General features: G+C 43.8%; 57 protein-coding genes, 2 tRNA genes, 1 pseudogene and 1 riboswitch (2 of these 61 only partly in view). Of the genes and pseudogenes, 34 read left to right on the plus strand and 26 right to left on the minus strand.

What is annotated here, in order from left to right; all coding sequences use genetic code 11:
• Window positions 1-177: the start of a LysM peptidoglycan-binding domain-containing protein gene (locus ACY2IG_RS02850; protein WP_290788055.1), read on the minus strand. Its footprint begins 819 nt before the window's first position; the window shows 177 of its 996 coding nt (coding positions 1-177); it begins with the start codon at window positions 175-177; its stop codon lies beyond the left edge, outside the window.
• 192 nt (window positions 178-369) lie between these two features.
• Between ACY2IG_RS02850 and ACY2IG_RS02855 the strand changes: the two genes are divergently transcribed.
• Entirely contained in the window at window positions 370-1,497 is a 1,128-nt protein-coding gene (locus ACY2IG_RS02855) for an ABC transporter ATP-binding protein (protein WP_035412384.1), read from the plus strand.
• The gene (locus tag ACY2IG_RS02860) at window positions 1,494-3,077 is read left to right on the plus strand and encodes an ABC transporter permease/substrate-binding protein (protein WP_035412388.1); all 1,584 of its coding nucleotides are present in this window, start codon (window positions 1,494-1,496) and stop codon (window positions 3,075-3,077) included. The genes ACY2IG_RS02855 and ACY2IG_RS02860 overlap by 4 nt, the downstream gene beginning before the upstream one ends.
• 145 nt (window positions 3,078-3,222) lie before the next feature.
• Here ACY2IG_RS02860 and ACY2IG_RS02865 read toward each other — a convergent pair whose 3' ends face one another.
• Window positions 3,223-3,408: a hypothetical protein gene (locus tag ACY2IG_RS02865; protein ID WP_035412391.1), complete on the minus strand. Its 186-nt coding sequence runs from the start codon at window positions 3,406-3,408 to the stop codon at window positions 3,223-3,225.
• 112 nt (window positions 3,409-3,520) lie between these two features.
• Window positions 3,521-4,060: a gamma carbonic anhydrase family protein gene (locus tag ACY2IG_RS02870; RefSeq protein WP_047395039.1), complete on the minus strand. Its 540-nt coding sequence runs from the start codon at window positions 4,058-4,060 to the stop codon at window positions 3,521-3,523.
• Between the two features lie 124 nt (window positions 4,061-4,184).
• On the opposite strand from ACY2IG_RS02870, the gene ade reads away from it, so the two are divergent.
• Entirely contained in the window at window positions 4,185-5,918 is a 1,734-nt protein-coding gene (ade, locus tag ACY2IG_RS02875) for an adenine deaminase (RefSeq protein ID WP_290788051.1), read from the plus strand.
• Window positions 5,919-6,181: 263 nt separating this feature from the next.
• Entirely contained in the window at window positions 6,182-6,439 is a 258-nt protein-coding gene (locus tag ACY2IG_RS02880) for a hypothetical protein (protein ID WP_035412398.1), read from the plus strand.
• A gap of 131 nt (window positions 6,440-6,570) precedes the next feature.
• Here the strand turns inward: ACY2IG_RS02880 and ACY2IG_RS02885 are convergent, their stop codons facing one another.
• The gene (locus ACY2IG_RS02885) at window positions 6,571-8,205 is read right to left on the minus strand and encodes a peptide ABC transporter substrate-binding protein (protein WP_290754139.1); all 1,635 of its coding nucleotides are present in this window, start codon (window positions 8,203-8,205) and stop codon (window positions 6,571-6,573) included.
• A gap of 109 nt (window positions 8,206-8,314) precedes the next feature.
• Entirely contained in the window at window positions 8,315-8,998 is a 684-nt protein-coding gene (locus tag ACY2IG_RS02890) for an MgtC/SapB family protein (RefSeq protein WP_290788048.1), read from the minus strand.
• A 111-nt stretch (window positions 8,999-9,109) separates the two neighbouring features.
• Between ACY2IG_RS02890 and ACY2IG_RS02895 the strand changes: the two genes are divergently transcribed.
• Window positions 9,110-10,507: a basic amino acid/polyamine antiporter gene (locus tag ACY2IG_RS02895; RefSeq protein WP_290774806.1), complete on the plus strand. Its 1,398-nt coding sequence runs from the start codon at window positions 9,110-9,112 to the stop codon at window positions 10,505-10,507.
• Window positions 10,508-10,572: 65 nt separating this feature from the next.
• Here the strand turns inward: ACY2IG_RS02895 and ACY2IG_RS02900 are convergent, their stop codons facing one another.
• Window positions 10,573-12,600, minus strand: coding sequence for an EAL domain-containing protein (locus ACY2IG_RS02900; RefSeq protein ID WP_290788045.1), 2,028 nt, complete (start codon window positions 12,598-12,600; stop codon window positions 10,573-10,575).
• A 186-nt stretch (window positions 12,601-12,786) separates the two neighbouring features.
• Here ACY2IG_RS02900 and ACY2IG_RS02905 point away from each other — a divergent pair, with 186 nt between their 5' ends.
• From ACY2IG_RS02905 to nagE, 3 genes are all read left to right on the plus strand, one after another.
• On the plus strand, window positions 12,787-13,989 hold the full coding sequence (locus ACY2IG_RS02905; protein ID WP_023467138.1) for an ornithine--oxo-acid transaminase: 1,203 nt from the start codon (window positions 12,787-12,789) through the stop codon (window positions 13,987-13,989).
• 154 nt (window positions 13,990-14,143) lie between these two features.
• Entirely contained in the window at window positions 14,144-14,341 is a 198-nt protein-coding gene (locus ACY2IG_RS02910; RefSeq protein ID WP_035412412.1) for a CsbD family protein, read from the plus strand.
• Window positions 14,342-14,553: 212 nt separating this feature from the next.
• Window positions 14,554-16,062, plus strand: a complete 1,509-nt coding sequence (nagE, locus tag ACY2IG_RS02915) for an N-acetylglucosamine-specific PTS transporter subunit IIBC (protein ID WP_035412415.1) — start codon at window positions 14,554-14,556, stop codon at window positions 16,060-16,062.
• A 20-nt stretch (window positions 16,063-16,082) separates the two neighbouring features.
• Here nagE and ACY2IG_RS02920 read toward each other — a convergent pair whose 3' ends face one another.
• The 4 genes from ACY2IG_RS02920 to yhfH all read right to left on the minus strand — a co-directional run bounded on the left by ACY2IG_RS02920 (window position 16,083) and on the right by yhfH (window position 18,927).
• A complete protein-coding gene (locus ACY2IG_RS02920) occupies window positions 16,083-16,985 on the minus strand; it encodes an EamA family transporter (protein WP_290788042.1) in 903 nt (300 codons plus the stop codon).
• A 100-nt stretch (window positions 16,986-17,085) separates the two neighbouring features.
• The gene (locus ACY2IG_RS02925; RefSeq protein WP_290788039.1) at window positions 17,086-17,727 is read right to left on the minus strand and encodes a YkyA family protein; all 642 of its coding nucleotides are present in this window, start codon (window positions 17,725-17,727) and stop codon (window positions 17,086-17,088) included.
• A 15-nt stretch (window positions 17,728-17,742) separates the two neighbouring features.
• Entirely contained in the window at window positions 17,743-18,588 is an 846-nt protein-coding gene (locus ACY2IG_RS02930; protein ID WP_290788036.1) for a polysaccharide deacetylase family protein, read from the minus strand.
• A 192-nt stretch (window positions 18,589-18,780) separates the two neighbouring features.
• Window positions 18,781-18,927 (minus strand): protein YhfH, encoded by a 147-nt coding sequence (yhfH, locus tag ACY2IG_RS02935; protein WP_290788033.1) that lies wholly within the window; start codon window positions 18,925-18,927, stop codon window positions 18,781-18,783.
• A 185-nt stretch (window positions 18,928-19,112) separates the two neighbouring features.
• Here yhfH and ACY2IG_RS02940 point away from each other — a divergent pair, with 185 nt between their 5' ends.
• Window positions 19,113-19,739, plus strand: a complete 627-nt coding sequence (locus ACY2IG_RS02940) for a nitroreductase family protein (protein ID WP_290788030.1) — start codon at window positions 19,113-19,115, stop codon at window positions 19,737-19,739.
• A 141-nt stretch (window positions 19,740-19,880) separates the two neighbouring features.
• Window positions 19,881-19,953 (plus strand) — tRNA-Val (locus ACY2IG_RS02945).
• 45 nt (window positions 19,954-19,998) lie between these two features.
• Here the strand turns inward: ACY2IG_RS02945 and ACY2IG_RS02950 are convergent.
• Window positions 19,999-20,553 (minus strand): YdhK family protein, encoded by a 555-nt coding sequence (locus tag ACY2IG_RS02950; protein ID WP_290788027.1) that lies wholly within the window; start codon window positions 20,551-20,553, stop codon window positions 19,999-20,001.
• A 147-nt stretch (window positions 20,554-20,700) separates the two neighbouring features.
• On the opposite strand from ACY2IG_RS02950, the gene ACY2IG_RS02955 reads away from it, so the two are divergent.
• From ACY2IG_RS02955 to ACY2IG_RS02965, 3 genes are read left to right on the plus strand one after another with little or no spacing between them, the layout of a single operon-like run.
• Window positions 20,701-22,050, plus strand: coding sequence for a sensor histidine kinase (locus ACY2IG_RS02955; protein ID WP_290788024.1), 1,350 nt, complete (start codon window positions 20,701-20,703; stop codon window positions 22,048-22,050).
• A 1-nt stretch (window position 22,051) separates the two neighbouring features.
• A complete protein-coding gene (locus ACY2IG_RS02960) occupies window positions 22,052-22,699 on the plus strand; it encodes a response regulator transcription factor (RefSeq protein ID WP_290788021.1) in 648 nt (215 codons plus the stop codon).
• A gap of 18 nt (window positions 22,700-22,717) precedes the next feature.
• Entirely contained in the window at window positions 22,718-23,284 is a 567-nt protein-coding gene (locus ACY2IG_RS02965) for a histidine phosphatase family protein (protein ID WP_290788018.1), read from the plus strand.
• Window positions 23,285-23,342: 58 nt separating this feature from the next.
• On the opposite strand, the gene ACY2IG_RS02970 is transcribed toward ACY2IG_RS02965, so the two are convergent.
• Both ACY2IG_RS02970 and ACY2IG_RS02975 read right to left on the minus strand, forming a co-directional pair.
• On the minus strand, window positions 23,343-24,830 hold the full coding sequence (locus tag ACY2IG_RS02970) for a phytoene desaturase family protein (RefSeq protein WP_035412432.1): 1,488 nt from the start codon (window positions 24,828-24,830) through the stop codon (window positions 23,343-23,345).
• 17 nt (window positions 24,831-24,847) lie between these two features.
• Window positions 24,848-25,393, minus strand: a complete 546-nt coding sequence (locus ACY2IG_RS02975; RefSeq protein WP_311247023.1) for a methyltransferase family protein — start codon at window positions 25,391-25,393, stop codon at window positions 24,848-24,850.
• A 213-nt stretch (window positions 25,394-25,606) separates the two neighbouring features.
• On the opposite strand from ACY2IG_RS02975, the gene ACY2IG_RS02980 reads away from it, so the two are divergent.
• Window positions 25,607-26,434: a D-alanyl-D-alanine carboxypeptidase family protein gene (locus tag ACY2IG_RS02980; RefSeq protein WP_047395064.1), complete on the plus strand. Its 828-nt coding sequence runs from the start codon at window positions 25,607-25,609 to the stop codon at window positions 26,432-26,434.
• Window positions 26,435-26,634: 200 nt separating this feature from the next.
• On the opposite strand, the gene ACY2IG_RS02985 is transcribed toward ACY2IG_RS02980, so the two are convergent.
• Window positions 26,635-29,775, minus strand: coding sequence for an efflux RND transporter permease subunit (locus ACY2IG_RS02985; RefSeq protein WP_462618348.1), 3,141 nt, complete (start codon window positions 29,773-29,775; stop codon window positions 26,635-26,637).
• 184 nt (window positions 29,776-29,959) lie between these two features.
• Between ACY2IG_RS02985 and ACY2IG_RS02990 the strand changes: the two genes are divergently transcribed.
• Window positions 29,960-30,032: transfer RNA gene (locus ACY2IG_RS02990), tRNA-Val, on the plus strand.
• A gap of 97 nt (window positions 30,033-30,129) precedes the next feature.
• Here the strand turns inward: ACY2IG_RS02990 and ACY2IG_RS02995 are convergent.
• Window positions 30,130-31,152: a PTS transporter subunit IIC gene (locus ACY2IG_RS02995; protein WP_290788004.1), complete on the minus strand. Its 1,023-nt coding sequence runs from the start codon at window positions 31,150-31,152 to the stop codon at window positions 30,130-30,132.
• Window positions 31,153-31,513: 361 nt separating this feature from the next.
• On the opposite strand from ACY2IG_RS02995, the gene ACY2IG_RS03000 reads away from it, so the two are divergent.
• Window positions 31,514-32,248: a metallophosphoesterase family protein gene (locus tag ACY2IG_RS03000; RefSeq protein WP_462618349.1), complete on the plus strand. Its 735-nt coding sequence runs from the start codon at window positions 31,514-31,516 to the stop codon at window positions 32,246-32,248.
• Between the two features lie 36 nt (window positions 32,249-32,284).
• On the opposite strand, the gene ACY2IG_RS03005 is transcribed toward ACY2IG_RS03000, so the two are convergent.
• The 4 genes from ACY2IG_RS03005 to ACY2IG_RS03020 form a co-directional block, all read right to left on the minus strand.
• Complete coding sequence (locus tag ACY2IG_RS03005) at window positions 32,285-32,563, minus strand: hypothetical protein (protein WP_056063494.1); 279 nt, start codon at window positions 32,561-32,563, stop codon at window positions 32,285-32,287.
• 434 nt (window positions 32,564-32,997) lie between these two features.
• Window positions 32,998-33,510 carry a TetR/AcrR family transcriptional regulator gene (locus ACY2IG_RS03010; RefSeq protein WP_462618350.1) on the minus strand — a complete coding sequence of 171 codons (513 nt, stop codon included), beginning with the start codon at window positions 33,508-33,510 and terminating at the stop codon, window positions 32,998-33,000.
• 28 nt (window positions 33,511-33,538) lie between these two features.
• Window positions 33,539-35,821: a YhgE/Pip family protein gene (locus tag ACY2IG_RS03015; protein WP_462618351.1), complete on the minus strand. Its 2,283-nt coding sequence runs from the start codon at window positions 35,819-35,821 to the stop codon at window positions 33,539-33,541.
• A gap of 185 nt (window positions 35,822-36,006) precedes the next feature.
• Entirely contained in the window at window positions 36,007-36,972 is a 966-nt protein-coding gene (locus tag ACY2IG_RS03020; RefSeq protein ID WP_035412456.1) for a quinone oxidoreductase family protein, read from the minus strand.
• A 104-nt stretch (window positions 36,973-37,076) separates the two neighbouring features.
• Between ACY2IG_RS03020 and yidD the strand changes: the two genes are divergently transcribed.
• Window positions 37,077-37,361 carry a membrane protein insertion efficiency factor YidD gene (gene yidD, locus ACY2IG_RS03025; RefSeq protein ID WP_035412458.1) on the plus strand — a complete coding sequence of 95 codons (285 nt, stop codon included), beginning with the start codon at window positions 37,077-37,079 and terminating at the stop codon, window positions 37,359-37,361.
• Between the two features lie 110 nt (window positions 37,362-37,471).
• On the opposite strand, the gene ACY2IG_RS03030 is transcribed toward yidD, so the two are convergent.
• Window positions 37,472-37,861 (minus strand): tautomerase family protein, encoded by a 390-nt coding sequence (locus ACY2IG_RS03030; protein WP_462618352.1) that lies wholly within the window; start codon window positions 37,859-37,861, stop codon window positions 37,472-37,474.
• Between the two features lie 60 nt (window positions 37,862-37,921).
• Window positions 37,922-39,406 (minus strand): aldehyde dehydrogenase family protein, encoded by a 1,485-nt coding sequence (locus ACY2IG_RS03035; protein ID WP_081780441.1) that lies wholly within the window; start codon window positions 39,404-39,406, stop codon window positions 37,922-37,924.
• Window positions 39,407-39,679: 273 nt separating this feature from the next.
• On the opposite strand from ACY2IG_RS03035, the gene ACY2IG_RS03040 reads away from it, so the two are divergent.
• The 5 genes from ACY2IG_RS03040 (at window position 39,680) to ACY2IG_RS03060 (ending at window position 43,049) form a co-directional block, all read left to right on the plus strand.
• On the plus strand, window positions 39,680-40,168 hold the full coding sequence (locus ACY2IG_RS03040) for a DUF456 domain-containing protein (protein ID WP_231496923.1): 489 nt from the start codon (window positions 39,680-39,682) through the stop codon (window positions 40,166-40,168).
• Window positions 40,169-40,360: 192 nt separating this feature from the next.
• On the plus strand, window positions 40,361-41,698 hold the full coding sequence (locus ACY2IG_RS03045; protein WP_056063508.1) for a hemolysin family protein: 1,338 nt from the start codon (window positions 40,361-40,363) through the stop codon (window positions 41,696-41,698).
• Between the two features lie 175 nt (window positions 41,699-41,873).
• Window positions 41,874-42,308 carry an organic hydroperoxide resistance protein gene (locus ACY2IG_RS03050; protein ID WP_035412467.1) on the plus strand — a complete coding sequence of 145 codons (435 nt, stop codon included), beginning with the start codon at window positions 41,874-41,876 and terminating at the stop codon, window positions 42,306-42,308.
• Window positions 42,309-42,335: 27 nt separating this feature from the next.
• Window positions 42,336-42,509, plus strand: coding sequence for a hypothetical protein (locus ACY2IG_RS03055; RefSeq protein ID WP_197026247.1), 174 nt, complete (start codon window positions 42,336-42,338; stop codon window positions 42,507-42,509).
• A 27-nt stretch (window positions 42,510-42,536) separates the two neighbouring features.
• Window positions 42,537-43,049: a type 1 glutamine amidotransferase domain-containing protein gene (locus ACY2IG_RS03060; protein ID WP_035412470.1), complete on the plus strand. Its 513-nt coding sequence runs from the start codon at window positions 42,537-42,539 to the stop codon at window positions 43,047-43,049.
• Window positions 43,050-43,096: 47 nt separating this feature from the next.
• Here the strand turns inward: ACY2IG_RS03060 and mce are convergent, their stop codons facing one another.
• Complete coding sequence (gene mce, locus ACY2IG_RS03065) at window positions 43,097-43,507, minus strand: methylmalonyl-CoA epimerase (RefSeq protein WP_035412473.1); 411 nt, start codon at window positions 43,505-43,507, stop codon at window positions 43,097-43,099.
• Between the two features lie 264 nt (window positions 43,508-43,771).
• Between mce and ACY2IG_RS03070 the strand changes: the two genes are divergently transcribed.
• The 7 genes and pseudogenes from ACY2IG_RS03070 to ACY2IG_RS03100 all read left to right on the plus strand — a co-directional run bounded on the left by ACY2IG_RS03070 (window position 43,772) and on the right by ACY2IG_RS03100 (window position 50,064).
• Window positions 43,772-45,232 carry a murein hydrolase activator EnvC family protein gene (locus ACY2IG_RS03070; protein ID WP_290754057.1) on the plus strand — a complete coding sequence of 487 codons (1,461 nt, stop codon included), beginning with the start codon at window positions 43,772-43,774 and terminating at the stop codon, window positions 45,230-45,232.
• A gap of 202 nt (window positions 45,233-45,434) precedes the next feature.
• Window positions 45,435-46,712 carry a murein hydrolase activator EnvC family protein gene (locus ACY2IG_RS03075; protein ID WP_290754054.1) on the plus strand — a complete coding sequence of 426 codons (1,278 nt, stop codon included), beginning with the start codon at window positions 45,435-45,437 and terminating at the stop codon, window positions 46,710-46,712.
• 64 nt (window positions 46,713-46,776) lie between these two features.
• Window positions 46,777-46,887, plus strand: a riboswitch (TPP riboswitch).
• Between the two features lie 115 nt (window positions 46,888-47,002).
• Window positions 47,003-47,806 (plus strand): annotated as a pseudogene (gene thiD / locus ACY2IG_RS03080) (bifunctional hydroxymethylpyrimidine kinase/phosphomethylpyrimidine kinase).
• The gene (gene thiM, locus ACY2IG_RS03085; RefSeq protein WP_035412483.1) at window positions 47,787-48,554 is read left to right on the plus strand and encodes a hydroxyethylthiazole kinase; all 768 of its coding nucleotides are present in this window, start codon (window positions 47,787-47,789) and stop codon (window positions 48,552-48,554) included. The pseudogene thiD and the gene thiM overlap by 20 nt, the downstream one beginning before the upstream one ends.
• Window positions 48,544-49,182, plus strand: a complete 639-nt coding sequence (thiE, locus tag ACY2IG_RS03090) for a thiamine phosphate synthase (protein ID WP_035412485.1) — start codon at window positions 48,544-48,546, stop codon at window positions 49,180-49,182. Before thiM ends, thiE begins: the two co-directional genes overlap by 11 nt.
• An 11-nt stretch (window positions 49,183-49,193) precedes the next feature.
• Window positions 49,194-49,637, plus strand: a complete 444-nt coding sequence (locus ACY2IG_RS03095) for a hypothetical protein (protein WP_308102369.1) — start codon at window positions 49,194-49,196, stop codon at window positions 49,635-49,637.
• Window positions 49,638-49,695: 58 nt separating this feature from the next.
• Window positions 49,696-50,064, plus strand: coding sequence for an ArsR/SmtB family transcription factor (locus ACY2IG_RS03100; protein ID WP_462618353.1), 369 nt, complete (start codon window positions 49,696-49,698; stop codon window positions 50,062-50,064).
• A 44-nt stretch (window positions 50,065-50,108) separates the two neighbouring features.
• On the opposite strand, the gene ACY2IG_RS03105 is transcribed toward ACY2IG_RS03100, so the two are convergent.
• Together ACY2IG_RS03105 and ACY2IG_RS03110 are read right to left on the minus strand one after the other, a co-directional pair.
• Window positions 50,109-50,747: a CHASE3 domain-containing protein gene (locus ACY2IG_RS03105; RefSeq protein WP_035412493.1), complete on the minus strand. Its 639-nt coding sequence runs from the start codon at window positions 50,745-50,747 to the stop codon at window positions 50,109-50,111.
• A 201-nt stretch (window positions 50,748-50,948) separates the two neighbouring features.
• Window positions 50,949-51,815 (minus strand): YitT family protein, encoded by an 867-nt coding sequence (locus ACY2IG_RS03110; RefSeq protein WP_462618354.1) that lies wholly within the window; start codon window positions 51,813-51,815, stop codon window positions 50,949-50,951.
• Between the two features lie 136 nt (window positions 51,816-51,951).
• Here ACY2IG_RS03110 and ACY2IG_RS03115 point away from each other — a divergent pair, with 136 nt between their 5' ends.
• Both ACY2IG_RS03115 and ACY2IG_RS03120 read left to right on the plus strand, forming a co-directional pair.
• The gene (locus ACY2IG_RS03115) at window positions 51,952-52,554 is read left to right on the plus strand and encodes a hypothetical protein (protein ID WP_308102370.1); all 603 of its coding nucleotides are present in this window, start codon (window positions 51,952-51,954) and stop codon (window positions 52,552-52,554) included.
• A gap of 183 nt (window positions 52,555-52,737) precedes the next feature.
• Entirely contained in the window at window positions 52,738-53,574 is an 837-nt protein-coding gene (locus ACY2IG_RS03120) for a formate/nitrite transporter family protein (RefSeq protein ID WP_308102371.1), read from the plus strand.
• A gap of 35 nt (window positions 53,575-53,609) precedes the next feature.
• Here ACY2IG_RS03120 and ACY2IG_RS03125 read toward each other — a convergent pair whose 3' ends face one another.
• Entirely contained in the window at window positions 53,610-54,029 is a 420-nt protein-coding gene (locus ACY2IG_RS03125) for a YkvA family protein (protein WP_035412504.1), read from the minus strand.
• 98 nt (window positions 54,030-54,127) lie between these two features.
• Between ACY2IG_RS03125 and ACY2IG_RS03130 the strand changes: the two genes are divergently transcribed.
• Complete coding sequence (locus ACY2IG_RS03130; RefSeq protein ID WP_290754033.1) at window positions 54,128-55,351, plus strand: aminopeptidase; 1,224 nt, start codon at window positions 54,128-54,130, stop codon at window positions 55,349-55,351.
• 55 nt (window positions 55,352-55,406) lie between these two features.
• On the opposite strand, the gene murB is transcribed toward ACY2IG_RS03130, so the two are convergent.
• Complete coding sequence (gene murB, locus ACY2IG_RS03135; RefSeq protein WP_214856439.1) at window positions 55,407-56,321, minus strand: UDP-N-acetylmuramate dehydrogenase; 915 nt, start codon at window positions 56,319-56,321, stop codon at window positions 55,407-55,409.
• Between the two features lie 245 nt (window positions 56,322-56,566).
• Between murB and ACY2IG_RS03140 the strand changes: the two genes are divergently transcribed.
• Both ACY2IG_RS03140 and ACY2IG_RS03145 read left to right on the plus strand, forming a co-directional pair.
• Window positions 56,567-57,082 (plus strand): GNAT family N-acetyltransferase, encoded by a 516-nt coding sequence (locus ACY2IG_RS03140; protein ID WP_035412512.1) that lies wholly within the window; start codon window positions 56,567-56,569, stop codon window positions 57,080-57,082.
• A 14-nt stretch (window positions 57,083-57,096) separates the two neighbouring features.
• Window positions 57,097-57,134 carry the 5' end (the start) of a GNAT family N-acetyltransferase gene (locus tag ACY2IG_RS03145; protein ID WP_052019161.1) on the plus strand. 448 nt of this gene lie beyond the right edge of the window, so only the first 38 of its 486 coding nucleotides appear in the window; the start codon lies at window positions 57,097-57,099; its stop codon lies off the right edge, out of view.

Genomic DNA, 57,134 nt, shown 5'->3' on the forward strand with positions numbered 1-57,134 from the left:
TATTTTGGCAATGTTCGTTCCGTCTGAACCGTCATCAAATGTCAATGCGACGACTTTTTTGGTCGTCGTTCCTTTTGTGACAAACGTAGAACTCGCTGCATCGACCTGTGAGGGAATTGAAAGTGGGGTTAGGAGAAGCAATCCGATCATCATGATGGTGGGTTTCTTGATGTTCATCGTTAAGGGCCTCCTTCATCAAAACATGCTTTATCAGTACTCTTTATTTAGGTATTCCCTTTATTTTTAAAAAAAGAACTAAGAATTTCCCCTTTTTCAAAGAAATAAAACTGATTTGATGGAAATTTGTTTAAACCATAATCTTTTTGGGAAACCATAATATATGGAAATAGTAAAAAGGAGTGAGAAGGAATGATCGAATTCAAAAACGTCGGCAAGCAGTTTAAGGAAAATGTCGTCTTAAAAGGCTTATCGCTCGAGATTCAAAAGGGTGAACTCGTTGTTTTTATCGGACCAAGTGGTTGTGGGAAAACGACATCACTTAAAATGATCAATCGATTGATCGAACCTTCTTCAGGCACGATTTTGGTCAATGGGAAGGATATCATGAAGACGGATACGATCGAATTAAGACGCCATATGGGATATGTCATTCAGCAAACTGGTCTGTTCCCTCATATGACGGTCCGGGAAAACATTCAATTGATTGCTGGACTTGAGGGGAAAGATCACGATGAGATGGATCAGCGGACAGAACAACTATTAACGATGGTCGGGCTTGATCCGAGACAATTTATTGATCGTTATCCGAGCGAACTCAGTGGCGGACAGCAGCAACGTGTCGGTTTCGCGCGTGCTCTGATGAATGATCCTGATGTCATCCTGATGGATGAGCCGTTCAGTGCTCTCGATCCCGTTACTCGTAATGATTTGCAGGAAGAGCTTTTCAACTTACAAGAGGAAGTGAAAAAGACGATTGTTTTCGTCACTCATGATATGGATGAAGCGATCAAGTTAGCGGATCGGATATGTATCATGCGTGACGGGGAAATCGTTCAGTTCGATACTCCAGAAGAAATCCTGCGTCATCCAAAAGATGAATATGTCGAATCGTTCATCGGAAAAAATAAAATTTGGAGTAGTCCAGAATTCATTAAGGCAGAAGATATCATGATTGAGGATCCAGTTTCAATCAGTGGCAAACGTACATTGCTACAGGGAATTGAGATCATGCGTGGGCGAAAAGTCGACAGTCTATTGATCACTGATCGTGACCGCGTTTTACAAGGGCTGATTAAGTTAAAGAACATCCAAACGATCCCGGATAAGAGCCAACGAATTGAAGAAGTAATGGAGGGCGAAATCATTGCCGTCAATGAACACGATTCGTTACTTGATGTCCTTGAAGTCATGAATCAGGAAGAGACAGGTTATCTGCCGGTAACAGATGCAACAGGAAAACTAAGAGGATTAATCACACGTAGTAGCTTACTTTCCGTCTTGAGTGAGCAATTCATTCATGAGGAGGAAGTCCAATGAACGGTTTCTTTGATTATGTAAAAAATAATACCGATCAAATCGGTGACTTATTACTGGAGCACTTACAGCTGACGGTCTTTGCCGTCGTCATCGCCGTCGTCCTTGGGATTCCGATCGGGATTTTAATCACGCGTTATCAAAAGTTCGCGAAGCCGGTCCTCGCGCTGACGAGCGTCGTGCAAGCCGTCCCGAGTCTTGCTTTACTCGGTTTCTTGATTCCGTTCATCGGTATCGGATCGACACCAGCGATCATCATGGTCGTGCTCTATTCACTCTTGCCGATCGTCAAAAATACGTACACAGGTCTATCGAGTATTCCGGGAGATACGCTTGAAGCAGCAAAAGGAATTGGTTTGACGGATCGTCAAATCCTCAGTAAGGTCCAGATTCCGCTTGCCTTACCGATCATGATGGCAGGGATTCGGATTTCAGCCGTCACAGCGGTTGGTTTAATGACGATTTCAGCATTCATCGGTGCCGGTGGTCTTGGTTACCTTGTCTTTTCAGGTATTCAAACGGTTGATAATAACCAGATTCTCGCCGGAGCGATTCCAGCTGGTATCTTAGCGCTTATCATCGACTTCGTCGTCAGCCGGATTGAATATTCGGTGGCGCCGAACGGTATTCCGCTCGCAGATGGTCGAATTAAAAACAAGGCACGGAAGCGCCGTAAAGCGATGTCAGCGGGACGCAAGATCGCAATCGCAAGCATCGTCTTCCTATTGGTTGGTGGTACAGTCGCTTATTCTTTCCTCAAGGAAGATAAGATCGTCATCGGATCGAAGAACTTTACGGAACAGTTGATTCTTGGAAATATGTTAGCGGATTTAATCGAAGATAAAACGGATCTACAAGTCGAACGTCAATTAAATCTCGGGGGGACGAAGGTCGCTTACGGGGCGCTTGAAAAAGGGGAGATTGACGCGTATGTCGAGTACACAGGGACATTGTTGATCGACGTGCTCAAGCAGGAAGTCGAGACGGATCCGAAAACGGTCTATGCAAAAGTCGGGAAGATGATTCCCGAAAAAAGTCAGGTCGATGTCCTAGATCCGATCGGCTTCAACAATACGTATGCTCTTGCCATGACAAAAGAAGACATTAAGAAGTACGACTTGAAGACAGTGTCGGACATGTCAAAAGTCAGTGATCGCTTGATTCTCGGTTCAACGATTGAATTCGCGAACCGTGAAGATGGTTATCTTGGTCTAAAGAAGAAGTATCCGGATATGAAGTTCAAAGATGTACAACCAGTTGATGGAGGACTTCGCTATACAGCATTGACGAACGGTCGAACGAATGTCATCGATAGTTTTTCAACAGACGGTCTTTTGAAGAAATTTGATTTGACTGTACTTAAAGATGATAAAGAGTTCTTCCCACCCTACTATGCGGTACCACTTGTTCGTCAAGAAACCCTTAAAGAACATCCAGAGCTGAAAAAAGTCCTCAACACATTGAAGGATAAAATCACGGATGAAAAAATGCAAGAACTGAACTACAAAGCAGATGTTGAGAAGCAGCGTCCTGAAAAAGTCGCGCGTGATTTCTTGATTAAAGAAGGATTGATTTCTAAATAAACAGATAGAGCCGAGGCGGGAATCCGCTTCGGCTCTTTTTGTATGCGCGCTGACGCGCTATATCGTTTTGGAAAATACGTAATCAAGTGATTAAATTATTTTTTGATGCGACTAGCGAGCCAAGCGCGAACAGTGCGTTGCTGAATCATACACGTTCTTCCTCTCGGTTTAATGTTCCAAGGCGGTGCTCGGCATCTTTAACGATACGTACTTGAACCTCAGCTGTCAACCAATCTGTTTCGAATTCAGGTAATGTCGGCAAACCATAGCTTGGGTTACTCGTAGATGAAAATAAATCAGACATAATACGTTCTTCATATACTGGAATCATATAAAAATCCCCTCTCTGTGTCTTGATTCATCTCTTGCACCTCTAGTGTACGAAAGAATTGTAAAGACGGAAGAGGGGAGGTATTAAGAACCTGTGAACTTTGTAAACGTTTTCACAAACTTGTCAAATCCTCTGTAATGGCTTCACAACTATCGGCATATTGCTGCCCTCGTTTCACATATTTTCGAACTGTCCGTTCCATGATGAATCGATCATGGTCGCTGATATCGCGGACGATTTTTGCAGGAACCCCCATAACCATTGTCCCTGCAGGCACCTTCATTTTTGGCGGAACAAGACTTCCGGCAGCAACGAATGCACCTTCTCCAATTTCGGCTTCATCAAGGATCGTTGCCGACATTCCAATCAAAGCTCCTTTTCGAATGATACCTCCATGAATCATTGCCATATGACCAATCGTGACTTCATCTTCAATGATAGTCGGAAACCCTTCATACTGATGAATCATCGAACCATCTTGAATGTTGACGCGTTCTCCGATTTGGATCGGACCTTCATCTCCCCGGATGACTGTATTGAACCAGACGGATGAGTCTTTTCCGATCGTGACCTCTCCGATGACCTTTGATCCATCCGCTAAATAAACGGATGGATCGATGTTTGGAATAAGTGAACCGACACGATATTTCATGCGTTTTTCCCCCTCAGGCATTAAATTCATACTCTTTCATCTTGACGTTACAAAAAATAAATTGCAACAGCTTCCAAACTAATTGTAAGATAATGAAAATACGCTTACACCAGGAGGAGACAGGATGGAACAAACAGTACGTGAACGATTGATTGCGATTGCTGCAAAAAAAGAGAAAGCAGCTGTCGTCTATCAGAACATTTCAGTCATCGATGTCATGACACGTGAGACGTATACGGCAGATGTAGCGATTGATTCAGGCTTTATTGCTGCTGTCGGAGAGGGGTATGAAGGAGTCGAGAATCGTCCGGGAACGAGTCTGTTCATCGCTCCAAGTTTTGTTGATGCCCATGTCCATATCGAATCATCGATGGTACCACCAAGTGAGTATGAGCAGGCGATTTTACCACTAGGCGTCACGACGATCATCGCGGATCCACATGAGATTGCGAACGTCAAAGGCGCAGAAGGTTTGTCCTTCATGCTAGATGATGCAGAAGATCTCGCCCTTGACGTGCGCATGATGTTACCGAGCTGTGTTCCGGCGACTTCGTTTGAACATGCGGGGGCATCACTTGATGCTGCGGCACTTGCGCCATTCGTCAATCATCCGGGTGTCCATGGTTTAGGGGAAGTCATGGATTATCCGGCTGTCGAACGAGCCGATCGCGACATGTTACAAAAAATTAAACAGATTGAAGACGCAGGGAAACTTGTCGATGGACATGCTGCAGGACTCGGACCACGCGAAATCAACATTTATGGTGTCGCTGGAATTCGGACGGATCATGAATCCGTCAGTAAGGAAGATGCAATTGCACGAGCACGGCGTGGTCTGTATGTCGAAGTACGGGAAGGGTCAGCAGCCCGAAACTTGAAGGAAGTACTCGATGCCGTGACAGAGAGTAATGCCAGCAGATTTCTCTTCTGTACGGATGATAAACATTTGGACGATACATTACGCGAAGGTACGATTGATTATAATATTCGCTATGCGATTCGTCATGGGATTAAACGCGAAACAGCGTATGCGATGGCATCGTTGCACGCGACGAACGCGTATCGTCTAGACGATCGGGGAGCCATCGTACCAGGACGCCGGGCGGACTTCGTCTTGTTATCGGATGCCGATAACGTCGTGATTGATGAGGTTTATATTCAAGGGAATTGTGTCGCACGAGCAGGGAAAACGATTCGACCCGTTCGCCGTGCTCATGTGCCGGAGTCATTACGTGGAACCTTGAATACAAAACCGATCACACCAGAAGTATTCGCCCTTCCACTCGAATCAGCACGTGCGCATGTCATCGGAGTCATTCCGAAAAGCATCGTCACCGAGCACTTAATTCTCGACGTTCCACTTCAAGAAGGGCATTTCGTTCCTGTGCCAGAGGAGGATCTCTTAAAAATTGCTGTCATTGAGCGTCATCACGGGACATCGTTCTCAGCAGTTGGGATCGTCAAAGGATTTAAGATGAAGCGTGGAGCGATTGCTGCGACCGTTGCCCATGATTCACATAATCTCGTCATCGTTGGGGCATCAGACGAAGAGATGCAACTCGCTGCAGAACGTCTTGTTCAAGCGGGTGGGGGTGTCATTGCTGTTAATGGGCAAGACGTGCTTGCAGAGTTACCGCTCGAAATCGCTGGGCTGATGACGAATCGTCCTTTCCAAGAAGTCGGGGATACACTCGAAGCATTAAACGATGCACTTGATGTATTAGAAGCGGATCGGTCCTTTAATCCTTATTTGACGATGTCGTTCCTTTGCTTACCGGTCATTCCGGAATTGAAGTTGACCGACAGTGGTTTATTCGATGTGAAACACTTCCAGCATATTTCAGTACAAGCAAACTAAAGTCCATCGCGAGTCTGAGTCTCTTTCCGGGACTCAGACCGTTTTTTATTAGAAATAGATGATCTAAAATCAAAGAAAGATACTTTACAAAAGGTCTAAATATTCTTAATGAAACTTAATAGTTTGGATGTTGAATCATTTTGGAAAGCTTGTTATAGTAAGGTCTATATCATTTGTGAGAAATCTCACTTTCTTTGAAACTCTTTATTTAAAAGAGTCGTAGAAAAGAATAGGATCACTAAAGTGGAAAGGGGACTATATTTATGGATAAATCATATTTTGAAGGACATGAAGTCTTGATTGCGGACGTCTATCGTTCATTCACGCGTCAATTTTATGCACTTCCGACACATCGGCGAACGAAACGTCAATTGCGAAACCTTGCATTCTCCGTTATTCGTCAAGCCAGACCGACGTATGAAGAACGCACCGTTTTGTACGCCTATTTTGCTGAATTCTTCCGAGCAGTGGAAGAAGGACAAGATGAAGAAATCGCTTTTTATAAACAAATCGCACAGTAAAGACCCCCGATGGCTCCGTCAGAAGGGGTCTTTGTTGTTTTTAGAGATATCTTCAGGAAATCAAAAACAAGTAGCGGACGAGGTCCACTACTTGTTGATTAAAGAATTCGATGTGTGCGTCAGGTCCTCGTTTACTTGATTTCCATCCATTTAAAGCTCATATCGGCACCGAATGGGTGACGGTATAATTTATCAATGTTTGTCCGTTGCAAGTACGCTTCACCTTTTTGATAGATCGGCGCGATCGCGTAGTCATCGGTTAGCAAGATTTTTTCAGCTTCTTGCATATCAGACCAACGTTTCGCTTCATCTGCTTGTTGTTTTGCCCCTTTGATGAGATCATCGAATTTTTTGTTCGAGTATTCCATCCGGTTGAAGCTTCCGCCTGTCAACCACATATCGAGGAACGTCATTGGATCCTGATAGTCAGGTCCCCATCCAGCTGCAGAGATATCATAATCGCCCTTCGATTCGAGGTCGAGGAAGTTCTTGAACGGTTGTTGTTTGATATTGATCGTCAAACCAGGAAGATGTTTCTCTAGATCACCTTTTAAGTATTCAGAGACTTTCTTGAATGCATCTTCATCCCGTGAGAGCATGCTGAGTTCGACTGTTTTGACACCAAGTTCTTTCAATCCAGCATCCCAAGCTTTTTTCGCTGCATCGGCATCATAGCTTTGAAGATCCGGATATTTCGCTCGGAAATCCTCACCATCCGGTGTGAACGTGAAGTCTTTCGCAACGATGAAGTTTGCTGGTTTTGATCCATCGTTTAGGATGACGTCCGTAATCCCTTGTTTCTCAAAACCAAGTGCGAGCGCTTTTCGGATGTTCTTGTTTTTCAATGCTTTATTCTTTTGGTTAAAGCGGAGGAAGTTGATCCGAGCATCTGGACGTGTCTTGTAATCCTCTGATTTTTCATATTGTGAAACGAATTCAGATGTAATCGGTGCGAAGTCGACTTCTTTTGCTTCAAAGAGGTTGACGCCAGTCGAGATTTCCTTAACGACTTTAACGTTGATCTGATCCATCTTGACGTTTGCTTTATCCCAGTAATCCGGGTTTTTCTTATATGTCCAACCCGCGTTCGCTTGCCACTTATCGAGGACAAAAGGTCCGTTGAAGACCATAGTGTCCACACTTGTCGCGAACTTATCGCCTTTATCTTCAACGAATGATTGCTTTAATGGTAAGTAAGTCGGAAAACTCGTCAAACCAAGGAAGTAAGGTGCTGGAGCTTCGAGTTGTACTTCAAGTGTCTGATCATCGATTTTCTTGACACCGAGTTCATCGAGTTCAGCTTTGCCTGCCATAATTTTATTGGCATTTTTCAAGTCCTGTAAAATGTATGCGTATTCTGCGGCTGTCTTTGGATCAAGTGCACGCTTCCAAGCATAGATGAAATCATCTGCTGTGACGGCTGATCCATCCGACCACTTCGCATCTTTACGCAATTTAAACGTATATGTCTTTTTATCTTTTGACACTTCGACACTTTCTGCGATTCCAGGTGTCGGCTTGTTATCACCATCAAGTCGATAAAGTCCTTCAAAGACGTTGTTCGTAACAATGATGGAAGTCGAGTCCGTCGTTTTCGTCGGATCAAGCTGAGGTACATCTGTCGTCGAAACGAGCGTGACTTCCTTTTTCTTGTTTTTTGAATCAGATCCGCTTGTGTTTTCATCATTTCCTTGCCCGCATGCAGCGACAGCAAGTAGTGCGATGCTAGATAGTCCAGCAAACGCAATTTTCGATGTTTTATTCATGGAACGATGACCCCCCGAGAGTTAGAGTTAAATATTTCAGAAAAATGTGAACATATTGTTAATTTAAGTGAAAGTGATTAAAAATGCAACATAAATTTTCAGATAATTCTCACTGATCAAGGTCTATATCCTTAATTCCGAGTGATTTTAAATAGTCATAAAGTAGGAATATGGTCAGTTTATGCGGGGAATACATTCGTAATGTCAATCGAACCGGATCTCCTCGCATGCGCATATTCGTAATATGAACACCTTTTCGTTCAAGAGCGAAGATGATTTCAGATGGATCCAGATCAGCAGGAAGGAGCAAGTGTGCGACAAGGACGTTCGCTTCGAACCGACTGTTATTAATACGGCGCATTCCTCGAGTCAACCCCTCTAATAAGAAGAACAAAAACAAAACAAGAAAAACTGATTCCCATATAAATCCTGCACCGACAGCAATTCCAATTCCACTTGAACTCCATATAATGGCGGCCGTCGTCAATCCACTGACGATATCGTGAGGGCGACGCAAAATGACACCAGCACCAATGAAGCCGATTCCGGCAATGATTTGTGCGACAAGGCGCATCGGATCCATTTGAACATTCGTCGCCATATCGTGATAGAGTGAAACGGATTTGATCGATACGATGGTTAAAAGACAGCTGATGAGGGTAATTACGAGGCTAGTGCGTATACCGACCGGTTTATTTTTTATTTCACGCTCGAATCCCATGAAAATTCCAAGGGCAGCAGCTATTAGGAGTTTGAAGAGGTCCTCGAGCTGAAATACATGAATCCAGTTCATTCGTCTCAAATCCTTTCTTTACTTTAAAAGGTGATTTGTTATAATGACTTTTGTGTCTTTCGAATGAATATACGTAAGATGTAATAGATATACGGAAAAAGGAAGTGTCTCATCATGAATCAGCAAAAAATCGGCTTCTTTGCTCTCGCAGCAATGGTCATCGGTTCGATGGTCGGTGGAGGTGCCTTTAACCTTCCCGGTGCAATGGCCCAAAGTGCAAGTGCAGGACCTATTCTCATCGGCTGGAGTATCACAGGAATTGGAATGATCATGCTCGCGCTCGTCTTTCAGCACCTTGCAAACAGTAAACCCGAACTTGAAGGTGGTATTTATGCCTATGCACGTGAAGGGTTCGGACGTTTCGTCGGTTTCAACAGTGCTTGGGGATACTGGGTATCTGCATGGATTGGAACGGTTGCGAACATCACGCTCGTCTTCAATGCGATTAGTTATTTCTTCCCGATTTTCGCGGCAGAAAATCGGATATTCCTTCTTTTAATGAGTATGGTCGTCATTTGGGGATTATTCTGGCTTGTCTCAAGCGGGATCAAGGAAGCGACCCTCGTCAATCTGATTACAACGATTGCAAAGCTCGTTCCAATCTTAATTTTCATTCTATTGGTTGGGATCGCCTTTAATATCAAAACGTTCAATTTAGACATCTGGGGAGATGGGACAGAACTCGGTTCAATCTTCGATCAAGTAAAGGGAACGATGCTCGTCACGCTTTGGGCGTTTGTTGGAATTGAAGGGGCAGTCGTTTTATCGAGTCGTGCTAAAAATCGAAGTGATGTCGGAAAAGCGACGGTAACAGGACTCGTTGGTGTTTTAGTCATCTATATCTTAATTTCTGTCTTATCACTTGGCGTCCTTAGTCAAGAAAAACTGGCTGGATTAAAGGAACCGACGATGGCGTATGTATTAGAGGCAGCAATCGGACCAGTCGGCGCGACGATCATCATGATTGGTTTAATCATCTCTCTATCCGGAGCGCTTCTTGGATGGACGATTTTAGCATCAGAGATTTCATATTTGGTTGCGAAAGATGGTGCGTTCCCGAAAGCATTCGCTAAGACGAATCGAAAAGGGGCACCAGTCGGAGCACTACTGATTACACAGATCGCCACACAGATTGTTGCTGGGATTGCGCTATTCTCTGCACAGACGTATCTCGTTCTATCAAGTATTGCAGGGATTTGTGCGCTCTTACCGTATCTGTTATCAGCCTTGTACAGCATCCGGACTTCGCGGGAAGAGCGGAATCGAAAAATGTTACTCTTCTCGGTCATCGCATCCGCGTACTCTATTTGGCTCGTCTATGCGTCGGGCGTTTGGTACATCGTCATTGCGGCATTAGTTTATGCGCCAGGCATTTTAGCATATGCGTTAGCAGAACGAGAACAGCAACGGACAGGCATGTCACGTTATGAGTGGATTGCTAGCATGATTCTTGTTATCTTAGCCGGAGTGGCTGTTTACGGAATGGTCGTAGGAGAAATTCAATTGTAATTGTAAAAAACGATATGAAAAAAGAAGTCGTGGTGGATGCTTTTCCACCGTGACTTCTTTTTTTATTAAGGGGTTGAGAATCGTTTTTCGACATCCTGTACGGACAGTGGTTCAGAGAAAATGAACCCTTGCATGTACTGGCAATCTGTCATTTTCAAGTAAGTCAAGGCATGTTCTGTCTCAACACCCTCAGCGACGAGGTTCAACTCTAGATTGCGACCCAGTTGAATGATAGAATCCAGCAAAGCATGATCGTTCTTTGCTAGTCCATCAATAAACACTTTATCGATTTTTAATTCATCAATTGGAAACGCACTGAGATACTGTAAAGAAGAGTAGCCTGTTCCAAAATCATCAATCGATAAGCGGAAACCGAGTGACTTAATGAGGTGCATGCGTTCGACGGTTCGTTGTGTCTGTAAGATAGCAATATTCTCTGTCATCTCGAGCGTGACGGAAGATGGCGAAACGAGTCGCTCCGTTACGATATGTTGCAACGTTCGAATAAAGGAGTCACTTTGGAATTGGTGCGGTGAAATGTTGATCGCCATCGTCAATTCAGGGTCAATCGTTTGTTGCCACTTCGCGAGCTGTTCGCATGCTTCGATGATGACCCAGTTGTTGATTGGTGTGATTAGAGAAGCTTCTTCGGCGAGTGGAATGAACTCATCCGGCGGAATATTTCCGAGCGCCGTATGATTCCAGCGTAATAACGCTTCGAATCCTTTGACGGCTTGTGATTGAAGCTCGATGATCGGTTGATAAGCAAGGTAGAGCGACTGATCTTCGAGTGCTGTGAAGAGAGAACGTTCGAGTTGGATTTTACGTGTGAATTGTGTGTCCATCTCGTGTGTTAAGTACTGAATCGTTCCCGTACCAATTGATTTTCCCGCATAGAGAGCAGTTTCAGAGCGGCGGTATAAATCTTCAAGTGTTTTCGCTTCAGACGGATAGACGGTGATACCGAATGTGCAAGAAACGATGAGTGAATGACCGTTAATGTAATAAGGACGTTGTAACGCTTGTTGTAATTTTCGAGCATATTGAAAGAGTAGATTACTCGAGGGTGCAGGTAATAGGACACCGAATAAATCACTCGTCGGATGAAAAGAAAGGACACCCGTCGTATGTTCCAAAAGCCGTGTTGCCATTGCTTGAAGGAGTTGATCCCCGACATGTGTTCCAAACGAATCGTTTATGACTTTGAAACGATCGATATCGAACAAAATGAGTGCAATGGGTTCATGTGATGCAGCAGACTGGAACAATGCTTCCCCTTCGCGTAAAAATCCACGTTTATTTAATAAATGCGTCATCTCATGGTGATGCACTAAAAAATCAAGTTCTTCTTCAAGCACAGTTGTTTCCGTAATGTCGTTACCGATGAACAGATGCTGAAAACGAACGCCGTTTGCATCATAAATCGGAATCAATGTTGCTTGGAGATGTTTTCGTTCACCCGTATGTGAAGTGAGACTAAGACGACCAGACCACGCTTTGCGTTCACGGAGTTGTGTTCGGATTTCTGAGACAGTCGCACTAGTTTGATCGAGAATTACGGACCATGGCTGACCAATAAGCATTTCAGGACAGTAACCTGTTACATCCATGAGTTGGTCGTTTATATACGTAATTGCACCACGCGCGTCAAATACAGCGACACTGGCGATTTGATCGAACGCCTGACGTAAATCCATCAAACCTTGAAATAATGGTTTTGTTGTAATCGGTTGTTGAGCAGACGGAATACCACAAACGAAAGCAGCAACGACGTTGCCTACTTCATCAAGTAGAGGAGACAGTAGCAACGTTGAGGTCATGGGAGTACCAGACTTATGGAATAAGGAGGCATTCGGCAATTGGACCGATTGACGGCGTTCTAAAAAGGAATGCCAAATTTGATGGCTGAATGCCATATCTTCCTGGTCAAGTAAAGGAACGATTTGGCCAACGATTTCCTGTTGTGTCCAGCCCCAATGCTGTTCTGCTAACTCGTTCCAGGAACGAATGGTCAAATCGATATTTAAGATGAAAGACGGTAGTGGAAACTCTTGAATGACGACTTCATAGGAATCAATGGTCGAACGATCCATTACGTGCGCACGCTCCTTTATGATGAAAAGAGATGACGGTTCACTTGTCTTGTCTTTTCCCAATATATTCAATTCTTACGCATCCCAATCCTCTAGGTTATACATTTTTTAGATGAAGATTATACAAGAAAATCTGCTATAATGATCTTGAAAGCGTTTTCTAAAGAGCTATAAGGGGGAATCTTGATGAATCAAACAGAGAAAATCATTCAACAGACAGAACAGTTCGGAGCACATAACTACCATCCACTCCCGATCGTCATTTCAGAAGCAGAAGGTGTCTTCGTCACGGATCCGGAAGGACGTCGTTATATGGATATGTTGAGTGCTTACTCAGCCGTCAACCAAGGACATCGTCATCCGAAAATCATCGAAGCTCTAAAACGACAGGCGGATAAGATCACTTTGACGTCACGTGCCTTCCACAATGATCAACTGGGCTTTTTCTATGAAAAAGTAGCACAATTGACGGGTAAAGACATGGTATTACCGATGAATACAGGTGCGGAAGCTGTTGAGACGGCAGTGAAAGCAGCACGACGCTGGGCATATGAAGTGAAACAAATCCCAGGTGATGCTGAAATCATCGTTTGTGAAGGAAACTTTCACGGTCGAACGATGACAGCTGTCTCCATGTCGACGGAGGCAGAATATCAACGAGGATTTGGACCGCTTCTTCCTGGAATCAAGACGATTCCATACGGCGATCTGGAGGCACTAAAACAGGCAATCACTGAAAATACAGCAGCATTCATCTTGGAGCCGATTCAAGGCGAAGCAGGAATTTTAATTCCGTATGATGGCTTCCTAAAAGATGCACAAGAAGTTTGTCGTGCGCAGAATGTTTTGCTCGTATCGGATGAGATTCAATCTGGACTTGGTCGTTCCGGTAAATGGTTTGCTTCTGATTGGGACGAGGTAACACCAGACATGTACATTCTTGGGAAAGCACTGGGTGGTGGGGTATTCCCAATCTCATGTGTTGCCGCGAATAAAGATGTCCTTTCTGTCTTCAATCCAGGTTCACACGGCTCGACGTTCGGTGGTAATCCACTCGCTTGTGCCGTATCGATTGCTTCACTTGAAGTATTAGAAGACGAAAAGTTACCGGAACGTTCACTCGAACTCGGTACGTACTTCATGGAAAAATTAAAACAAATTAACAACCCGATGATCAAAGAAGTACGTGGTCGTGGATTGTTCATTGGTGTTGAACTAACAGAAGCAGCTCGACCATATTGCGAAGCGTTGAAAGAGAAAGGCTTACTCTGTAAAGAAACACACGAGACAGTCATTCGCTTTGCACCACCGCTTGTCATCACAAAAGAAGAGTTGGATTGGGCGTTCGAACGGATTGAACAAGTGTTAGGCGTTTCCGTCGCCCAGTAAATGAATACATTCAAATCGAATAACAGTGAACAAGATGTTCACTGTTATTTTTGTTTGGATGAGTGTCGGTATGGATACAGGAAATGTTTGAAATTCAGTCATACGGGAACATACAACTATCGCAAAAAAAACTTTTTAAATGGGGGTAATGGTTATGTCAAATGACAGTGGTCTCAATAAAAAAGCAGATGGTCTTGTTGATAAAGTAGCGGGTAAAGCAAAAGAAGCACTCGGTAAAGCAACAGGAGATAAATCGACAGAGCGCGAAGGTAAAAAAGATCAATTAAAAGGTGACGCCAAGAAAACCGTAGGAAACGTTCAACAAAATTTTGAAGATACAACTCGTCGTTAAGACCGTGGGAATTAAATAGAAAAACCGGACTGGAGGATTACTCTAGTCCGGTTTTTAGTGTTTGCTATAATGAATTTTTATACTAATAAAAAAGATAGTGAATAATTTGTATAAAGGTCTAGTCATTTAGATATTTATATGGAATAATTAAAAACGTAAAAGCGTTTACATTGTTCTGTCATTATCGTTTTATTCAGGAAAGGGTGAAAAGGATGTTGCAGTTTCTACAACGAATTGGTAAGGCTTTGATGTTACCAATCGCAGTATTACCAGCTGCCGGAATCGTACTTCGATTAGGTTCGGCGGATATGCTAGATATTCCATTGATGGTAGCAGCAGGAGGGGCAATTTTTGATAACCTTCCATTGATATTTGCCATTGGTGTCGCAATCGGTCTATCGATTGATGCGAGTGGGGCAGCGGGTCTTGCCGGAGCCATCGGGTATCTTGTCTTAAAAAATGGCGTCGACTCGATGAACAAGGATTATTCCAGTGCACAGATTCAAGCAAAATATGATGCGATTGCGGCGATCGTCAATGATTCCTCGACCAAGGTCGATGGCGCGACACTTGGTTCGATTGCGAACCAGGCGACGCTCGGTTCAACCGTCAATATGGCAGTATTCGGTGGGATCATTGCGGGTATCGTTGCCGGTCTTCTATACAATCGCTTCTACAATATTAAGTTACCGGATTGGTTGGCATTCTTCGGAGGCCGTCGTTTTGTTCCAATCATTACCTCAGCTGTCATGCTCGTACTTGCTTTCATCTTTGGTTATGTTTGGCCGTTCATCGAGCAAGGTATCAACGGTGCCGGTGAATGGATGGTCGGTCTTGGCGCAGGAGGCGCTGCTTTGTTTGGATTCTTTAACCGTCTCCTGATTCCTGTCGGCTTGCACCATGTTTTAAATAATATTTTTTGGTTTGTTTTCGGTTCATACGAAAAAGCAGATGGTACGGTAGCGAACGGGGATATTGCGCGTTTCTTCGCTGGAGATCCAACAGCGGGGATTTATCAAGCTGGCTTCTTCCCGATCATGATGTTTGCCTTGCCAGCTGCAGCCTTTGCCATCGTCATGGCTGCGCGTAAGGAAAATCGAAAAGCCGTTGCCGGAGCGATGATTGGTCTTGGACTGACATCCTTCCTGACAGGAATTACGGAACCAATTGAGTTCTCGTTCATGTTCTTGTCACCTGTTTTATACGTCATCCATGCTGTACTAACGGGTCTATCGATGGCCATCGTTAACTTACTCGGTATTTTACATGGCTTCTCCTTCTCGGCTGGTTTCATTGATTACGCCTTGAACTTCGGGATTGCGAAAAAACCATTGTTGATCATCCCGGTTGGTCTCGCGTTCGCGGTCGTCTACTACTTCCTGTTCTACTTCATGATCACAAAATTCGATCTGAAGACACCAGGTCGTGAAGATGAATCGCTCGTTACAGACACGGGAGTCGTTTTGACGGACTCAGACGATAAATATGAACAACAAGCAGCTCAAATTTTTGCTGGATTGAAAGGAACAGAAAATGTCACGTCGATTGACAACTGTGCGACACGTTTACGTCTTCAAGTAAAGGATCCAAGCATCATTGATGAAGCGGCGATTAAAGCGGCTGGAGCAAAAGGTGTCATGAAGATGGGGGCAACAAGTGTTCAAATCATCATTGGCACAGATGTCGAATTCGTTGCAGATGCGATGAAGCGACAGAAGTAAAAAAACGACCTTTCCTGAGATCAGGAAAGGTCGTTTTGCTGTACGTTCGCAACAGGTGCTGTTTTGCTCGAGCGATAGATTGGATAAAAAATTCCGATCAGGATGATGACGATCCCAATCCATTGAGAGCTCATCAGATGTTCACCTAAAATTAACACGGAACAGATGACTGCTGTCGGTAGTTCAGCTGCTCCAAGCAAAGAAACGCTTGCTGGGGAGAGGTGAGGCGCGCCCGCAGCAAATAAGAGCGGTGGTAAAATTAACGCGAACAGACCGAGCGGAATCGCGTATAACAGAAGTCCATTTTCGAAGTTCGCAGAGGACAAGAACGTCGTCGGTGGATACATCGTCATGACGAAAGCAAGACCGCCTGTCATCATGTAAAAACTCTTCTTGATGACGGGTAAATGATTGGCGATGCGTCCACTAGCGAGTAAGAAAATTGAGAAGCTGACAGCCGCTCCAAGACCGAATAATGTTCCACGGAAGTCAAGTGGACTCGAGTAAGCGGCACTCGCAAGAATGGCTCCGCCAATCAACAGAATCGCAGACAGGAAATGCGCGCGAGATGGTAAACGTCTGAATGCGAGCGCATCGATGATGACACCAATCCAAGTGAATTGGAATAAGAGAATGATTGCAACGGATGCCGATACGGTCTGAAGACTTTGATAGTACAGATAACCAGTTGTACCACTAGAGATACCGATCAACATGAGAAGACCAGCTGTCTTGAGATCGAGACGAAGATTTTTCGTAAATAAGGCAAGACCGAAAATCATCAGCCAACCGAAGAAAAATTGACTCCCAGAAACGGCTGCTGAGTTAAATCCAGCTGCATAAGCGAGTTTGACGATCGTTGAGAGGACACCATAACTGATAGCGCCAATGAGAACGAATAAGGTTGCTTTTGAGCGATGCATGAATAATTTCCCTCCATTTTTAGTAAAAACCACACAAAAAAGGTTGCAACGGGGCCTTGTCCAGGTTTTTTGGACAGGGTTTGGTTGCAACCTGTGTGATTTATTGAGTTGATGTGTCGAGCAAACGATACAGCCGGGTTTTCGTTTGATTATACCGAACGGTCAGCGTATTCCACTTCTTTAATGACGCGGTAGCTTTCCGTGTTAAACGATTTAAATCCGCTGTTGACTCATCAATCTTAACGAAATCCGGTTTTTTAGTCAAGCGTGAAAGCACTTTCTTTTCAGCGTCCATCGCTTGTCGATACGTTTTCGAGAACGTTTGAAACGTCTGCTGGCGTTCCTTGATGATTGCCACTAAGGCAGTTCCCTCTGTTTTTGCTTTACCATCAAGTTTGTTTACAGCATCCTTCAATTCTTCAAGATCAAGTTCAGCGTACGTTTCCTTACGTAACGTTTCTTCTTGTTTCAATAAAGAAAGCCGTTCGTCATTTAAGGCTTCTAGTTCCTCCCGTTCATTTTGAGAGCGTTTGATTTCTTCAGCACCTGCATCAAGAACGGCTTGGTACGTATTAACTGAAATTTCGTCCTTACGAGCACGTTGATCAGCTAATGTGAATGCTTTTTCTTCACCTTTGACTTGTTGCTCTAGCTGTTCATGAAGAGAGGCTGGTGAATCGTTGGAGCAGGCAGCGAGTCCGAAGCTCGACAGGAACAGTACTGCTACGAATGATTTTTTCATCTAGATAGTAACTCCTTATAAATTCGAGTATTGCACGAAGTTGTACGGAATATGGAAATCTTCATCATAAATCGCGAACTGATAGCCCTTTTTCTGAAGTCCGGCAACAATGGCCGGAAGGGCCTTGATAGCTTGTGGTTGTTCATGCAAGAGAATGATTTCAAATGGACGCTCTGCTCGCCGAATGACCGTATTTGCCACTTCTTTTACACTATCTTTGTAATACCAGTCCATTGAATCGATCGACCAGTCCCATACTCGGAAGTCTGCAGCGTGGATGGCAGATGCCATCTTTTTCGTAATGCCAGGATCAGATCCGTAAGGTGGTCGTGTCAAATGTGGTGTCAGTTTTGTTAAATCATAAATTTTTTTCTGAACGCTTTTCATTTCTGAAACGTACTGTCCTTTTTTGTACAATGTATCGTAATCGTGTGTTTCACCATGTAAGCCGATGTAATGTCCGGCTTTCGCAGCAGCTTTAACTTCTTTTGGAAAAACATCTACCTGTGATCCGAGATAAAAGAAAGTAGCGCGAGTATGAAGTTGATCTAATGTTCGAAGTAACTCTGATGTTAATGCGGATGGTCCGTCTTCAAAGGTTAAATAAGCGACTTTTTTGGTCACACCATTCCATTTTTCGACGCGTGCTTTCTCCATGTTGACGACAGGAACTTCGGTAATGGACTTACCGGTAGTGATTGCCTGTTGTTCAGGTGTGAAGACGTATCGATAAGCAATATACCCTCCGACTCCGAGAAAAACGAGTATAAGAAGTAAGAAAAATCGAGGGAAGAACTTTCTTTTTTTTGTCCGCGGTCGTGGACCGAGTTCGCTAGCGTGGCTTGAGGTAAATGGATCCATCGTTGTCTGTCGCTCCTTGTGTCAAAAAATATCATATACAGATAATGTAACATTTTAATTGTTTCTTTTGTAACAAATAGATGACAAAAAGATGACGGAAAATCGATTTTTCTAAAAATATCAACTTAATTAGAAATAGAGTATATAAAAACAAAAAAACAACCACTAGTTAAGTGATTGTTTTACATGTTATTAGTGTTCTGTTACAGCACATTCAACACATTCTGATTGATAGGATTCACATTGCTCGTCCATTTCTTTCCCACAATGAGCGCATGTCTTAACAGGAAGTTCACGATAAAACTCAGCAGACGCTTCTTGGTAAAGGGGTTGTTCCATGTGTTTTTCCTCCTTCAAAATAAACAAAATAGTCTTTTTTCTTGTTTTTATTGTATTAGTACAGAAGTTTAATGTCAAACATTGTTTTATAACAGATGATTTATTTGGAGTATTGGTAGAGGACAATGAAAAAGAGACATGCTACGATATCTAAGTAATCTGATAATAATAAGGGGGATTTGCACATGACACAGGCAACACTGGATACAATGCGTGTCTTAACAGAAAGACGTTCCGTTCGTCATTACGACGAAACGTTCAAACTTTCAAAACAGGAAGTGGAAGAACTATTAGAATGGACGACAGCGGCGCCGAGTGCTTGGAATCTACAACACTGGCATTTCACGGTCTTCCATTCAAAAGAAGCGAAGCAACAGCTTGCACCAATTGCATACAATCAGCCGGCCATCACTTCGGCTTCAGCAATCATTGCGATTCTAGGGGATGTTCAAGCCAATCGAAACTATAATCCGGTCTACGGTCCGGCAGTAGAAGCGGGTGGTATGACAGAAGAATTGTTCGATTCGATCAAGGCACAAGTAGAAGGCGCTTATCAAAGTGAAGCGTATGGTCGCGACGCGGCAATGTCGAATGCGAGTCTTGCTGCGATGCAATTGATGCTTGCGGCAGAAGCGCGTGGATTATCAACACTCGCAATGGGTGGATTTGATCATCAACGTTTTACGGAAACGTTTATTACCGAGTCACGGTATGTACCGGTCATGTTAATTGCTGTCGGTAAAGCGGTCGAAGATGCAAAAAAACGTCCAGCACTCCGTTTACCGATCGATCGAGTATCAACCTTCCTGTAAGTCATTCAAAATGGAGGAAGCGGGGGGCAATTCCTCCATTTTAATTTTTTTATTTTTTTTTTCGGAAAAAGACTTGTCAGCCTTTTAGTTTCTTGATATATTAATACATGTCCTAGCAAGTACATTACGTACTGCAAACATGATTCTGTAGCTCAGCTGGGAGAGCGCTACCTTGACAGGGTAGAGGTCGCTGGTTCGAGCCCAGTCAGAATCATACTGAAAGCCCGCTTCTCCTTTATAGGAAAAGCGGGCTTTTTTATTATTTCTTTATCTCATCCTCGGTGACCCATTTATGATTTTTCACCATCTCTCCACCGTCCGTTGGTTCATAGTTCACCATGTAGACAGTCGTTTCTTTTACTTCATCAATCGTCGCTTTAGCTCCATCCATACCTTTCATATGATCTGCCTTGACAGTCGTTTCATCACCAACTTGCAGTGGCTTAGTTGGAACTGGATCAAGTTCTTCCTGAATGACCCATTTGTGATCTTTCACCATCTTTCCACCAGTAGTCGGTTTATAACTGATTGCATAGACGACAGTATCATAAGCACCGGCAATCGTTGCTTTTGCTCCGTTCATTCCGTCCATATGATTCGTCGTCAAAGTGACATTACTGCCTCTCGGATAAGTCGGATCACTAGCTTTCTTTAAACCAGACGGTACCTTTCCGTCACTCGAATGCATCATATCTCCATGTGACATGTCGTGTGAGTCACTATTACTTCCATCGTCATTTGAAGCGGATCCACATGCACCGAGCCAAAGCGTAGAACTAAGAGCAAGTAAAGTTAACGTCAATGATTTTTTCATATTAAAACCCTCCTGAAGTCATTAGTCTTCTTTACTATACCCAGCGTATGTGCAAATCGTGTGCAGATGAAGTGACAGTTTCGTTTATCGGCATTGATTATGTTTTTTTTCGCTATACTAAAATGGAGAGATAAGGAGGGAAACGTCATGCGTCGTATTTCATACTCGGTCGGAGGAATCGTTCTTGCGGCATTTTTAATTTGTGGCAGTGTATTGTTCGGGACTTTATATTATCAGTTGTCTCAAATACGAACACAGGAAGTGGTGGATGGTTTGCTGAACCGAGGGAATACCCATCGTGATGTCCTGGTCGATTCCTACGACCAAACGACGATGCGTCATGTCAGTATGATGGAAGCGAACTCATCCTTTACTGTCGTGATCACCGATGCAAGAGGGAAACAACTCGAAGCATCACGTCCTTTGACGAGTGAGATGAGACGTGTATTACAACATACAGATTTTGATTATCGTCAACGAGGAAAAATCGTAACGATGCGTAACTTTTTAATGACGGACAGTCCCATCACCATTGACGAGGAACATCGTGGTCATGTCTTCATGTTCGCTTCTAAAGCAATCGTGGATCACGTACTTGATCCGTTGAAACAGCAGTTTTTCCAAGTTGGTCTGCTTGCACTTTTATTGGCAGGTGCTGCAAGCATTTGGACGACCCGAATCATTTCTCGTCCGTTGATTCAGATGGAAAAAGCGACGGCGCGTCTATTGGATGGGGGAAGTGGAGAGTTGCCAATTGATCGAAAAGACGAACTGGGACAATTGGCGCGTTCGATTCAGCAGTTAAAACAGGATCTCGATTTTTTAAATCGGGAACGATCCGAATTTTTAGCAAGCGTATCTCATGAACTACGAACACCATTGACATATATAAAGGGATATGCGGATATTCTCAAACGCCAAACATTGACACCGGATGAACAACGACGCTACATCACGATCATTCGAGAAGAAAGTCAGCAAATGAATGAATGGATTGAACAACTATTTTGGCTGGCACGAATTGATGCCAATGCTTTTATGATGGAACGAAAACCTGTCGATGTCGAAGACTTGATTCATCAAGTGATACGATTGATGCGTCTAGACATCGAACAAGAAAATATTTCTTTTGAGATAGAAGGTGAGCCATTACAAGTGATGGGTGACGCTCAGCAACTCCGTCAGATGATTGTAAATATCATTGAAAATGCACGTCGACATACGACGTCGGGAACAATCATCGTTCGTTATGGTGTCAACGCAGTAGGGGCTTTCATTCAAATCGAAGATACAGGAGAAGGGATTGCTGCAGACTCCTTACCTCATGTAACGAAACGGCTCTACCGAACGGAAACATCGCGTTCTCGAAAACATGGAGGAACTGGAATCGGACTCTCCATCGTTGAAGCAATTGCGCAGACACATGGAGCTGAATTGAACATCAAGAGTCAACTTGGACATGGAACACAAGTGACACTGCAGTGGAGGGAGAAATAAAATGCCGCATGTATTGATTGTAGATGATGAACCGAGAATGCTTGAACTGTTAAAACTGTATATTCAGCCGTATGGGTACACGTGTCAGCTTGTGGATTCTGCGCAACAAGCTCTTGAGCTCTGCTGTCAGAACGTATTTGATCTTATTTTATTAGACGTCATGATGCCAGATATGGACGGATGGACATGTTGTCGTCTCATTCGAAAACACTCTAACATCCCGATATTGATGGTTACGGCACGGAATCAGCGGGAAGACATCATTCGGACACGGGAAGTAGGGGCGAATGATTACATATCAAAGCCGATTCAAGAAGGAGAACTGATCGGACGAATGGAAGTTTTATTACAGCAGCGGCATGCTGGTCTATCCTATGACCGGGAAGGCTATCGTTGTTGTTACCTCCAACAAACGATTTCGTTAACGAAGACGGAGTTTGAATTGTTAGGTGTATTTTTAGATTCTCCACGACGTGTTTGGACGCGGAATCAGCTGACGACGATGTTATGGGGAGCGGAAGCGTCTGTAGACGAGCGGACAATCGACTCGCATATCAGACATTTAAGAGAAAAACTACGTGTTTGCGGTTTTCCAATCGAACAGCATCTGGAAACGGTTCGCGGAATCGGATACCGCTGGATACACTAGTAAGAAGGAGATTCAAACATGACGACACTCTATTTCGTACGGCACGCACATTCGACATACTCACCGGATGAACGGAGACGTCCACTTTCCGATAAAGGACAGGCAGATGCAAGACGTTTACTTGAAACGTTTCAAGAAATTCCAATCGACAGATTCTATAGTAGTCCGTATCAGCGGGCAATCGAGACGGTTGCACCGCTCGCGGAGGCACGTCGACAACCAATTATTGAGGTAGAAGAACTAAGAGAGCGATTACTAGCACCTGGAGAGCTTGACGGTTTTCAGGAGGCGGTTATGTATGTATGGCAACATCCGAACGATAATCCATTCGGGGGCGAAACGAACAAAGAAGCAGCGCAACGCATTCGGCAATTCATCGATGAACTGGTGGAGAAGCATTCCGACGAAATAGTTGTTCTTGGAACACATGGAAACATCATGGTGTTACTTCTCGAAACATTCGATCCGACATTTGATTATACATTTTGGAAATCCTTACCGATGCCAGCCGTGTGCCGGTTGGAAGTGAAATCAGGAGGAGAGGTAGATATTCACGTCGTACCACTTTTGACGAATGTAAAGTAAAAAAGAGGCGGAACTGATGAGTAAATCAGTTTCCGTCTCTTTTGTAATCAAAGAAATCTTAAGGCGTAGGAATAGCACCTTCATGTTTTCGGATCAAATCAGCTGTTAATTGACCGGATAAGGTGACCATCGGCACACCGCCGCCTGGGTGTGTAGAACCACCAACGAAATAAAGTCCTTCGTATAACTCGCTCTTCGATGGAATCTTGAATCCACCATTTTTCTTCCGATCAGCTGCGACACCATAAATCGATCCACCGTTTGGACCATATAAGTCCTTCAGATCTTCTGGGGTGAAGCGATATTCAAACTCGATTGATTCCCGAAGACCGTAAAGTCCCATTCGTTCGAGTTTATCAAGAACAACTTCACGATAAGCATCCCAGTCGACCTCACCTTTTTGGAGTGTTAGAGGAGGGACATGCGTCAAGACGAACAGATTATCTTTTCCATCGGGCGCTTGCGAAGCATCAGATTTCGACGAAACCCCGACATAAATCGTCGGATCCTCAGGAGGCGTTCCTTCTTTGAACATTTGAGCGAATTCGCGCTCTGGATTTTCTGAGAAAAAGAAGTTGTGATGTGCTAGTCCACTATACTCACGGTTCACACCAAGTAATAATACGAGTCCAGAAACAGAGGGAGCAAACGATGCCTGTAATTTTTTTGCCTGCTTCCGGGCTTTTTTCTCAGGTACGATTCGTTCGTAAGTCGGGATGACCTCAAGATTTGAGACGACGATGTCGGCTGCATGGAACGTACCATTCGAAAGGACACCAACTGCTTTTTTATTTTCAAGGACGATTTGTTCAACCGGTGAGTTGAGATGCACCGTGACGCGGAGCTCGTCAAGCAATCGTTTCATAGCACGCGCGATTTGATACATCCCGCCTTTAACATAATAGATGCCAAGCCCCATCTGTACATAAATCATTTGATTGAAGACGGCTGGCGCTTGATAAGGGTTGGAACCGACATACATGACCATGTAGTTGAACAGCTGTTCGAGATACGGATTATTGAGGTGTTTTTTTGTTCCGGTCGCGACGGTGTTCATCGGGTCCATCTTTAATAAATCAGACATCGTATGGTATTTTTTTAAGTCCTTTAAATCTTCGAGACTGTATTTATAAAAGCTGTCGAGACATAAGTCATACATTTGTTTTGAGTACCGGAACAATTCGACGAAATCCGCTCGTGACGAAATTTGCTCGACTTCTTCAAGCATTCCAGGTAAGTCACCTTTGACGTCGATTTTTGTTCCATCTTCAAAAAAAGTACGCCATTGCGGTTCAATGCGTTCGATTTCTAAGTAATCATCTAAGTTACGATGAACACTTGAGAAGAGTTGTTCGAGTACCCAAGGCATCGTTAAAATCGATGGACCAGTATCAAAAGTAAATCCTTTCCCGCTGCGCTGATTTAGTTTCCCACCGACGTTTGCATTTTTTTCAAGCATCGTGACTGCGTAACCATCTCCAGCTAAACGAATGGCAGCAGACATACCGGCAAGACCAGCTCCAATGACGATTGCACGTTTCTTCAAATGGATCACTTCTCCTTTTAATAGATGAATGGAATCAAACGTTTTCGTTTTGCAGCCCACATCGTATAGGCAGGTCCGAAACCTTTTGTCAACATCGCTTCCTCGATCCGGATTCGATAGAGTAGGAAAAAGAACATGAGCACTCCAGCGAAAGCGAATAGGACCATTTGTCCCGTGAACAGAGGAAAGCTGATCGTGATCAACAATAATCCACTGTACAATGGATGGCGCAAGAAACGATAAGGACCACTACTGACAAGCTTGTCATCAGCTGCGACGACGACGTGACGAGTGAATTGTTGTTTTAAGTGGAGAATTCCCCAAAGGCGTAAAGCGACTCCACTCCACAACAGCAGGCAGGAAGTGATGCGCAACCAGGGAGAAACAGTTTCGTCCGCAAAGAGGAAAGAGCAGACGATCGTTCCACTCAAGACAAGGAAAATCAAATAAAAACTTACTTGTTCTGCGGCGCCCGACTGGGAATCGGATCGATTCCGAAAACGAATCATTTCACTGATCCAACAGACGCTACCAATGCTGAAGATCCATTCCCACAATGTCACGTACGCTCCTCCTTTCTGTTTCAGAACTTGTTTCGAAAGCGCATTCAACGTTATTTACCCATTGCAATTCACCCTTAAGCTACATTTAGAAAACTTCAGAAATACTTCATTTTCATGACAAGCATTCCGAATGAACCCTGTTTGAAAAAAATAATGGTATTCTAATCTAAAATATGGATGCAGATCCTCATGCATAAAGGAGATACACGATTCATGAAATACATCAAGACACTCATCACGACATTGGCATTGACGGTAGCCTGTACGTCGACTTATATATCAGAAGCTGAGGCGGCGACTTCTTCTTATCGTCAAGCCAAGACATCCCTTCATTTACGTCAAGGGACATCAGTCGAGCAACCGAGTATTGCAGTCATTCCGACAGGGATTTATGTAACAGAACTATCAAAAATCGGTACGTGGTCCAAAATACAGTACGGAACGAAGATTGGCTATGCGAGTACGAAATATCTGTTGACGGATGAACAAATCGGTGGGAAACGTATTGGCAAGACACTCATCGCGAATAAGAACTTAGCACTCCGTTCGACGTACGCTCCTGGAGAGAATCAGCAAGCGCGTGCAGCTTTTGAGAAAATGCGCTTGGCAGCAAAAAAAGAGGGGATTACGCTGGTCGCATTTAGTACATACCGTTCGTACGCTTACCAAAAGGCATTGTTTGATAAATATGTCGCGCGAGATGGATATGAAAAAGCGAGTACTTATAGTGCGGAGCCAGGAAAAAGCGAACATCAGACAGGACTCGCTTTTGATATCGGGGGAGCAGATTCTTCTAAATACGCGATGTTCAGTTTTGCGAAGACGAAAGAGGCGAAATGGCTGTTCGCGAATGCGCACCGGTATGGTTTCCATCTTCGTTATCCATCTGGTAAAGAATCGTGGACAGGTTATACGTATGAAAGCTGGCACTACCGTTATGTAGGGGCGACGCTTGCTGCTCGCCTGAAACTCAGTGGGTTGACAATGGAAGAGTATTTTCATCTTGCTCCTTGGAAACCAGTAAAGACTTCGACATCTTAAAACATGATAAATAGAGGGTGTTGGATTCATCTATTATTCGTCTTGAATGAAAGAGATGGACTGTTTGACAATGACCGGCATGCTGATTGGTAGCTGAACATGACGGTACATTGGAGCAGACGGATGAACCGTTGGAATCATAAGCCTCACACTATAAAAAGCCCATCGCAATCCAAGCGATGGGCTTTTTTGATGTTCACTTAATTGGTTGTTCGTTCTTTTTTCGCTTTTTTGAAGAAGAACAGTTCATAGACGACTGGAACAATGATGAGTGTTAACAACGTAGATGTCGTTAACCCCCCAATAACTGTTAGGGCGAGACCTTTTGAGATCAATGTCCCTGAAGAAGTTGTTAATGCGAGTGGTACCAATGCCATGATCGTTGCGAATGCGGTCATCAGGATTGGACGCAATCGTGTTTTACCCGCTTCAATCAATGATTCGCGAATTGGCATACCACGACCAACGTTTTGACCAATACGGTCGACGAGAACGATGGCATTCGTGGTGACGATACCAATTAACATTAAGAAGCCGATCATGACACTGACCGATAATGGTTCATTTGCCAAGAAGAGCGTGACGAGTGAACCGATTGGAACAAAAATCAGTGAAGACAAGATGATGAACGGAATTCGTGCTTTTCCGAACGTGATCAGCATCGTCAGGTAAACAAGCCCGATTGCAACGACAATCGCGATTCCGAGGGACTGGAAGATTTCGACTGTATCATCATTCCCACCACCACTTGTCAACGAGACACCGTCTGGTAAATTAATTTTTTCGACCTCTGTTTTTACAGCATTAGAAACGTTTTGTACGTCGTCTCCTTTAACTTGTCCGGAAACGCGAGCATACACTTTTCCGTCGAGCTTTTGAATTGATGTGAAGGTCTCAACTTCTTTGACGGTCGCGACATCTGTTAGAGCAACAGGACCGTTTGCTGAGAACAGTTGGACGTCTTCGAGATCTTTCTTCGAAACGAGTCCTTTTTCATAAGACAATTGTACATCTTGATCTTTATTATCAAGATTCAACGTGCCAACAGTAACAGGCTTCGTTTGATCATTGACGGTCCCGAGGATCTGGAAGCCGGATAGTCCACGATCACTTGCTTTTTCAGGATCGATTTCAACGAGGAATTGCTTTTGTTTTTCGCTGAAGTTGTTTGTGATATATTTTAAATCACTATTTTTGGACATATTATCCTCGACTAATTTCGCAGCTTTTTGAAGCGCTTCAAGATCGTTCGAGAACAGGTCGACATCGACGTTGTTGTTCGACGGAGGACCACCTGTTGATAATTCAGCTACGCTGATTTTGACATTGACGTTTTCCTCTTGAGCGATGTCTTCCATCTGTGTCTCAAGTGATTTGATCGTTTTCTCAACGTTCGCGCCGTCCTTCAGGTTCAAGAAATAACTTGCTTTATTATCGAGACGTAAGCCTGTCGTAAAGTCTCGTGCTCCGACAGACGTCGTGACGTCAGCGATTGCTTGTTCTTTATCAAACATCTGTTCCATCTCAAATGAGACGTCGCTCGTTTTCTCGAGCGATGTGGCAGCCGGAAGTTCAAGCGATGCCGTTAGTGTCTTTGAGGCTTCGTTCGGAATGAACGTAAAGCCGAGACGTGGAACGATCGCTAGAGAACCGCCGAGAAGAATGAACGATACAATTAAGATCGTCGCCTTATGCGAGAGTGACTTTTCAATCAGCTTGCCATACCACCGTTGAAGAGCACCTTCTTTTTCTTCTGCTGGAACCTTCTTAAAGGCAAATTTCGCAAGAATCGGTACGATCGTGATCGCAACGAGTAGTGAAGCAAGTAATGAGAAAATAATTGTCAAAGCAAACGGTAAGAAGAACTTACCAGTGATTCCACCGACGAATCCGATTGGCAGGAAGACGACGACGGTCGTTAGCGTCGATGACGTGATTGCTTTTAGAATCTCTTTTGTCGATTGTTCGATGATCTCATCCGTCATACCGGATTCGGATTTTCGGACACGCCGGAAGATGTTCTCGATAACGACGATACTATCATCAACGACACGACCGACTGCAACGGCCATCCCGCCAAGTGTCATGATGTTCAGAGAAATATCTTGCCAGTTCAAGAAGATAGCAGCAATGAGTAACGATAAAGGAATCGAGACGATGGCAATAATCGTTGCGCGAATATTTCGTAAGAACAAGAGTACAGCGAGAGAGGCAAAGAGGGCACCAAGTAATCCTTCTTTGACGAGTGTCGCGACGGATTCCTCGATATCCTTCGCTGAATCGATCCCAATCGTATAGTCGACTTGATCGTCATATTTATTAAGGATCTTCGTGACTTCATCTGCGATTTCGACCGTATTGGCATCTTGTTTTTTCGTGATTGCCATCGATAAGGAATCTTTTAAATCGTAACGTGTTTTTTCGCTTTGTTGCGAGACTGCTTCGATTTTTGCAATATCTTCTAGACGAATCGGTTCTGCAGGTTCAGACGCCTGATCTGTAGCTGCTCCACCTGTTGTACTTGGTGGTCCTTGTGTTGCACCTTGTGGTGGGCCGCCAGCAGATGAATCACCTGTTTGATTGCTACTAGCTGAACTAGTCGCACCTGCAACAGGTGTCAATTGTAGATTTTTTAGTTTATCTAGATTTTCTAGTTTTTCCTCAACGCGAATCGGTATTTTTGAATCATTTTCTGATAGCTGACCAGATGGGAACGAGACATACTTTCCGTTGATTTGTTCCTTGATACTTGAGAGCGAGAGTCCTGCTTCTGTTGCTTTCTGATTATCGACGGTGATTTGAACGAGATCATCTTTGTAGCCACCAACGGAAACGCTATTGATTCCTGGAATCTTATTAAGTTCAGGTTCGATATCGTCCTTGAGGATTTTTTCGATGTCTTTACCATCCTTGCTAAAGAAAGAGATATTATAGATTGGGAACGATCCAAAGGACAGACGATTTAATTTCGTCGTTGCTTCCTCCGGTAGATTCGCATCTTGGATTGCAGCATCAATCTGTTGTTCGACTTTATCCATATCAGTATCGAACGGGAATTCGATGTTTAAGATACCGATGCTTTCATAAGAAGAGCTTGTCAGCTTAGTAGCTCCTTCGATTCCTTTCAAGGCAGTTTCAAGCTTCGAGACGACTTGTTTATCGACATCGTCGGGCGAAGCACCAGGATATACTGCTTCAACAGAGATTTGAGGAAATTCGATTTCTGGGAACTGATCGACTTTTAATTTCGAGAAAGAATAGACGCCTCCTAAAACTAAAAGAATGGCGATGATGAAAACAGCCACCGAATTCTTTAAACTGAATCGGGTTAAAAAGTTCATATGAACACTCCTTTCGTTTATATGTGCTTATTTACATAGTAGAGGACACTCATAGAACCCGCAACTTTAAAACTGTTTTATTCAAAAAGATCTTTTTGAAAAAAGATAATTTTTTTTGTTAAAAAGGCTTTACACCTTTCGATATGCTGCTATAATAAAAATATACCCAGTAACAACACAGCATGATTCTGTAGCTCAGCTGGGAGAGCGCTACCTTGACAGGGTAGAGGTCGCTGGTTCGAGCCCAGTCAGAATCATACCGAAATCGTTCCTTTTCGAAGGAACGATTTTTTTTGCATTAAAAAAACTATTCCCGAAATCAATCAGGAATAGTTGGAAGGTAGAGATATTATTTTATTGGATTTCGAGATGAAGATCGCCACGCTTCGTCCAGCCTGCGACAGTCGTCAATCGATAGAAGACGAGTGTCAAGACGCCAGGTAAAACGACACCAGTCAAGAAGAAGATAAGGAACGCCTGAGGACCTTGGTTGACGAAGATATTGAGTGGCGCAATCATCGAATTTAAACCGAGTCCAGCGAGTTCATATGGTACTTTCAAAGAGAGAAGAAGCGTCGCTACAGGAGCTGAAATCATCGCTGCGAGAAACGGTGCAACGACAAGACGTGGATTTTTAACGATATTCGGGAATTGTACTTTAGGTGTGACAAAGAAAGAAGCAATCAAACCACCGGGATCCGTCTGACGATATGCCATCAATGTGAAGCCAACGAATTGAGCGGAACAGCCAATGAGTGCAGCGGCACTTGCCACAGGATCAAGCTGTAAAGCAATAGCGAGTGCTGCAGACGAAGCAGGAGACATCAATAAGACGCTAAAGATAAGTGCAATGACAAGGGACGTAGCAATGGGAGACGACTCGACTGAAGCGGTGATCATAGCGCTGAATTTTGTAAGGAGTGGCGTCGTTACGGCAGCAGCACCGATGCCGGTCACGCCACCAGCAAGGACAGCACTCATCGGGATGACCATCATGTCAAATTTCGTTTTTCCAGTCATGCGTTTTCCAACGTATACAGCGACCGCAGCTGCGAGTAACGCACTGATTGGCTGACCGGGTACAAGAACGAGTCCAGAAGCAGTCGATTGAAGCGCAGCACCACCAATCGTCGCTGCGATCATCGCGCTGAACAGGACAAGTGTGTTTCCTCCGAGCTGAAAGGCGATACCGGCACCGAGTGCAGGAGCAAGCAGTACTTTTGCGACGCCGCCAATCGTCAGCAGCATTTGGATATGTAAAAAATTGCCGAGCGTCTCAATCAGGAGTCCGACACCGAGTGTTACAAGAACGGCATTCGCCATTCCAGCTGATACTTTTACCATTCGATCCATCGCATATTCTTTCAACGTTGTCATCCTCTCTCTATCTATCTCTATTTTTTGCCATGAAAAAAGCCTATCCATTTTTGGGATAGGCGCCACTCATTCTGTGCGGGCGCCTCGTTCGATGCATCGAAAGGAGGGCCCAAAAATCATTTCCGTTTCATCATCGGAAAAGTTTTCAGTCCCTTATGCATAGAATAATCAGTCGTCCGGCTTGGTTAAATGGCTGTTGCGTCGGAATCATTCGATCGTACCCCTCTCTGTGAATTTTTCTAAGCCTAACATGCTTCTAGTCAATAATCAATATTTTCTGACAATTTATTTTTCTTTAAATCTAATAGGAATTCACGCTAATATCGGGAAATCCTAATGTACTAACAATGGAGGCGTTTACATGAGAGTGATGATTTTTACAGATATTCACGGGAATGCTTCAGCATTGCGTGCCGTGTTGTCCTACCTCGATCAGTCTTCAGACATCGATGCTGTATATTGTCTCGGTGATCTCGTCGGTATCGGACCTGAACATAATGAGGTCATCGATTTGTTAAGGCAGCGGCCTGATATTCAGACGATTTCTGGGAACCATGATGAATGCGTCCTTGCTTTGATTCATGGGGATGTCTATCCCGCTAGTTACCAACATGCGAAAGAGCACCATCAATGGATTGCAGATTCATTGACGCAGGAGAATCAGAGTTATTTGGAGCGTTTACCGCGTGAATTGAATGTCACCCATCAGGAACAAACGATGTATCTGACACATTATGCCTATGCCGATCAGACGAAGAAAATCGGTGAGGAACCCTTAAAGCCAGCAGTGGATGGAACAAAAGAAAGCTTACCCGTCCTTTTTTCTGGAAATGAGGCGCGAATCATTGGCTTTGGTCACCACCATCCAGCACAACAAGTTGAGACGGAGCAAACGCTGTACATCAACCCTGGAGCGGTCGGATGTCAGGAAACAGCTCTTGCCCCAGTAGCAATCCTCACTTTAGAAAAAGGACAAGTTCGTTCGGAGATCCTGACGATTCCTTACGATGACCGCCCATTTCTAAATGTACTCAATACAACAGAAATGCCGGAACGTGAATTGATGCGACGTCTCTTCTTCGGAAATAGATCATGAAAAAAACCTTCATGAATAGATCATGAAGGAAGTCGATCATGCAGACAGTTTCGTCATGATTGAGACGAGGCAGACGATAATCAGTAACAGGATACCGATATTTCGTTTCAACGAGTGGCGTGACCAGTAGAAGAATAGTGCAAGGACAGGGGCCACGAAAAAGGCAAGAACAAGACTGATCAGTGTTGCAAGAAATAAAACAAATATCCAGAGCTTGCTCGTTGTCCGGTAAACCTGCCACATGTCGTAAAGCGACATAAGTGTATAAGCGAGTAATACAAAGATGATTCCGGTCGATAAACTCAAAACGATCATCACTCCATTCCTTTTTTAGTATAAGGGAAGGAGCAAAGATGACTATATGTCTTACAGGAAAAAACGTGACGAATCGATGAACGTACGACTAAACGCTGTAATGAAGGAAAAGGAAAGGACATTCATGTCAGATATGTATCGCCTTTTTTTCTGTTTCCAGATATTTTAATCATGCTTGTATTACTGATTGGAATAAGTGGGTATATCATCGCGCAACCATTCAGTTGGTCCATGTTGCTATTCTTTTGCATCGGATTGATCGTCATGTTGCTTGCTTACGAGTGGAAGCATTATGTGGCGCATGTTTTGCTAAAGCCGAGAACACGCTTTGGGAAATGGATGAAAAAACAGTCTTATCCAGCCAAGCGACACGTGATTTAGAAAAAGAATTGAATAATAAAAAACCGTCGATCCATGGATCAGCGGTTTTTTATTCATAGAACGCGCAACATGGCACGTCGAATCGTATCGAGTTCAAGTGGACGCGCAATCGATGGCCATTCGGCGATCAACGCGATATACGTTCGAAAGATCAGGAAGGCCGTGACATCGACCGGTATGTCGCGATCGTCTTGACCAAGACGAGTCTCAAGTAATGTCTTGATATATTCGACGACATGTCGTTCAATCCGCATCCGTAATTCCTGCATCTCTTGTAATTTTAAGTTGCGTGTTTCTTCGATGATTTGAAGAATGAATAAGTGTTGTTGCTGATGATAGACGATGGCGTCGATCATTGCTTGTTTATTTTCTTCTACGGTCGCCTGTTCGACGTAAGCGCGTTCTGCTTCTTCTTTCATCTCTTGCAACACACGTGTTACGAGTGATTCAAACAGATTGAGTTTACTTTCGAACAATTGATAGACGGTTGGTTTTCCGACATGAGCGCGTCGGGCGACACGCTCGATCGTCGTTCCCTTATAACCGAGTTCTGAAAAGCAAGCCATTGCTGAGTCGAGTATCAAAGTTTCTTTATCAGACTGTGTCATGTTGTTTTCGTCTCGCTTTCGTTGAGAGTAGAATCCGTTTGGCTCCGAGCCCTCCAACGAAGCTGATGATTAATGCGACGACTAATATGGTCGCAAGGACTTGACTATTGGATACAAGGGCATCCGTCACACCGAGTCCAAGCGCTTCGCGGAATCCACCGACCGAATATGTCATCGGTAAGAAAGCATGAATCGCTTGGAAGAACCCTGGCGTCATTTCGACAGGGAACGTTCCACCACTACCACCGATTTGAAGAAGGAGTAGTAAGAAGGCAAGGAACTGTCCGACGCGACCGAGTAGCATCGCGAGCGTGAATAGAATGGTAATGAACGTCATACCTGTCAAGGCAGCGAATCCATAGAGCGCAGGGACACTCGCGACATCAGCATCCAGTACATAGACGATGGCTGTGGCCGCTGCGACACCTTGTAATGCGCCAATCGGTAAGATAAGTGATAATTTACCGACGAGGAAGCGCCATGTCAGACGCTCACCATGTTCGGGTCGAATCTGATAGACCGACGAGAACATCAAGGCACCTGCGAACAAGGCAATACTAAGGATATAAGCTGATAAACCAGAACCGTAATTATTGACCGTCGAATAGTCATGTTCTTTTAAGACGACGGGTTCTGCTAGCATATTATCCCGCTCTTTTGTCGGCTTGACCGTCGCGTCTTTAGCTCCTTTGCTGAGCTCATCCTTCAGTGTTTTAGCTCCATCTTCAAGTTTCGTGTTGGCATCCGCGATTTTTGAAGCACCCTCGGTCGTTTTGCCGATACCATCTGTAATCGTAGAAGAACCAGATGCCAATTGTCCTAATCCGTTATTCAACGCGCTAGCCCCAGCTTGAAGTTGATGTGTACCATCTGACAGTTGGTTTGCGCCGTCAGCTAGTTGGGCACCGCCTGTTGCGGCTTTATGCACACCCGCAGTATACTGACCGAGTTTTTCATTGAACGTCTGTTGTCCACTAGCTAATTGTTGTGCGCCAGACTCGACTTGTTTCGCACCATCGACGAGCTTCAATTGTCCAGCGTTTAGTTGCGATACAGCAGACTGGACTTGCTGACCACCTGCGGCGAGTTGACCGATTTTCTTCGTTGCTTCTGTTGCTTGAGCAAGACTCTGATCAATTGCACCTTCTTGGGCAGCAAGACTTTGAATATTTTCTTCTAATGAACCAATAGAACCGAGTAACGTTTGTTTTTCTTCATCCGATAACTGTTCAGAAGCAGAAATAACTTCTTTTAGTTGAGCGACGTTTGTCTCAAGTGCTTCGCGACGGGCCCGTAAGTCCTGTTTCGCCTGTTCAGCATCTTGATTGAGTTGTGTTAAAAAGGCATTCGCAGCTTGTGCTTTTTCATCCAGTTGATTTAATCCGTCCGTCAACTGAGGAATTTTTTCATTAAGCTGAGCAGTACCCGCAGCCAGTTGTTCTGCCCCTTGGCGTACCTGTGTTGAGCCACCGCTGAGTTTTGTTGCGCCTTCTTGAAGTTGCGCGGCACCTGCCTGTAACTTGCCACCGTTTTCATCGAGTGTGTTCAATCCAGAAGATAGCTCACCCGTTTTTTGAGCGAAGAGGGTGGTCTTTCCGTCGAGTGTCGTGACACCATCACTCAGTTTTTTCGAACCTTGATTCGCTTCCCCGAGTTTTTCGGACAGTGTCAGACTGCCATCTGCGAGTTTTCCAAGATTTGTTGCTAGTGTTCTAGCGCCATCCGCTGTTTTATGGTTACCGTCCTCGAGTTTAGAGGAACCGTCCGACGCTTTTTCCATTCCGTTTGCGATTTTCTTTAACGCACCGAATATAGCACTACTATATTGTTTCGTAACGGATTTTCGGATTTTTTCGTTTAACTGTTTTGCGGCAGTACTCGAAATTTGTGTTCCCGAGTAGTTTTTCGCTGGATTCAAGTAATATTCTAACTCAATCTTCTTCGGGTGATCATCGAGTAGTGTCGTTGCATTTTTAGAAAAATTCTTTGGAATGACAACTGTCATGTAGACTTTTCCGTCACGCAATTCTTTCTCTGCCTTATCCTGAGATAAGAACTGCCAATCAAAATCATCATTTTTTTTGAGTTTATCGACGAATTGATCCCCGATGTCGACTTTCTCTCCTTTAAAATTTGTCGCCTGATCTTCGTTGACGATAGCGACCTTAATATCTTCTGTACGACCGTACGGGTCCCAGAATGCAGATAAGAAGATGGAGTTGTAAAGAAACGGTACGAGGATGAGGGCGAGAATAACGACGATCATCATCGGACTCTTCAATTTCTTCCATTCTGAGCGAAACATAAATACAAATCCCCTTTCTAAAACTCAAAACTAATTTGAGTTTTAGGTTTTGATGAGATTTACTTTACTCTCTTCATTATAAAAAATCAATCGATAATTCCAATTTCACACAAAAAAACGACTCACGGAGAGTCGTCTCTAGAAAATGATTAAGGAATTAACAGTAACTTTCCTGTACTACGTCGGCTTTCTAAAAAGTCATGCGCTGCTTTTCCATCAGATAAAGCAAAAATTGTCGGAGAGGACAGGTTAAGGTGACTAGATAAAATCCAATCAAACAGCTCACCCGATCTGCGGATGCGTTCCTCAGAAGACGTTAACACATTCCAAAGGTCGCCACCTGTTAATGTTTTGGATGTATCCATTAAAAAACGTGGATCGACAGGTGCGGGATCACCGCCTGCCATACCATAGAAGACGACGGTCCCATGTACTTTCGTTACATGGAAACTGTCCATTAGCGTAGAACCGATAGACTCATAAACGACATCGACCCCTCTACCAGAAGTTTGTGTAAGCACTTGCTCGACCCAGTTCTCTGAGTACAAATAGACAGACTCACAACCGGCAGTTTTTGCGATCTGTGCCTTATCGGGAGAAGAAGTTAAGCCAATCGGAGTTGCACCAAGTAAACGAATGAGTTGTGTCAGTAATTGCCCCACGCCACCGGCAGCAGCGTGAACTAAGACGGTATCTCCTGGTTGAACGTGATAACTGTCGCGAGTCAAATAATGTGCCGTCAATCCTTGTAATAAGACAGAAGCTGCTGTTTCGTATGAGATACCGTCAGGAAGCGGAATCAATTTATCAACGGGTGCCGCCACGTACTCAGCGTTCGCAAGCGGAACGTCCGCAAAAGCAATCCGTTGACCTACATGGAACGTTGAAACGGCTGCACCGATTGCGGTGATGACTCCTGCTCCTTCGTAACCTAAAATATAGGGAGGCTGTCCTTCTAAATGATAGTTTCCTTTTCGACGATAAATATCTGCAAAATTCAGACCGATCGCTTTCATTTCAATCAGAACTTCCTGTTCGCTGATTGTTGGCGTTGGCACGTCTTCGAAGCGTAATACATCAGAACCTCCGAATTCGTGGAATGTTAATGCCTTCATCTCAACACATCCTTCTTTTAAATCTGCTTATAGTATAAAGCAGAACATCTGAAAATGATGGACAGATGCGTTACACTAGAAAAAAAGAAGAAAGAAGGGACGTTATGAAACGTGTCTTAATGGGAGGCATTCGCTTTTATCAAAAAGTCATTTCTCCCATGAAACCAGCCACATGTCGATTCTATCCGACGTGTTCCCATTACGGGATGGAGGCAATTGAACGTCATGGTGCAGTAAAAGGGAGTTATTTGACGACACGCCGTTTGCTCCGTTGCCAACCGTTTCATCCAGGAGGTCTCGATTTCGTTCCAGAACCTGATCAGTTTAGTTGGAAAGCGCCGTTACAGCGAGAAAATCCCCGTGAGAAGGTCGAAGTCACTGTGGAATAAGTCATGTTAGGGTTTATGTTAATAGTTTAATGAATGAAGAAAAAGGGGGGGTGTTACCGGAAATCATCGGTAACACCCCCCCCCCTTTAATTGTTTCATTTGTTGAACGCTCATAGTTTACCTGTTAAAAACTGTGCTTCACCGAGACCGAAACTCCAGTCCGCCGCATCATTTTCGACGATTGAAACCATTAAATCAGTCGGAGCAAGTCCACAATTTGCTTCTAATCGTTCAGCGAGCAATTGATAGAGACGTTGCTTCTTCTCTTTCGTCCGCGTTTTACTTGTCACACTGATAAGGACGATATCTTTACTCCGCTTAAAACCAAGACCTGTATCTTGAATGACCATTTCGTGGGCTTTGTGTGTATGCACGATTTGATACCGATCACGTTCCGGCACGTCGAATGCTTCGACCATCGCGTCATGTGCAGTGTTGAGTAACGCGTTCAACTCTTCTTCAGAACGTCCTTCAATGATGTCGAATCGTAATAATGGCATAACCGTTCAGCTCCTTTTTTAAGTATGTAGAGCAGGGAAGAGTTCCCTGCTCTCGATTATTTATTCAAAGAATGGTTTGTATTGGCGTCGATCATGCATGACGGACAACCATTGTACAGTTGAGAATTCTTCAAGTACCCATTCACCGTTAAAGCGACCAAGTCCTGAATCTTTTTCACCACCAAATGGCATATGTGGCTCATCGTTGACCGATTGGTCGTTGATGTGAATCATACCTGTCTCGACTTCCAGTGCAAAAGCGGTCGCACGTTCAATAGATGAACCGTGCACTGCACCACTCAATCCGTATGGAAGAGAGTTTGCGATTTCAAGTGCCTCTTCATCTGTATCGAATGGGATGATGACGGCAACTGGTCCAAAGATTTCATTTTTAGCAAGCGGCATATCGTTCGTGACGCCTGTGACGACAGTTGGCGCAATGACGTTGTCTTTTGCTTCTCCACCTACACGAACGGTTGCACCGGCAGCTTTTGTTTTTTCAAGATCTTCAAGGATGCGTTCGACTTGTGATTGATTGATGAGTGGTCCGACTTGTGTCCGGTCATGTGATGGATCACCATACTGTAATTCTTTCACACGAGCAACGTATTTTTCGACGAACTCATCATGAATCGAAGAAGCGACAAGAATTCGGTTCGTCGACATACAGATTTGACCTTGATGATAGAACTTGCTGTAGACAGCAGATTCAACCGCACGATCGAGATCAGCATCATCAAGTACGACGAAGACGTTGTTTCCGCCAAGTTCAAGCGCTGTTTTCTTCAGGTGTTTACCGGCAAGTTCTCCGATGTGGCGACCGACTTCAGTTGATCCTGTAAAGGAAATCAAGCGTGGGACAGGGTGTTCGACGATGGCGTCACCGATTTCTGAACCACGACCGACGATAACATTTAAAACACCTTTTGGTAATCCAGCTTTTTCAAACAGGCTAGCGAAAATTAAACCGCCTGAGACAGGTGTGTCTGTTGCCGGTTTAACGACGACTGCATTCCCAATAGCGATAGCAGTAGCGATCGACCGCACAGCTAAGTGGAACGGGAAGTTCCATGGACTGATGACACCGATGACGCCAAGTGCTTTACGATAGATTCGGTTTTCTTTGCCTGGTACGACCGATGGACGAATTTCACCGTGCATCCGTAATGGGAAGGTAGCAGCTTCCTTTACGATCAAGACTGAGGCAAGGAATTCACCTTCCGCTTTAATACGTGTACTTCCTGACTCTTTGATTAGCCAATCGATGATAGTCTCTTTTTCTTCGTACAACACCTTCAGGAAGTTTTCGATGAGACCTTGGCGTTTTAAGGCAGGAACTTTCGCCCAGTCTTTTTGAGCAACTTGAGCCGCTTCATACGCGTCATCTAAATCTTGTTGGTTCGCGGCAGAAATCGTAAAGAGCTCTTCTCCAGTGAATGGATTTGTGTTCGTCATGTTGCTGTCACTTGCGCCTGTGCGCCACTGACCGTCAATATAAATCTTCGTAAAATCCGTATGCAATGTAGCTTCGTTTTGTTGAGCCATCTCATTTCATCCTCCATTCGTTATTATAACAATTAAGTTATTCACGTTATGAAAAGAAGTAAAACACATCCATACACTTCTACCAAACATATTGCTCAAAATCAGTCAGTCAAGCGGGTTTTAAAGAACTTTAAACCAGGAATTTAACCAATATAATGCTATAAAAATGAGTGGGATCGTTCTTTTTTAGAAGGACGATTGAAACAAGCGCTTGATGAAACCTTTGCCTCTTCACGTTCGTAATAAAAGCAAGAACTTTAGAAGAAGGGAGGGATGGAAGTGACAATTTTATTATGGAGTCTAATCGTCGTGTGTTTTCTCGTCGCTTTTGCAGGACTCGTATATCCGATCATCCCAAGTGCGCCGATTTTAGTGGTAGGCTTTTTGATTTATGGATTCGGATTCGGTTTCTCTGAATTATCGATTAGTTTTTGGGTGATTCAAGCGATTTTTATCATTCTCTTGTTCACACTGGATTATCTCGTCAGCGCCTACACTGTTGATCGACGGGGAGGATCTCAAGCGGCTAAAATCGCGACGACAGTGGGATTGATTGCTGGACCGTTTATTTTACCAGGAATCGGACTATTGATTTTCCCGTTCGTCTTTGCCATCTTGACGGAAAAAATCATTAGTAAAAAAACATGGCAAACAGCCGTTTCAGTAGGAATCGGTACGGTTCTCGGTATCTTATCAAGTGCGTTGTTAAAGGGAATCGCGATGTTGCTCATGATTGTAATCTTCATCCTATACGTGGTCTGACCGATTGAAATCGTGTCTTCAAGTACACATTTTGCAAAAGTTCCGTTATAGTATGAATATGAAAAAGTAAGGAAGCTTTGAAAGAATAAAGCTTCTTTTTGCTGTAAACGACCAGATGCCTTTGCATCTGGCTTTATATTAATGGAGGTGAATCCCCTTTCTTCGGGGAAACGATTGGACAGTACACACTCAATGGAGACATTCGACACGACGACGATCATTATTCGACTACTCGTCATTGCACTACTCATCATTTTAACCGCTTTTTTTGTTGCCGCCGAATTTTCGGTCGTCAAAATGCGAATGTCTCGAATCGATCAGTTGATTACAGAAGGAAGCAAGACTGCGAAAGTAGCGAAGCGGCTACTTGAGAATTTGGATTATTATTTATCAGCCTGTCAACTTGGAATTACCGTGACAGCGCTTGGTCTCGGGTGGTTAGGAGAATCGACGGTAGGTGCGATTCTCAGTATGTTGTTCGAAGAAATCGACATCCCAAACTCCGTTTCGACGATCATTTCGTTCGTCCTTGCATTCTCAATTGTAACGTTTCTTCATGTCGTGCTTGGAGAACTCGCTCCTAAGTCCTTGGCTATTCAAAAGACGGAAGCCATCACGATGTTACTCGCACCACCGCTTTATTGGTTCGGTAAGGTCATGAAACCTTTCATTTGGACATTGAACGGTTCAGCCCGGGTCATTCTTCGTTTGTTTGGTGTTGAACCTGCTGGTCACGAAGAAGTTCACTCGGAAGAAGAAATTAAAATCATCATGACGCAGAGTTACAAGAGTGGAGAAATCAACCAGACCGAACTTTCCTACATGCAAAATATCTTCTCGTTCGATGAGCGGATCGCGAAAGACATCATGTTACCGCGGACAGATTTAATCACGATTTCGAACGATGCATCGATGGAGGACATTATTCGTCTCGTTGAAGAGTATCAGTTCACACGTTATCCGGTAGCGGAAGAAGGAGATAAGGATAAAATACTTGGCTTCATCAATGCAAAACAATTATTTACGGACCATATGGCGAACAAGGGGAAAGCATTAAGTTATTATATCCACAACTTGCCGATCGTATCCGAGTATTCACCTCTTCAAGACGCGATGCTGAAGATGCAGGTGGAACGGACGCCAATGGCACTCGTCATTGATGAATACGGAGGGACAGCTGGTGTCATCACAATGGAAGACATATTGGAGGAAATCGTCGGAGAAATCCGAGATGAATTCGATAAAGATGAGAAAGCGGATATCGAACAGATTCATGAGCGATTATACCGGATTTCAGGTCGTGTCTTGATTGATGACTTAAATGAACGCTTTAACCTAGGTATTGAAGAAGAAGATATTGATACGATTGGTGGTTGGGTCATGGCACAGGATACAGAAGTATCAAGTGGTCAAGAATTCCGCTATCAAGCGTATACGATCAAGGTCATGGAAGTCGATAACCACCAAGTGAAGTCGATTTATCTTCAATTGCCTGATCAAGAAGAAGTTGCAACAGAGGATATCGGATAAAATAGCAAAATCAAAAGACGATGGACATTAAGTTCATCGTCTTTTTTCGTTATTGAAAGAATGGCAGGGTAAAGGGATTGAACACTCCTTGTGTTTATCTCCGCCAGTGACGGGTATTACTGTTTATGTGGCAAAAAAGTCTTTTTTAATTCAACAGGAAAAGGGGTTTTCTATCATGTCAAACGTCATTCTTACTTCACGCGCATCTGCAGTCGGTGGTCGCGACGGGAAAGTCGCTTCAGATGATAACGTCATTAATCTTGATTTAGTCATGCCTGGAACAAAAGGCAAAGAAGACATTCCGACATCAAACCCGGAACAGTTATTCGCAGCAGGATATGCCGCTTGTTTTGATGGTGCCTACAATTTGATGGCGCGCCAAGCGAAAAAACGAGTCGAGACGCGGACGAATTCAGAAGTCAGCCTCTTACAGGACGAAGCGGATAACGGTGTGAAAATTGCGGCGAAACTCGTCGTCGAAGTCGTTGGGGTATCGCAAGAAGAAGCAGAAGAACTACTTGAGAAGACACACAATTTCTGCCCGTATTCAAAAGCGACTCGTGGCAACATCGATGTTGACCTTTCTGTTAAAGTCGTCGATTCGTTATAAGAAATGCATCCTTAAGGAGGGTTTTCGATGGCACCAAAAGAAACCGATCGTCCAAATGAAAAATTGGAAGATGAACGGGATCGTCTGTCTGATAAAGAACGGAAACTGACAGAGGAGCAGCAAAAGGAAATCCTAAAAGGGAAAAACGAGATGCCAGATGATCCGGTTTCTCCACGAGATCGCGGAGAAGATCCGATTTAAATTCAAACAACTTGGGAGATGAATCACATGTCTAAAAAAGTAGCAGTCGTACTCGCCGATCATTTTGAAGATGTAGAATTCACTGGACCGGTTGATGCGTTAAAAGAAGCGGGGCACGACATTACTGTCATTGGTGCCAAAAAAGGTGCAGAGCTTGTTGGTAAACAGGAAGATGCAAAAGTAACCGTTGATCTCTCAATTGATGAGACATCGGCGGCAGACTATGATGCCCTTTTGATACCAGGTGGATTTTCACCAGATTTACTACGCGAAGATGAGCGTTTCGTCTCATTCGTCGAAGAATTCGATATGTCAAAAAAACCGATCTTCTCGATCTGTCATGGACCTCAGTTGATGATTAACGCCAAAATCGTTAAAGGAAGAAAAATGACAGGTTATAAATCAATTCGCATCGACCTAGAAAATGCTGGAGTAGATTTCGCGGACGAAGAAGTCGTCGTTGATGATAATTTTATCTCAAGTCGACAACCGGATGACATTCCTGCATTCAATCGAGAAATCGTTGCAAAACTCGGCTAATCGTATAAAACAAAAATCAGCACTGCGTTGTCGCAGTGCTGATTTTTTTATGAGTTCTCTGGATAATCACAGAGTTCCGTGATAACCCCATGTGAATGACGAGGGTTCATATAAATCAGTCGTCGTCCAAACGGCGTCGTTCGATACGTATCTTCTAAAAATGTTAAGCCTTGTTGTTTTGCTTCGGCGATTGCTTGATCTAAATCATCAACACGGTAGGCAATGTGATGGACTCCTTTTCCACGTTGTTTTAAAAAACGAGCGATTGGACTATCCTGGCTAGTTGGTGTCAACAGCTCGATATGCGCATCATCGAACTCGATGACGGCGATGTTGGAAGCGACACCAGGTGCGGGGTTTGAGTACTCTTTTGTTAATGTTCCACCAAGTACTTTTGTATAAAATGAGATTGCTTCTTGCATATCGCGAACGGCGATGCCGGTATGATCTAGTTTCATCTGATGTTTCCCTCCATTCGCTTCAGTTTCCCAAAAATGAATCAAAGTTGCAATGGGAAGCTGTTTTCCATCATTTTCTATTACATAGAAGAGGAACAATTTATTTAAAATGAAATATCACTGAAATATTATGGAAGAGGAATGAATGCTATAATCAAAAACGTTCCTATAAATAAGAAAAACTATTATAGAATTTAATTTTAACGTAACTGTTATTCCATATAATGCATCGACATACTACTAGAGAAAAAGAGGGAATACTACATGAAAAAAACGTTCGCGTCGCTCATCGTTTCCGCATTAGTTCTTTCATCAGCACCTCATTTTGCAGCAGCTGACGATTTAAGTGAACAGAAAGCTAAAAACGAACAACAGCAACAAGACAATGCTAAAAAACAAAAAAACTTAGAGTCTTCCGTTAATCAGGAGGGTCAAAAAATTTCTAAGACGCAACAAGAAGTCAATCGATTAGACGAAGCCTTGAATGAAAAGATCTTTGCTGTCGAAACGAAAGATCGTCAAATTAAGGCGACGGAACGAGAAATCGTTCAACTTGGAAAAGAAATCGAAAAGTATAAAGCGAAATTAAAACGCCAAGAAAAACTACTTGGGGATCGTCTTCGTGTCATGCAAGAAAATGACGGGAACTCGATTAAATGGGAAGAAGTCATTTTTGGGGCAAAAAACGTCGGTGACCTCGTTAGCCGTGTCATGGCCGGAAAATCGATTTCAAAGCAAGATGATAAAATGATCACGGATTATCAAAATACGCAAAAGCAATTAGCGGATGCACAACAAGAAGTGAAAGACAAGAAAGCACAATTGGTTGTTGAAAAGCAAGAATTGAAACGCCAACAAGCAGAACTTGAATCGCAATTAAAAGAGCGAAACAAACGCTTAAAAGAATTACGTAAGAAAAAAGAGAAATTTGAAACACAATTGATGGATGCAAAAGAAGTCCAGCAAATTCTGATTGCTCAAGAAAAAGCGATTGCAGCTGAAAAGGCAGCACGTGAACGTGAAGCACGTATCGAAAAAGAGCGTCAAGCTCAAGCAGCACGTGAAGCAAAAGCGCGAGCAGAAGCTGAAGCAGCTCAAGCAGCGGCTCAAAAAGAAGCTGAGCAACAAGCAGCTAAAGAAGCAGCGGCTCAGCAGGCAGCACAAGAGAAAGCGTCGCAAGCAGCGAAACCTTCTGGTTCGACGAAACAATCGACTCCAAAAGCATCTACACCTGCGCCAGCACCAGCTGCGCCAGCACCAGCTGCGCCAACACCGTCAGCACCTGCGACACCTAAACCGTCACCATCATCCGGTGGTCTGTTCATCCATCCAACGGTTGGGGCTGTCACGCAAGGCTATGGCTCAGCAGGTGGAGAAAACGGTTATACGTTCCATAACGGGATCGACTTTGGTGGTCCGGTTGGAACTCCAATCGTTGCAGCTGCAACAGGAACAGTCATTACAGCATCAGGTGGTGGTCCTTACGGAAACCACATCATGATTGCTCACCAATTAAACGGTAAAACGTACACAACATTGTATGCTCATATGAGCGCACTCAATGCTCACGCAGGTCAACGCGTCAGTCAAGGTGAACAAATCGGTTTACGTGGAAGTACTGGGAATTCAACTGGTCCACACTTACACTTTGAAATCCACGTCGGTGGATACAGCTATAGTGCAACTGGTCCAGCTAGCTCAGTGAACCCAATGACGATGTTTTAAACAGTAAAGAATCGTTGCTTATGCAGCGGTTCTTTTTTTGCGATTTTCAAAAAATAAATGATTATATTACAAAAAAACGTTTTCATTTGAAATGTAAATGAAATTTTTTTGAAACGATTAGGGTGCTATAATCTATTTCAGATATGAGAGAAACTTGAATACTATAATAAAATATGAAAAACATAAGTGAGGAAAACGATATATGCTAAAAAAACTAATTTCTACCATTGTTTTAGGAGCATTACTTATAACAGGAACACAACCAATTGCGGCAGCAACGATCAAAGAAAAAAAGGCTGAAAATGCCGCAGAACAACGTAAATTAGAAAAAGCAATTAAAAAACAAGAGTCGAAAATTTCGAAAGAACAACGTCAAATCAATCGAATCGATGCAGCGATCAACGAAAAGATTTTTCAGATTTCCGAAAAAAATAAACAAATCGAGAAATTGAATTTGCGAATTGATGAATTAAAAGCAGACATCGTTCGCTACGAAGAGATGTTGAAAAAACAAGAAGAACTACTCGGTGATCGTCTACGTGTCTTCCAAGAAAACGATGGAAACTCAATCAAATGGGAAGAAGTCATTTTTGGATCGAAGGATTTAGGTGATTTATTTAGTCGTGTCATGGCAGGGAAAAAAATCGCGGAGCAAGATGATAAAATGATTTCGGATTACATCGCAACCCAACAAAAGCTAGCGGAAGCAAAACAAGCGCTCGTTGAAAAAAAGGCGGAGCAGGTTGAAGAGAAGAAAACATTAATCGAACAAAAAAAAGCGTTGAAAGTTCAAATGAAAGAACGCAGTGCTACGCTTAAAAAATTACGAAAAGGTAAGACGAAGTTTACGACAGAACTTCTAGACGCGAAAGAACTACAAGCCACACTTGAAGCTCAAGAACGTGCGATTGCGGCAGCGAAGGCAGCAGCTAAAGTAGCGGCTGAAAGAGCAGCAGCCGAGAAAGCAGCAGCTGAAAAAGCCGCTAAAGCGAATGCTCAAGCAGCAAAACAAGCAGGTAAGAGTTCAGAATCACCTACTTCAGTTGCCCCACCCGTTGTTTCGAGCGGTGGGAAATTCGTTCGTCCATCTTCTGGTGGCGTATCACAAGGGTTTGGACCAGCAAGCGGTGCGAACGGCTATACGTTCCATAATGGTGTCGATTTCAGTGGTTCGGTCGGCTCACCAATCGTCGCAGCAGCAGCTGGAACGGTCATTACAGCTTCAGGTGGTGGGCCTTATGGAAATCACGTCATGATTTCTCACTTCCTTGACGGGAAAGTCTATACGACAGTCTACGCTCATATGAGTTCATTATCTGTTCATGCAGGACAAACAGTTTCTCAAGGTCAGCAAGTTGGAACACTTGGTAGTACTGGGAATTCAACAGGACCACACTTGCATTTCGAACTACATGTCGGAGGCTATCAGTACAGTGCCTCTTCTCCTCTGAATGCAGTTAATCCATTAGCATACCTATAATTCAAAACGAGCTTCGGCTCGTTTTTTTCTTGCCGCTATGCTACAGTTAAGGCGAAATGAATACTTGAGCAACTAGGGGAGCTGGAGGAATCCGGCTGAGAGGAAAACCAATCTGTTTTCGACCCTATTACCTGAACTGGATAATACCAGCGTAGGAAAGTTGAGCCGAACGGATACCGAAATGGTTGGATAACGATTTCGTATAGCGTCGACTGCTTTTTTACAGCGGTCGACGCTTTTTTTGTCGGTAACAACTCCCTTACATTGCTCGATGGAAAGGTGAGAAAAATATGAAACATGTATTGACGATTGCGGGATCTGACTCCGGTGGTGGAGCTGGAATTCAGGCAGATTTAAAGACATTTTCGGCATTGGGCGTTTATGGGATGAGTGTTTTGACGGCGGTAACGGCTCAAAATACACTGGGCGTTCAAGCAGTAGAAGAGTTATAATCGGAAATCGTTGATGCCCAATTAGCTTCAATCTTTTCAGATATTCGTGTGGATGCTATCAAAATCGGTATGGTCTCGAATGCACAAACGATTCACGTCATTGCAACACATCTTCGCAAACAGACAGTTCCGATCATACTAGACCCTGTCATGGTCGCAAAAGGCGGGCATGCCCTATTGCGGACGGAGGCAGAGGAAGCACTAATCGCGGAGTTACTGCCACTTGCGACACTCGTCACACCAAATTTACCGGAAGCAGAGCGCTTAACAGGGCAGTCAGTTACTAATCTAGAGGAGATGCGACTGGCGATGCATCAGTTGGCTATGAAGACTGGAGCCGTCTTGCTAAAAGGTGGACATCTACCGGGAGCTGCCACGGATTTATTATGGGACGGGCAAGAGGAATACCGTTTCACATCAGATCGGTTAGATAATCAACATACTCATGGAACAGGCTGTACCTTATCTGCAGCGATTGCGGCACGGATGGCACTTGGAGAAGCTTTACCGGACAGTGTACGTCAGGCCAAGAAGTATGTTACAGAGGCGATTCGTCATGGATTTGCTCTCGGACAAGGGATTGGACCGACACATCATTTTCATTCACTTTGGAGGGATACACATGTTTACGACCATTCTTAAACACAAACCACTCATTCATCATTTGACGAACACAGTCACGATCAATGATTGCGCCAATGTCACACTCGCCGTTGGCGCATCTCCAGTCATGGCGGAGGATATTCGCGAAGTGGAAGAGATGGTTCGACTTGCGCAAGCTCTTGTCTTGAACATTGGAACAATTGATGCAGACATGCAAGCAGCTCAACGACTCGCCGCAAGCGAAGCGAGACGCTTGAACGTTCCGATCATCCTTGATCCAGTTGGAGCGGGAGCTACATCATTGCGTACGTCCTTTTCAAAAGAATTGAGTAGACTCGGATGTACGGTCGTTAAAGGAAATGCTTCAGAAATCAAGACATTGCTTGGGGAGAATGGACGAACAAAAGGAGTCGATGCTGCTAGTGATGAGATCATGGATCGAGAAATCATTCGTGCATTCGCTCGTAAACAAAAGTCCGTCATTGTCGTCACAGGTCCAATCGACTACATCACGGATGGCATGCGCGAAGTGGAACTACAAGTAGGTACGCCGCGTCTCGGAGACGTCACAGGTACGGGGTGTATGACAGCTTCTTTGATTGCGAGTTTTCTTGGTGCAGGATATTCTGCGTTTGAGGCAGCAGTCCACGGAACATTTATCATGGGAAAAGCAGGAGAACAGGCAGCATCAGAAAAAGGTCTAGGTAATTTCAAACGAGAGTTGTTCAATGCAATCAGTCTGATGACGGAGCAAGATTTGATGGAGGTGGTAGAACATGTCAATTGATTATTCCATTTATGCGGTGACAGATCGTCGATATCATCCGGGAGTTGCAATCGAAACGGTCGTTGAAGAAGCGATTTTAGGTGGTGCAACGATTATACAATTACGGGAAAAAACAGCGCAGGGAAAGGAATTCTTCGAACAGGCAGTCCGGTTAAAGAGATTGACGGATCGTCATGATGTTCCTTTGATTATCAATGACCGAATTGATATTGCGTTACTTGTCGGAGCTGGTTTGCATATCGGACAAGAAGATATTCCTCTAACCGCAGCGCGACGTCTCTTACCGAACACTGTGATCGGCGTATCGGTAGCAACCGTCGCGCAAGCGATTGAAGCAGAACGAGATGGAGCATCTTATTTAGGTGTAGGTTCTCTATTTGCGACGTCATCGAAAGCAGACGCCGACTCGATGTCACACACGATGCTTCAAGCGATTCGCGAAGCCGTGCGCTTACCTTTAATCGGCATTGGTGGAATTACGGCAACGAATGTCGCTTCTCTTCCTATCCCATTAGAAGGATATGCGGTCATCTCGGAAATTTTTGCTAAAGAAGATCGACGACGTGCTGCACAACATATGACAGATGCTGTATGGGAATGGCATCAATCTCTTCAGAACAGGGTATAATCCGTTCAGAGGTGATTGTATTGAAATGGCAGACGATCCGTTTTCGGGGCTATTGGATCCGGTATCGATTGGAACCACAAATCATTCGCGTGGATAATCGGGGGATCTACCATTTGGGGAAAATTTTATTTCCGCGTCCTAATCGTGTATCTTATGAAATGGCTCTCTTGCTGAAGGAAAAGTATGAAAGACGCTACAAACGTCCGTTGTATATCAAGACAAGTTCGATCGCTACAGAAATTTGGGGACACACCCACTTAGACATCTATTATCGAATACTGCTTCGTCTCCCGATTCCTTCTCGATTACGTAAGCGTTATAGGAATCGATTGGAGAGTACGAAGATCATCGATATCGGTGTACGTGCGGTCGATCAAAATCGAATCGTTTGGGATATCGGTGATTACGTAGGGGGATGGTTTGTATTTTGGCTCATTCGTAGGCGGATGCGCTGAACTTGCAAATGTCCTGTTTCTCATGGTGCAATATAGAAATAGAAACGAGGTGACGGACATGGACATTCCCCGTTGTGAAACGATTGCTATTGATGAACAGCGTGCGTCTGAGATTGGACAAGTCGTTGATACGATTCCGACGCTTGAAATCGGAAAATTATTTAAGATCCTTTCAGATGCGACACGACTACGAATCGTTTATGCGTTGACGATCGAAGAGGAATTGTGCGTTTGTGACGTCTCTGCTTCTGTCGACTGCTCGATTGCGACAGCATCTCATCATCTTCGCTCCCTGTTGAAACAAGGGCTCGTCAAGTTTCGTAAAGATGGAAAAGTCGTGTATTATTCTTTAAATGACCATCATGTGTCGTCGCTTGTTCATATGGCGATGGAGCATGTACAAGAGGGAAAAGCAGTATCTGAATAATTTTTAGAGTAAACGAAAAGCGCAGCTTTGGCTGCGCTTTTCGTTTACTCTAAGGACGATTCGTCTGACTTGTTAGGTGCGAACCGGTGGGAAAAAAAGATCGTCGCACTAATTAATAAAAAGGACAGAATAGAGAGACTGAGACACATCCATTTATATGTAGCGACTAAAGTATCTGATTGTTGTAATTTTGCTTGAAGTGTCTTATACAAATCATCTTTCACACGAGATAAGTCCTCGAGAATCGTTTGTGTCGTTTGCGTCGTTTGTTTGGCAAGGCGCTTTGCTGCCGTTGGACTCTGACGCTCATAGACGACGAATACTCGTTCAATCTCGGACTCCCAGACATTATTGCGACGTAGTAAATCCTTGATTGCTCCTGGCGTGGTCGACGATTGATTTAGACTGTTTCGTAAATCATGAATTTTAGAAGTAGAAAAGTAATACTGTTCGAGATAACGACTATCTTCATACAATAAAAGACCACGCACCGCATTGGCACGATCTCGGTTATGTTCAACCAACTGGTCCACTTGATTGATTAACGGTATGTCATGATCCTTCATTTGCTCTGTTATCGTTGCAATCGTCCGATAACCGGATAGGGCGTAAATGATTGGGATAGAAGCGAATAAACTGATCAAAAGGATCAGCAGAATACGCTGACGCCAAAGTGAGTGCATGCAATCATTCCTTTAAATAAATAGACATGTCATAAGCTTAACTACTATCGCAAAAAAAGTGAAGCCTGTCCATTTTTTGAATAGGGAGAAGAAAGTAAAAAAATCAGTATTCCTAATAAAAAAGCAGGAAAGCTGGTGCAATACGAGAAGCTGTTTTAAAGTAAACGAAATAGAAAAAGCACAGCTAGGCTGCGCTTGAGTTTAAAACGAATACGAATGTTCCTTATAATTCCCAAAAACAGTATGGATTTCTGAGAACGTAACGAACGCGTTAGGTTCGACAGAAGAAACGATTTCTTGCAAACGGACGATTTCATTATTTTGAACGACGACATAGACCATTTTCTTCGTTCGGTTGGAGTATCCTCCCCGTGCATCAAGGATCGTCACACCGCGACCAAGTTCTTTTGTGATGACTTCATTTATTTCATCCGCCTTTTCGCAAATAATGATACATTGCTTAGAAGCGGAATAAAAACTGTAAACCGTTTGAAGAGCTTTGGCGCGAACGAAGCTCATGATAAGAGCATACATAACGTGTTTCAAATCGAAGACCCACCATACCAAGATATAGATGACAAGATCTTGCATCAGAAATATGCGAGGAAGTGGCCAATTATGAAAACGAGCAAAGAAAAACTTTCCAAGAATATCGAGTCCACCAGTCGATGCGCCACCAAAGAAAATCAATGCCATCGCAAGACCAGAGACTAGACCGGCAAAGATGGAGGCAACAAGCGGATCATTCAACGACTCGGGAACGATCTGAGTCGGAACCCAGTCGATTAAAAAAGAAGAGGCAACGACAATGATGCCAGATAAGAACATGAATCGCTTTCGTAAGAAACGGAAACCTAAAAGGAAGAGGGGAATGTTTAAGAGCAATTGGGTTAATCCGATTGGGGTGTGGAAAAGCTCTTGAATGACAAGCGTGATCCCCATGATACCACCTGATCCGATATCATTTGGAGATAGTAGTAAGCTGATGTACAAGGAATACAGCAACGTACCTATGATTAAAAAACTGATTTTTTCAACTCTCTTTTTCTGTGGGTGTGTTGTAGTCATGGCATTATGATGAGTGACCTCATGCTCCTCCTTCTGTGAGTATCTGCCTGCAAGAGTACGCCCATATGCATAAAATTTCAACCCTTCTTATGAAAAAAGATGAAAAAGGGTAAGTTTTTTTAGGAAGGTGATGAAAATGAAGAAAACATTCTTGATTATAGGCTGTATTTGTTTAGGCGTATTGGTAGGGATTCGTCTTTTTCAACAACCAGACGAAGAAAACCAACGATCTATTTGGCATGATGGTGATCTCGTAGCGAGACAAGTCGGTGCTTCCATAATGAATACGGTAGCTGTTCGCCAATTAGCTGAACAACTCCCGTTTTCATCAGAATTAAAACAGGTAGATGTCGAAGGAGAGTCGTTACGGCTCGCTTATGACGTCACAGGCAAAGAACGGCGTGCTTGGATCGGGACCGATACTGGTACATTACAAATGAATCAGGATTTCTTGAACGCTCGCTTATCAAAAGTACTTATGCATCATACGCTCGTTTTATTTTCGACGATTCCTGACTTGACCAATCTTGAAATTCACTATACCGATCCCTATTCGAAAGCTGATTTTAAGATAGATCGTAGCGCGTTCGACATCTATACACCATCTGACATCGAACGCGCTACGTCATCGTCTGGACGTTTTAATCGTGTCGTCATCGATGGATATGTGCTTGATGCCTCCAGACGACAAACCTTTTTCGAGCATTTCGCATCAGGATTTTCGATTCAAACTAATTAATTGTATAAAGCAAGAAAAGGCATTTTTCACAATCTCGACACAATGATATCGTTTACATCTCGTTCTTTTATGAAAACGATAAAACAGGTCTATTCAAGACTTGAACATCTCTTAAGATGGAAGTATCATAATAAATGAACAAACATTGTGAAGTGTTGAACAAAAGAAAGAGAGGTTTCTACAATGAACGAGGTAGAAGCATTAGAAGGATTACGGAATAAAGCAATCAAGTCGACGCGTATGCTACAACTGCGTCCTCTCGAATACTTAGTTCGTGCCATGTTAGCGGGGATATTCATTGGATTTGCAATCATTTTTACCTTAAAAGCAATTAACGGGCTGTATATGGCAGAATCACCTGTCGCAACACTTGTCGGTGGATTGACGTTCGGAGTGGCACTCGTCTTGATCGTCTATGGCGGTGCAGAACTGTTTACAGGGAATACGATGTATTTCACGACGGCAACGATGCGCGGCTATACAACGAATATGGATACGATGAAGGTCTGGCTGGTTTGTCTGATCGGAAATGGGCTTGGAGGATTAGCATTCGCATTCCTCTTCTCTCAAACAGGCATCTTACAAGAACTTGGAATGAACAATTGGCTGTTTGCTGTATCGGAAACAAAAATTCATCATTCGACGTGGGAAATCTTTACTCGGGCGATCTTCTGTAACTGGATGGTCTGTTTAGCGATCTTCATTCCGAAGAACATGAAGAATGAGTTAGCGCAGATCATGATGATGATGGTACTTGTAGCAGTCTTCTTCGCATCAGGATTTGATCATGTCATCGCAAATATGGCATTGTTCTCTATCGCATTAATCGTACCACATCCGGATACGATTACGTTTGCAGGAGCCATGCACAATCTGTTACCGGCTTTAGCTGGGAATATCATCGGTGGAGCAGTCTTCATGGGAATGATTTATACGTGGTTGAATAAAGAAAAACTAGAAGTAGATGAATCACGTCAATCTACGGCACCGGTTCATATCGCTTCTAAACAAAATGCATAATGAAAAAGCAGCTGTCGCGACAGCTGCTTTTTCATTCATTCCATATGTTGAAAGCGATCAACATCTGCGGCGAGTTCTTCGTAAATGGTCTCGACGATTTGTGCGTCATCAAAAAGTCCGAGGACGTTATCGTCCGGTAAGGCGTCAACAGGAGACGTAAAGTACAGAACTGCCGTTAGCAATAATTGTTCTTGCTCTGCATGCATCTCGAATTTTTTCTGATAGAGGGCACGAAGCATTTCGAGTAGTTGTTTTAATTGGAAATAAAGGACGAGTTCTGCCTCGCGTTCGATATCAGAACTTTCCGTAGACGCGATATCCTGTGTCAGATGTGCGAGTCCAATTTCTGCTCGAATCAACAATTCTTGTTGTGCTTTTTCATCACCGACGAGATCGAGTGCCTGTCGGTGAAAATACGTATAAGCTGATTTAAAATCTCCGGGTGTGAATTCCATGATGATGCCTCCTTCTCTTCTCTTTCTAGTTTCGCCTTATTTCTTGCAAAATTGCAACTATTTCGTGAAAATAAAGATACAAGAAAGGGGATTACATAATGCCGACACAAGCAGAATTACAACAGTACGCGTCTTTAGCAGTGCGTACCGGGATCAATCTACAGCCAGGACAACAACTTGAGGTGCGAGCGGGAATCGAGAATTTACCACTTGTTCGCGAAATCACACGTGTAGCATATGAAGTAGGTGCTACGCAAGTATATGTACAATGGTCAGATGATGAGATGACGAAAATCCGTTATTTTGATGCACCAGAAGACTCGTTTGATACATTTCCGGATTGGTTAAAAGCACGTTACGATCAGCTTGCAGAAGAAAAAACAGCATTCTTATCGGTCGTCAGCGAAGATCCAGATTTATTAAATGGTGTTGATTCAAGTCGAATCGCGCGTGCGAATAAAGCAGCTGGTATTGCTCTCGCCAATTGGCGAAAGTTCGTCATGAGTGACAATGTCAGCTGGTGTGTCGTAGCAGCACCTTCTGAAAGCTGGGCGAAGAAAGTATTCCCTGATGCAGAGGAACCGATTGAGGAACTGTGGGCAGCTATTTTGAAGGCAACACGTGCTGATCAAGCGGATCCGGTTGCTGCATGGGCGGATCATGATCATAATCTGCGTTCAAAAGCGAAATTCCTGACAGAGAAGAAATACAAAACATTGCATTATAAAGCGCCAGGAACAGAGTTATCAATTGAATTACCAGAACGTCACGTTTGGTTAGGTGGCGGTGGTCCGAATGCAGATGGTGTTGATTTTATCGCGAATCTGCCGACTGAAGAAGTGTTCACATTACCGAAGAAGACAGGTGTTAACGGTCATGTCTCGAGTACGAAACCACTCAGCTACAGTGGTAACTTGATTGATGAATTTACTCTTTGGTTCGAGGACGGAAAAATCGTCAAAGCGGAAGCGAAACAGGGGCAAGAAGCATTGGATGATTTAATTTCCCTCGATGAAGGTGCCCGGTATCTCGGAGAAGTCGCGCTCGTACCACATCGTTCTCCGATTTCTGATTCAGGTATTTTATTCTACAATACGTTGTTTGATGAGAATGCTTCGTGCCACTTAGCAATTGGTCGTGCGTACTCGACGTGTCTTGAAAATGGTCCCAGTCTTTCAGCGGAAGAACTAGAAGCACAAGGTGCGAACGACTCGATGACGCATGTCGACTTCATGATTGGATCCGCGGATCTATCAATTGAGGGAGAACTTGCGGACGGGACGCGTGAATCAGTCATGCGTGACGGAAACTGGTCGATCTAAACGAATAAAAAGGTGAGTCCGAATACTGGGCTCACCTTTTCTGATTAGATTATTATCATGCTTCTTCCCCAATGATTTTTACTTCTGTCTCAAGTAAAATACCAAATTTTTCTTGGACGGTTTCTTGTACATGGCGAATGAGTGCAATGTAGTCAGATGCTGATGCGTTTTCGACGTTGACGATAAAACCGGCGTGTTTCTTTGATACTTCAGCACCACCGATGCGTGTTCCTTGGAGTTCACTATCTTGAATCAATTTACCCGCAAAATAGCCTTCTGGACGTTTGAAGACACTACCACAAGAAGGATATTCGAGAGGCTGCTTTGTTTCTCGTTTATGCGTTAGATCATCCATGACTTCCTTGATCAATGCTGGATCACCCTCTGTCAAAGCAAATCGTCCTTCGAGAATGATGTATTCTTTCTTTGAGAAACAACTCGTCCGGTATCCCAGTTCGAGCTCATCATGCGAAATGTTCAACAGATCCCCTTGTCGTGTCAAAACAGTGGCGCTATGAAGGCAATCTTTGACTTCTCCACCGTAGGCGCCCGCATTCATGATCAACGCGCCACCAATCGTTCCCGGAATCCCGCAAGCGAATTCAAGACCACTCAGTTGATGCGCATACGCAACACGAGACGCCTCGATGATTGCTGCGCCACTTTGAGCGACGAGTTCATGTCCTTCGACCGAAATGTCGGTTAACTTTTCAAACGAAAGAACGATACCGCGAATACCGCCATCACGTACGACGAGATTCGATCCGTTCCCGAGCAATGTCAAAGGGATGCCTCGTTCGTAAGCATATCTTACGACAAAAGCCGTTTCTTCATAAGACGTTGGGATGATGAAGAGATCAGCGATTCCTCCCATTTTTGTATACGTATGATATTTTAAAGGTTCATTGATCAGTACAGATTCTTTTGAAATGCCTTCATATAGCCCTGTCATTACTTGTTCAGTCATCATGGTCTCAGTCCTTTTCATAAATTCCTATCCAGCGCTTATGCGCTCAAAATATATTTTAACATTAATTGTGCAGTCGTTGTTCAACATACTGTTCCCAAAATACCGACTTATGCCGGGAATTGCAAGCACTAGGGAGTGAATGTCATCGATTAGTAATGAAAAACATCGCACAGGTAGAATAATAGGGAAGAGGAATGAAGGGAAAAGAACTCGGGAAAAGAAACATATAGAAGGAGGCGATGAGGATGGAAAGTGAACGATTATGGATGCGACCATTCGAAGAAGCGGATTTCAGCTTTTACAAGTCACTTGTTCAAAATGAGCAAGTCATGCGCTATATCAATGGTGGCGTTGCTCTGAGTGAAGATGAGGCACGAGAATGGTTCGATCGACAATTGGAACGATACTCGGATGAACGACAAACTGGTTTTTTGCTGTTATTCAAAAAAGAAACGAATGAACCAATCGGTTTCGCTGGATTATTGATGCAGGAAGTGGATGGAAAAGAAGAATTAGAAGTCGGTTATTGGCTCGAACCGAAGCACTGGAAAGTCGGTTATGGTCGTGAAGCAGCGAAACGTCTAATGATGGAAGCGTTTAATCGAGGGCATGATCGAATCATCTCGATCATTCATCCCGATAATCGTTCTTCTCAAAATGTCGCTCGCGCAAACGGTCTGAACTGGGAAAAAGATACGATTTTTAAAGACATTCCGGTCACGATCTATGCTGGACAATTATCACGACTTTGTCGTAACTAAAGAGGAGAGTTTTTATGTACGCATTCGCATTTGAGTCTTTTCATCACATGAC

The sequence above is a fragment of the Exiguobacterium sp. EF_C8 genome (assembly GCF_054956715.1).

Excerpts from the sequence above, each read along its gene's own strand:
- ACY2IG_RS02960 (WP_290788021.1), top strand. The coding sequence starts at position 22,052 with ATGCCGCATGTATTGATTGTAGATGATGAACCGAGAATGCTTGAACTG.
- ACY2IG_RS03130 (WP_290754033.1), top strand. The coding sequence starts at position 54,128 with ATGCCGACACAAGCAGAATTACAACAGTACGCGTCTTTAGCAGTGCGT.
- ACY2IG_RS02930 (WP_290788036.1), bottom strand. The coding sequence starts at position 18,588 with ATGGATCCATTTACCTCAAGCCACGCTAGCGAACTCGGTCCACGACCG.
- ACY2IG_RS03005 (WP_056063494.1), bottom strand. The coding sequence starts at position 32,563 with ATGATCGTTTTGAGTTTATCGACCGGAATCATCTTTGTATTACTCGCT.
- ACY2IG_RS03140 (WP_035412512.1), top strand. The coding sequence starts at position 56,567 with ATGGAAAGTGAACGATTATGGATGCGACCATTCGAAGAAGCGGATTTC.
- ACY2IG_RS02865 (WP_035412391.1), bottom strand. The coding sequence starts at position 3,408 with ATGATTCCAGTATATGAAGAACGTATTATGTCTGATTTATTTTCATCT.
- ACY2IG_RS03020 (WP_035412456.1), bottom strand. The coding sequence starts at position 36,972 with ATGAAGGCATTAACATTCCACGAATTCGGAGGTTCTGATGTATTACGC.
- thiE (WP_035412485.1), top strand. The coding sequence starts at position 48,544 with ATGTCAATTGATTATTCCATTTATGCGGTGACAGATCGTCGATATCAT.
- ACY2IG_RS02900 (WP_290788045.1), bottom strand. The coding sequence starts at position 12,600 with ATGGATCGTTCGACCATTGATTCCTATGAAGTCGTCATTCAAGAGTTT.
- ACY2IG_RS02980 (WP_047395064.1), top strand. The coding sequence starts at position 25,607 with ATGAAATACATCAAGACACTCATCACGACATTGGCATTGACGGTAGCC.
- ACY2IG_RS03010 (WP_462618350.1), bottom strand. The coding sequence starts at position 33,510 with ATGGCTTGCTTTTCAGAACTCGGTTATAAGGGAACGACGATCGAGCGT.
- ACY2IG_RS02860 (WP_035412388.1), top strand. The coding sequence starts at position 1,494 with ATGAACGGTTTCTTTGATTATGTAAAAAATAATACCGATCAAATCGGT.
- ACY2IG_RS02940 (WP_290788030.1), top strand. The coding sequence starts at position 19,113 with ATGACACAGGCAACACTGGATACAATGCGTGTCTTAACAGAAAGACGT.
- nagE (WP_035412415.1), top strand. The coding sequence starts at position 14,554 with ATGTTGCAGTTTCTACAACGAATTGGTAAGGCTTTGATGTTACCAATC.
- ACY2IG_RS03100 (WP_462618353.1), top strand. The coding sequence starts at position 49,696 with ATGGACATTCCCCGTTGTGAAACGATTGCTATTGATGAACAGCGTGCG.
- ACY2IG_RS03000 (WP_462618349.1), top strand. The coding sequence starts at position 31,514 with ATGAGAGTGATGATTTTTACAGATATTCACGGGAATGCTTCAGCATTG.
- ACY2IG_RS02910 (WP_035412412.1), top strand. The coding sequence starts at position 14,144 with ATGTCAAATGACAGTGGTCTCAATAAAAAAGCAGATGGTCTTGTTGAT.
- ACY2IG_RS03035 (WP_081780441.1), bottom strand. The coding sequence starts at position 39,406 with ATGGCTCAACAAAACGAAGCTACATTGCATACGGATTTTACGAAGATT.
- ACY2IG_RS03040 (WP_231496923.1), top strand. The coding sequence starts at position 39,680 with ATGGAAGTGACAATTTTATTATGGAGTCTAATCGTCGTGTGTTTTCTC.
- ACY2IG_RS03115 (WP_308102370.1), top strand. The coding sequence starts at position 51,952 with ATGAAGAAAACATTCTTGATTATAGGCTGTATTTGTTTAGGCGTATTG.
- ACY2IG_RS02870 (WP_047395039.1), bottom strand. The coding sequence starts at position 4,060 with ATGAAATATCGTGTCGGTTCACTTATTCCAAACATCGATCCATCCGTT.
- ACY2IG_RS03030 (WP_462618352.1), bottom strand. The coding sequence starts at position 37,861 with ATGCCATTATTACGATTCGACATCATTGAAGGACGTTCTGAAGAAGAG.
- murB (WP_214856439.1), bottom strand. The coding sequence starts at position 56,321 with ATGATGACTGAACAAGTAATGACAGGGCTATATGAAGGCATTTCAAAA.
- mce (WP_035412473.1), bottom strand. The coding sequence starts at position 43,507 with ATGAAACTAGATCATACCGGCATCGCCGTTCGCGATATGCAAGAAGCA.
- ACY2IG_RS02965 (WP_290788018.1), top strand. The coding sequence starts at position 22,718 with ATGACGACACTCTATTTCGTACGGCACGCACATTCGACATACTCACCG.
- ACY2IG_RS03045 (WP_056063508.1), top strand. The coding sequence starts at position 40,361 with ATGGAGACATTCGACACGACGACGATCATTATTCGACTACTCGTCATT.
- ACY2IG_RS03015 (WP_462618351.1), bottom strand. The coding sequence starts at position 35,821 with ATGATGATCGTCGTTATTCTCGCCCTCATCCTCGTACCGTTTCTTTAC.
- ACY2IG_RS03075 (WP_290754054.1), top strand. The coding sequence starts at position 45,435 with ATGCTAAAAAAACTAATTTCTACCATTGTTTTAGGAGCATTACTTATA.
- ACY2IG_RS02855 (WP_035412384.1), top strand. The coding sequence starts at position 370 with ATGATCGAATTCAAAAACGTCGGCAAGCAGTTTAAGGAAAATGTCGTC.
- ACY2IG_RS02885 (WP_290754139.1), bottom strand. The coding sequence starts at position 8,205 with ATGAATAAAACATCGAAAATTGCGTTTGCTGGACTATCTAGCATCGCA.
- thiM (WP_035412483.1), top strand. The coding sequence starts at position 47,787 with ATGTTTACGACCATTCTTAAACACAAACCACTCATTCATCATTTGACG.
- ACY2IG_RS02985 (WP_462618348.1), bottom strand. The coding sequence starts at position 29,775 with ATGAACTTTTTAACCCGATTCAGTTTAAAGAATTCGGTGGCTGTTTTC.
- yidD (WP_035412458.1), top strand. The coding sequence starts at position 37,077 with ATGAAACGTGTCTTAATGGGAGGCATTCGCTTTTATCAAAAAGTCATT.
- ACY2IG_RS03110 (WP_462618354.1), bottom strand. The coding sequence starts at position 51,815 with ATGACTACAACACACCCACAGAAAAAGAGAGTTGAAAAAATCAGTTTT.
- ade (WP_290788051.1), top strand. The coding sequence starts at position 4,185 with ATGGAACAAACAGTACGTGAACGATTGATTGCGATTGCTGCAAAAAAA.
- ACY2IG_RS02955 (WP_290788024.1), top strand. The coding sequence starts at position 20,701 with ATGCGTCGTATTTCATACTCGGTCGGAGGAATCGTTCTTGCGGCATTT.
- ACY2IG_RS03060 (WP_035412470.1), top strand. The coding sequence starts at position 42,537 with ATGTCTAAAAAAGTAGCAGTCGTACTCGCCGATCATTTTGAAGATGTA.
- ACY2IG_RS03070 (WP_290754057.1), top strand. The coding sequence starts at position 43,772 with ATGAAAAAAACGTTCGCGTCGCTCATCGTTTCCGCATTAGTTCTTTCA.
- ACY2IG_RS02890 (WP_290788048.1), bottom strand. The coding sequence starts at position 8,998 with ATGAACTGGATTCATGTATTTCAGCTCGAGGACCTCTTCAAACTCCTA.
- ACY2IG_RS03050 (WP_035412467.1), top strand. The coding sequence starts at position 41,874 with ATGTCAAACGTCATTCTTACTTCACGCGCATCTGCAGTCGGTGGTCGC.
- ACY2IG_RS02995 (WP_290788004.1), bottom strand. The coding sequence starts at position 31,152 with ATGACAACGTTGAAAGAATATGCGATGGATCGAATGGTAAAAGTATCA.
- yhfH (WP_290788033.1), bottom strand. The coding sequence starts at position 18,927 with ATGGAACAACCCCTTTACCAAGAAGCGTCTGCTGAGTTTTATCGTGAA.
- ACY2IG_RS02950 (WP_290788027.1), bottom strand. The coding sequence starts at position 20,553 with ATGAAAAAATCATTGACGTTAACTTTACTTGCTCTTAGTTCTACGCTT.
- ACY2IG_RS02920 (WP_290788042.1), bottom strand. The coding sequence starts at position 16,985 with ATGCATCGCTCAAAAGCAACCTTATTCGTTCTCATTGGCGCTATCAGT.
- ACY2IG_RS02880 (WP_035412398.1), top strand. The coding sequence starts at position 6,182 with ATGGATAAATCATATTTTGAAGGACATGAAGTCTTGATTGCGGACGTC.
- ACY2IG_RS02905 (WP_023467138.1), top strand. The coding sequence starts at position 12,787 with ATGAATCAAACAGAGAAAATCATTCAACAGACAGAACAGTTCGGAGCA.
- ACY2IG_RS03055 (WP_197026247.1), top strand. The coding sequence starts at position 42,336 with ATGGCACCAAAAGAAACCGATCGTCCAAATGAAAAATTGGAAGATGAA.
- ACY2IG_RS03105 (WP_035412493.1), bottom strand. The coding sequence starts at position 50,747 with ATGCACTCACTTTGGCGTCAGCGTATTCTGCTGATCCTTTTGATCAGT.
- ACY2IG_RS03120 (WP_308102371.1), top strand. The coding sequence starts at position 52,738 with ATGAACGAGGTAGAAGCATTAGAAGGATTACGGAATAAAGCAATCAAG.
- ACY2IG_RS02925 (WP_290788039.1), bottom strand. The coding sequence starts at position 17,727 with ATGAAAAAATCATTCGTAGCAGTACTGTTCCTGTCGAGCTTCGGACTC.
- ACY2IG_RS03125 (WP_035412504.1), bottom strand. The coding sequence starts at position 54,029 with ATGGAATTCACACCCGGAGATTTTAAATCAGCTTATACGTATTTTCAC.